Source organism: Streptomyces sp. ISL-94 (genome assembly GCF_018614075.1).
In the GTDB taxonomy this organism is placed as follows: Bacteria; Actinomycetota; Actinomycetes; order Streptomycetales; family Streptomycetaceae; genus Streptomyces.
In genome coordinates, this window is record NZ_JAGGOZ010000028.1 from 1 (window position 1) to 57,671 (window position 57,671).

Here is a 57,671-nt window from a genome sequence, read left to right on the forward strand (position 1 = left end):
GCCCCACCGCCCCACCGCCCCGCCGTGCCGACGGGCTCCGCCATGCCCCGGACCGGCCCACGAACCCAAGGAGTGCCCGCAAGTGCCCTCAGAATCGTCCCCTTTGCCCGGAGCCGTGCTGTTCATGGGCGACCTCGTCGTCCTGGCCCGCCAGGGCCGGCTGATCCAGGAGGCCAGGACCCGTGGCCTGGCGGCCCTCGCGGTGGTCAGCACCGACACCGACCTCGAGCGGCTGGCCGCGGCCCGGGCCGACGCCTCCCACCCGCTGAGCGGCCTGACCGAGGTGGTCCAGGTCGCCGACGCCAGGATCGCCACCGTGATCCCGGCCGTGCAGCCGCTGCTGCGCACGTACGACGTACGGGGCGTGATCTCGGTCGGCGAGGTGTTCGTGGAACCGGTGGGCTTGCTCGCCGACTGCCTCGGCCTGCCCGGCACCGGCTCCGCCGCCGCCGTGATCTGCCGCAACAAACTGCTCCAGCGGACCGCCGTCCCCGGGTTCTCGCCGCGCTGGCAGGTGGTCCCGGTCGCCGAGCGGGCCGGCTTCGCCCTGCCGCAGGAGGAGTTCCCGGCGGTGGTCAAGCCCGCCGGCCGCTTCTACAGCTCCGGCGTGCGCCAGGTATACGACCAGGCCGAACTGACCGAGGCGCTCGGAGTGTTCGGCGACGACGAGATCTCCCTCGTCGAGGCGAGGGTGGTCGGCCGGGAGTTCTCGGTCGAGGCCCTCGTCCAGGGCGGCGAGGTCTTCTGGTCCGGAGTCACCGGCAAGGAGACCAACGAGCACGAGAGCGACTTCTTCACCGAGCTCTCCCACACCAGCCCCGCGCCCCTCGGGCCCGAGGAGGAGGCCGCGCTGATCGCGGCGAACACCGAGGTCCTGCGCCGGGTCGGCGTACGGGACGGCATCACGCACGCCGAGTACCGGCTGACCGCCGACGGGGTCGTGCTGATGGAGGTGGCCGCGCGGCTGCCCGGCGACGCGATCACCTTCCTGTGGGAGCTGGCGACCGGCGAGCCGTTCGAGCCGGTGATGCTCGACCTCGCGCTCGGCGAGCCGGCCTCCTACCCCGCCCCGCGCCGCAGGGCCCGCCAGCACTTCCTCGACCACCCGCACGGCGTCCTGCGGGACATCACCGCGGACGGCGTCGAGGTGTCCTGGCCCAGCCGGGACGACCGCTGGCCCCTGTTGGCCCCGGTCGGGCCCGAGGCCCCCGCGGAGCCGCGCGCCGTCCTGGTCGGCCGGCTCCCCGGCGACCTGCTGGGCAGCCAGCGGGACTCCGGCCACCGGTCGGCTTCCGTGATCGTCGACGCCCCCCTGGACACCGATGCGGACCTGGTGACCAAGCGGGCCGTCGAGCTCGTGACCTTCGACGTGGACCCGGTGTGAACCCGGTTCCGCGGCGAGGGCACAGAACCCACCGAGAGAGGAAGAGACAGAGATGACCACTGCCGTCGAAACGCCCAAGTGCCTGGTGTGCGACACCGAGTTCGAGGTCCAGGAGGACTGGGAGAAGGGCGAGATCGCCGAGTGCGGGGCCTGCGGCCAGGAGCACGAGGTGGTCGAGAAGACCGACGCGACCGTGCGGGTCGAGCTCGCACCTGAGGTCGAAGAGGACTGGGGCGAGTGACCCTCCCCGAATCCGAGGTACTGCTCGGCGTCACCATGCTGCGGCCGGACGAGAAGCTCCTGCTGGAGGCGCTGCGCGCCGAGGGCCTGAGCGTCCGTACGGCCCTGCTGGAGGACGTGGGGCGGGTGGTGGCGGGGCGCACGGCCCCGCCCGCCCTCGCCCTGATCAGGAACCTGTCCCACCGCGAGGCCATCGGCGTGGCCAGGCGCCTGGAGTACGTGGGCGTGGAGACGCTCAACCGGGCCGCGACCATCGAGACGTGCAACGACAAGGGCCTCCAGGCCCTGCTGTTCGCCCAGCACGGTATCCCGCACCCGGTTTCCCGCCACGCGTTCAGCTACGAGCAGGTCCGCGAGGCGGTCTCGGAGCTCGGCTGGCCCGCGGTGATCAAGCCGGTCAGCGGCTCCTGGGGCCGGGGGGTCACCCGGATGACGGACGAGGAGTGCGTGGACGCCTGGGTCGGCGGCCGCGAGTCCGCCGACGCGGCGGGCAAGCTCTTCCCGGTCCTGGTGCAGGCGTACATCGACAAGCCCGGCCACGACCTGCGGGTCGTGGTCGTGGGCCGGACCCCGGTCGTCGCGATCCAGCGGGTCTCCGCGGACTGGCGCACCAACACCCACCTGGGTGCCGAGGTGCTGCGCGTGGAGATCACCGACGAGATCGAGAAGCGCTGCGCGCAGGTCGTGGACGCCCTGGGCGACGGCTTCTACGGGGTCGACCTGGTCGAGGACCGCTCCACCGGCGAGCTGATGGTCCTTGAGGTCAACGCCAATCCGGAGTTCGCCCGTTCCTCGGCGAAGCACGGAGTGAACGTGGCCGGCCTGCTGGCGGCGTACGCGGCGGAGAAGCACGGGCGGATCACCGCCCGGCAGACCGTGTGAAACGGAGGGAAACCTATGGAACTGTTCGACACCGCCACTGTGCTCACCCGGGTCATGACCTCCGGCGTGGTCATGAGCATCGAGAAGAGCGACCGCGAACTGCCCGGCCTGGAGCGGCTCCTGACCAAGCGGAGCGGTTACGCCAAGGCGGTCCTGCTCAACAGCCGCAGCGCCGCGGTGCACGCCGCGCTGGCCGGCCAGGGCATCGGGCACGGCGACCGGATCAGCCGGCCGGGCCTGGGCGAGCGGGACCTCGCGTTCCTCGCCTGGCTGGGCATCACCGTGGAGGGGGACGGCCCGGCCGCCTTCGACCACATCGCGCTCGACGCGGAGAACGCCCACCGGCTGGGCGAGCTCGCCCGTGCCGCGCAGGCCCCCGCGCTCGTCGTGGACCTCACCGGGCTCGGCTTCGGGCCGGCCGCGGCCGTCCTGACCGACGACCCGGCCGTATGGGCCCGGGCCGAGCGGCTGAAGATCTTCGGCGCCTACGACCTGCGGACCATGTGGACGCAGGAGGAGGAGTCCGCCGACCTGGTGCCCGGCGTCCAGTTCAACTACCGGCTGAGCCCGCTGGTGGCGGCCTGCGCCCGGATGGCGCTCAGCCAGGCGGCCCCGCCCCTCACCCCTTCCGGAGCAACGACGTGATCACCGACTTTCCCGCGAAGCCCCTGCCCCTGCCCGATCCGGCCGAAACGGGCGCCGAGCTCGCCGCGTTCGGCGGCGGGGCGATCATCCCGAAGGAACTGCGCCGCACCGTCTTCCCGGTCATCACCAAGGAGGACGTCTTCAACCTGATGCTCGCCCAGCGGGCGAAGCCCGAACGGGTCGTGGCCGACTTCGCCGAGGCCTACCGCTCCTACGTGGGCGCCGGATACGCGCTGCCCACCGCGAGCGGGACCTCCAGCCTGCACCTGGCGCTCGTCGGGGCGGGCGTGCAGCCGGGCGACGAGGTCATCGTGCCCGCCTTCACCTTCATCGCCACCGCGCAGGCCGTGGTCGCGGCCCATGCCGTCCCCGTCTTCGTCGACATCGACCCGAAGACGTACTGCATGGACCCGGCCGCCGCGGCCGCCGCGATCACCGGGCGGACCCGGGCGATCATGCCGGTCCACGTGCACGGCCTGCCGGCCGACGTCCCCGCCCTGCGGGCGCTGGCCGACAGCCACGGCATCGCGCTCGTCGAGGACGCCTCGCACGCCCACTCGGCGAAGATCGGCGACCAGGTCGCCGGCTCCTTCGGCGACGCGGCCGGGCAGAGCCTGATGGCCGACAAGAACTTCCCGCTCGGCGGCGAGGGCGGCATCGCCTTCTTCAAGGACGGCGCCTCGCACCAGCGCGCCGTGGACTACCTGGAGCGGCACGGCATCGACTACGGGATGTCCTGGGTGGCCGCCGCGTTCGGCGCGAGCCAGCTCAAGAGGCTCCCGTACTACGACGAGGTGCGGGCCCGCAACGCCGCGCTGCTCGGCGAGGCCCTGGAGGGGACCGGCCTCTTCCACGCGCCGTACGTACCGCAGGGGCACACCCACGCGTACAACATGTACCGGATCACCCTGACCCCGGACGCCATCGGCCTGGGCGACCTGCCGGTGTACGCGGTCAAGGAGGCGGTGCACGAGCTGCTCGTCGCCGAGGGGGTCCCCGCCCGCGAGTGGCAGAACACCCCGATCCCGTGCCACCTGCCCTTCCGGCACCGTGGCGGCTTCGGCAACGGCTACCCCTTCTCCCTCAACCCGGAGGCGGTGCGCGACCACCGGCCCGAGGACTTCCCGGTCACGCTGGGCATGCTGGACAGCACCCTGGTGCTCTGCCGCGAGCTGCGCGCCCCCGTCGAGTACGAGCGGGCGCTGCGCTACGCCGACGCCTTCACGAAGGTGGCCCGGCGGCCCGACGCGATCCGCAAGCTGGTCACGGACGGCTCGTACCGCCGCCCGTATGAGAAGGCGGCCCGCCTTGGCTGAGCAGAAGATCCGTGTCGCGGTCGCGGGGGCCAGCGGCTACACCGGCGGCGAGGTGATCCGGCTGCTGCTGGACCACCCGCGGGTGGAACTGGCCTTCCTGTCCGCCGAGCGCAGCGCCGGTACGCCGGTCGGCGCCGTCCACCCCTGGCTGCGCAACCACCCGGGGGCGGCGGGGCTCAAGTTCCGCCCGCTGGCGGAGCTCGAGCAGGTGGACGCCGTGGACGTCGCCTTCGGGTGCCTGCCCACCGGCACCCTGCCGGCGCGGATGCCGCTGCTGGCCGAGCGCGCCAAGCGGGTGCTGAACCTGGCCGGGGACTTCCGGCTGAAGGACGCGCAGGAGCTGGCGGAGTACTACCCGAAGACGGCAGCGAACCCGTCGGCCGACGAGTTCGCCTACTACATACCCGAGTTGTCGCCGAGCGTGCCCGAGAGCCGGTTCATCAGCCTCCCCGGCTGCATGGCGGTGGCCACCATCTACGCCCTGTACCCGCTGTTCGCCCACGGGCTGGTGGATCCGGCCGTGGTGGTGGACGCCAAGACCGGCTCGACCGGCGGCGGCCGCGGCGGCAGCGAGCAGCCCGCCGAGCGGTCGGGGAACTTCCGGGTCCACAAGCTGCACGGCCACCGGCACACGCCGGAGATCCGCCAGGCACTGGCCGAGTACGCCGGCGCCGCCCCGGACCTGCGGTTCTCCACCCACAGCCTGGACGTGCCGCGGGGCATCATGGTCACCGCGTACAGCACGCTGCGCGAGGGTGTCGGCTCCCTGGACGTGAAGCGGGCCTTCGCCAAGTCCTATGTGGGCAAGCCCTTCGTACGGGTCCGCCCGGCGCCGAAGGCCCCGCAGGACTTCCCGATGCTCAAGGCCGTGGTCGGCTCGAACGTCGCCGAGGTCGCGATCGCCGTCAAGGGCGACCAGTGCGTGTCGGTGGCCGCGCTCGACAACCTGATCAAGGGCGCGGCCGGGCAGGCGATCCAGGCGATGAACCTGGTCAGCGGCTTCGAGGAGAGCGCGGGCCTGCCGCGGACGGCGGTGTCGCCGTGAAGCCGCTGTACGTGGTCAAGGTCGGCAGCGCCACCCTGGACCGGGGCGCGATCCACGCCGAACTGGCCGGGCTGGTCCGGCGCGGCGCCCGGGTGCTGCTGGTGGCCGGCGGAGCGGTCGGCATCGAGAGGCACTACGGGGCGATCGGCCGCCCGATGCCCGAACTGCGGCTGGCCAACGGCGACTCGGTGCGCTACTGCCCGCCCGAGGAGATGCCGCACCTCGTGGACGCGTACGAGAGGGTCACGCTCCCGGCGGTGGAGGAGGGCCTGCGCGCACTCGGCCTGACGGTCTTCACGGCGGTCGCGGCCCGCGGCGGCCTGGTTACCGGCAAGGCCAACCGGCCGCTCAAGGCGGTCTCCGCGTCGGGCAAGGCCACGGTGGTCCGCGACCACCGGGCCGGGGTCCCCGACGAGGTGGACGCCGTACGGCTGACGGCGCTGCTCGACGCCTACGACGTGGTGTGCCTGTCCCCGCCGGTCCGCGACCGGGACGGCGGCTCCCCGCTGAACGTCGACGCCGATGTCCTGGCGGCGGCGCTCTCCAACGCGCTGGACGCCGACCACCTGCGGCTGGTCACCGGCACGGCCGGCCTCCTCACCGACCCGCAGGTCCCCGGCTCGACCCTGCGCCACGCGCACCGGGGCGAGGCGGGCCCGTACGCGGGCGGCAGGATGCGGCAGAAGGTGCGGGCCGCCGAACTGGCCCTGGACGGCGCCGCGGACGTGGCGATCACCGGACCGCACACCATGGCGGACCCGGACGGCTGGACGCGCTTCTGGCGCACCGAGGCGCCCGCGCGGGACCTGGAACTGCTCGGCCGCGCGGTCGGCGTCCCTTCGGTTTCCGGGGACGAGCACGAGCTCGCCGCATACCTGCGCCAGTGGTGCGGGGACCGCGGCATCGACGCGGAGATCGACGAAGCCGGCAACCTGGTCGCCACCCGCGGGACGGGCGGGCGCCGGCTGCTGCTCCTGGGACACCTGGACACCGTGCCCCACCGGTGGCCCGCCGAGTGGCGGGACGGCGAACTGCACGGCCGCGGCAGCGTGGACGCCAAGGGCAGCCTGGTGAACTTCCTGGAGGTGCTGGCCGCCGCCGAGGTCCCCGCCGACGGACAACTGCGGGTGGTCGGCGCGGTGGAGGAGGAGATCTCCTCCTCCAAGGGCGCCTTCCACGCCCGGGACCACTACCCGGCCGACGCCGTCGTGATCGGCGAGCCCAGCGGCTCCCACAAGCTGACGCTCGGCTACTTCGGGCTCTTCAAGCTGCGGGTGACGGCCTCGGTGAGCAGCGGCCACTCGGCCGGCATGGACGCCGTCTCGGCGCCCGACGCGCTGATCCGCACCCTGGAGGAGATCCGCGGCGCGGTCCTGAAGGAGGCCTCCGACGCCCTCAGCGCGGTCATCGACATCCACTGCGCGGCGGGCCGCGAGACCCAGAGCGCGACCGGCATCCTCAACTTCCGCATCCCGCCCCTGGCCGACCTGGACGCACTGCGCCGGGCCGCGCTCGCACAGGCGGGCCCCGGGGTCGCCATCGAGGTGCTGCGCGCCACCCCCGGCCACGCCGGCGGCCGCACCAGCCCGCTGGTGAAGGTCTTCACCCGCGCCTTCGGGCAGTCGGGCATCCGTCCCACCTACGTCGTGAAGAAGGGCACCTCGGACATGAACACCCTCGCCACCACCTGGCGCAACGTCCCCATGGTGGCCTACGGACCGGGCGACTCCACCCTCGACCACACCGACGTGGAGCGGATCGGCGCCGAGGACCACCGCACCGCCCGCACCGTGCTGGCGGACGCCGTCGCCCGCTGGTTCGCGCTCTCCGAAGGGAGCCGCTCGTGACCGCCCTGCTGGAAACCGCCCCGGACCTCGCCGGACGGGCCGTTGAGGCCCGCAAACTCGTCGTCGACATGGCCGCGAGCCCGCGCGGATGCCACCTCGGCGGCAGCCTGTCGGTGCTCGACATCCTGATCGCCGCGCTGCACCGGGCCTCGCTGGACGACGGCACGGAGGTGGTCCTCAGCAAGGGGCACGCCGCCGCCGGCCTGTACGCGGCCCTGCACGTCAGCGGCATCCTGGCGGAGAACCCGGCGCCCTTCTACGGGCAGCCCGGGCACCCGTACACCGGTCACCCGGGGCCCAAGGTGCCCGGCGTGCGCTTTCCCACCGGGAGCCTCGGCCACGGGGTGCCGTACGCGGCCGGCTGGGCGCTCGCCCGGCGGATCGGCGGGCAGGGCGGCCTGGGCATCGCGATCGCCGGGGACGGCGAGCTCCAGGAGGGCCTGGTCTGGGAGACCTGCCAGGTCGCGGCGGCGCAGCGGCTGGGCAACTTCGTCTTGGTCGTCGACCGCAACGGAGGCCAGAACGACGGCCTGGTGCGGGACATCTCGCCGCTGCCGAACCTCGCCGAGCGGTTCGCCGCCTTCGGCTTCGAGACCGCCGAGGTGGACGGGCACGACCTGACCGCGCTCGGCGAGGTGCTGGGCGGCGACCGCGCGGGGGCCGTCCGGCCGCTGGCCGTCATCGCCGACACCGTCAAGGGCAAGGGCGTACCCCCGGTGGAGGGGAAGGCCGGATCCCATTACGTCACCATCGACGCCGCGCGCGCCGCCAAGTGGAAGCGGATGATCCGATGACCGTTCTGTCCGGGCGCGACGCCTACCGGGACGAGCTGACCCGGCTGGCCGAGACCGACCCCGCGATCGTCTGCCTCGAAGCGGACCTGGGCGGCAAGGGGCATCCGTTCCAGACGGCGCACCCCGACCGGTTCTTCAACATCGGCATCGCCGAGGGCGCCATGGTCGACATGGCGACCGGGCTGGCCGCCGCCGGCTACAAGCCCTTCGTCAGCACCTTCGCCCCCTTCGCCGCACTGCGGGCGGCCGAGAGCCTCAAGCTCACCCTCGGCTACCTCGGCGCGGGCGTGACGGTGGTGGCGCCGTACGCCGGGGTGTCCGGTGCCTGGTTCGGCACCACGCACCACTGCCTGGAGGACCTCGCGGTCCTGCGGAGCATCCCGGGCGTCACGATCGCGGCCCCGTACGGCGAGGCGGAGATGCGTGCGGTCATCCGGACCGCGGTGGAGTCCGGACGTCCGCACTACATCCGCACCGGCCGCAACGCGGGCTACGAGAGCCTGCCCTGGGACGGCGACGCGCTTCCGCTCGTCAACTGGGACCACCCCGGCGAGCCGGGGGAGCCCTGCCTGGTGTCGGTGGGCGAGGAGGGCACCCGGCTCGCGCTGGCGGCCCGCACGGTGCGGCCGCAGACGGCCCACGCGCACCTGGCCCACCTGGACCACGCGCACCTGGCCCCGGCCGCCGCCGAACTGGCGCAGCGGCACACGCACTTCGTGGTCGTGGAGGAGCACCGCGCCGAGGGCGGGGTCGCCGAGGCGCTCGCCCTGCTGCTGCCGCAGTGCCGGGTCACCGGGGTCAACGCGGGCCACGACTGGCCCGTCCAGGGCGGCGACCACCACGAGGTGATGGGCCAGCTCGGCCTGGACCTGCCGGCGGTGCTGTCCGCCCTGAACCTCCCGGCGGCCCTGACCGCCTGAGCCGGTTCCCACGCGGGGCGGCGGGCGGTCCCCGGTACCCGGTCCCCCGGTACCCGGTCCCCCGGTACCCGGTCCCCCGGCGGCCGGTCCCCCGGCGGCCGGTCCCCCGGCGGCCGGTCCCCCGGCGGCCGGACCGGACCGGTCCGGTCCGGCCTGGACCGGCCCGGCTTGGCCCGGCCTGGACCGGCTTGGCCCGGCTTGGCCCGGCCTGGACCGGCCTGGACCGGCCTGGACCGGCCTGGACCGGCCTGGCCTGGACCGGACCGCCCGCGGCTCGGCCGCTGGGGCCCCGCTCACCCCTCCTGGCGCCGGCGGCCCGAAGACGGCCTTGCCGGCCGTCCCCTCCCACCCCCTTCTCCGTCCCTCCATCACCTTCCCTCTGGAGTTCCGACGTGTCCCATCAGTTCGAGATCGACCACCTGGGCCAGACGCCCACCCCGGCCCCCGCGGTCCCCGGGGCCCGCCGCGGCGGCCGCGTCATCCTCCTCGCCGACGCGCCGCCGGAGCACGTGGACCCGACGCAGATGTACATCGGCACCACGCTGGGCGTGGCCACCGGGATCTTCCACCGCACCCTCACCGGCTACATCGAGAGCCACGACGGCGGCCCCCGCAAGCTGGTCGGCGACCTCGCCACCGACACCGGCCGGACCACCGACGGCGGTCTGACCTGGACGTACACCCTGCGCGAGGGGCTCCGCTTCGAGGACGGCACCCCGATCACCTCCCACGACGTGGCGCATGCCGTCGCCCGCTCCTTCTCCTCGAACGGCGTCTACGGACCCCAGTTCATCCAGCAGGCCCTCGACCCCCGGCGGGCGTACAAGGGCCCCTACGAGGACGGCACCCCCGCCCCCGGCGTCACCACCCCGGACGACCGCACCATCGTCTTCTCGCTGCCCGAGCCGCAGCCCGGCTTCCCCTTCCTCGCGACGACGACCACTACCACGCCCGTGCCCGCCGACCGCGACACCCGGGAGGCGTACGAGACCTCCTGGCTGGCCACCGGCCCGTACCGGGTCAAGGAGTTCGTGCCCGGCGACCACTACCTGCTGGAGCGCAACCCGCACTGGGACCCGGCGACCGACCCGATCCGCAGCCAGTACCCCGACGAGATCCTCTGGCAGTTCGGCGTCGCCCGCGACGAGCAGACCGAGCGGCTGCTGGAGCCCACCGGGGACGACGCCCTGTCGGTGGCGACCTTCGACGTCGCCGAGGACCGGGTGGCCCAGGTCGAGTCCGATCCGGCGCTGCTGGCCCGGGTCATCGCCGGCCCGACCGCCTACCTCCAGTACACCTACATCAACACCCGCCGCGTCACCGACCTGAACGTGCGCCGCGCCCTGAACTACGCCTTCGACCGCGCGACGCTGGTGGAGCTGGCGGGGGGCCGGGCGGCCGCGGAGCCCGCCACCACCGTCCTGGCGCCGATGGTCCCCGGCTACCGCCACCACGACGTCTTCCCCTCGGGTCCGCACGGTGACCCGGTCAAGGCCAAGGAGCTGCTCAAGGACACGGAGCTGCGTCCGCTGGTCTTCGCCTACCCGGACACCGCCCCGAACGCCCCCGTCGCCCCGGCGGTCAAGGAGGCCCTGGAGAAGGCCGGCTTCGAGATCGTGCTGCGGCCGGTCGACAAGGGAGCCTTCTACAGCCTGATGGGCAACCCGGACAACGACTGCGACCTGGTCTACGGGGTCTGGGGGCCGGACTTCCCGGACGCCTCCGGAGTCTTCGACGTCCTCTTCCGCGGTGACCGGATCACCGACGGCGGCAACATGAACCTCTCGTACTTCGACGACGCCGAGATCACCCGGGAGATCGCCCGGCTCGGCCAGGAGCCGGACCGCGCGGCCGTCGCCGAGGGGTACGCGGAGCTCGACCGCCGCCTCATGGAGGAGCACGCGCCGGTCATCCCCGTCTACTACAAGCGCCAGTTCACGCTCTTCGGCCCCCGCGTGGGCGGCCTGTTCCTGAGCGCCCAGTACTTCGTACCGAACCTCACCCGCATGCACGTCGTCGACTGACGACCAGCCGCCGCCGCACCGCATCCAGCCGACGACCGAGCAGAAAAGGGAGGTCCGCCATGACGGACCGCATCACGGAGCTGTACAACAAGGAGAGCCTGGCGCAGGGCAGCCCGCTCCCCGCGATCATCGCCGAGGTCGAGCGCGACCCCGCACTCGCCAACTGGACCGGCTCGTACCTGTCGCGGCCGCTGTTCATAGAGAAGGCGCAGATCGAGGCGTTCGCGGACGACGTCCTCGCCCTCTTCGACGTGATCACCTCGCTGCCGCAGCGGCTCTTCGACGGTGACCTGGAGCGCTACTGCGAGGCCCTGGGCATCGACGAGCAGCGCAAGAAGCTGATCATCCGGCTCGGGGGGATCACCCCGCCCCGGTACGGCCGCGCCGACATGTACCACAACGGCACGTCCTTCAAGCTGCTGGAGATCGGGATCGCCAGCGAGGTCGGCGGCGCCGACCGGGCCGGCGAGATCCCCCGGGCGCTGCTGGACTCCGCGCCCTTCGCGGCCTTCGCGCAGGAGCACGGCCTCGGCTACACCCACACCGGCGCCGAGGTGGCCAAGACCCTGGTCGCGGCGGGCGAGGGGATCGCCCTGCCCGGGCGCCGGCCCGTGGTGGCGCTGCTCGAAGGCCCCGGCGGGCTGGCCAACTACGCCAGCCACTGGAACACCTTCCGTGACGTGATGCGCGGCTTCGACGTGGACTTCCACGTCGCGGAGGTCGGCGACGTCGAGGACCGGGACGGCAAGCTGCACCTCGGCGAGCTGCCCGTCGACGTGATCCTGCGCTGCTTCACCGTCGAGGAGATCATCGAGGACGCGCACGGAGCCGACCTGGTCGAGCCGATCTTCAAGGCCCACGAGGCGGGCACGGTCTTCCTCTTCACCCCGATGGAGAGCAACCTCTTCGCCAACAAGGCCTGCCTGGCGCTGCTGTCCGACCCCCGCCACCGGGCCGCCTTCACCGAGGCCGAGCTGGAGCTCATCGACCGGGTGCTGCCGTGGACCCGCTCGCTGAAGGCCGACCCCTCGCCCGAGCACGACGAGCTGCTCGCCTACGCCCGCGCGCACCGCGAGGAGCTGATCCTCAAGCCGAACGCCTTCTACGGAGGGGTCGGTGTCATCGCCGGATGGACCAGCACGGACGAGGAGTGGCAGGCGGCCCTCGAGCGGGGGGTGGCCGAGGGCGCCATCGTGCAGGAGCGCGTCGTGCCGCGCTCTGAGCCGGTGGTCAACCCGGAGACGGGGGAGGAGGAGGCCTGGCAGGCGGCCTGGGGGCTCTTCTACACGCCGGGCGGCTACGCGGGTGCGTACGCGCGGGCGGTGCCGGCCTTCGAGAGCCCGGTCATCGGGGTCACCGCGTACAAGAACACCCGTACCGCGGGCGTGCTGCACTACTGATCCCGGCCGGCCGGCCGGCCGGCCGGCCCGGCCCGGCCGCCCGCTCGTCCGACCCGGCCCGTCCGGCCGGGTCAAGGCCCCTCCCACCGCGTGCCCGCGCCGAGTCCCGGCGGGCACGCGGTGGCCGTTGGGTACCCCGCTGCGGACAAGTCGGATCCGACTTCTCCCCACCGGGCCGTGCCTGGTCCCCGGCCGGGCGGCTGCGGCAGGGTGTGCCAGGAGACCGGGACCGGAAGCTGTCAACCCGCTTGAGATTCCTCGTACGTCGACGAACCCGAGGCCGCCTCGGTCACCCCACCCAAGGATGCGAAATGAGTAGTCCAACACGTCTGCGATCAGCGATGTCAGCCAACTTCGGAGGCCTTCCGCGGCCGTTCTGGATCATCTTCGCCGGAATGATCGCCAACCGGGTCGGCAACATGGTCGTGCCCTTCCTGGTCTTCTACCTGGCCTCGCGCGGCATCACCACGGCGCAGACCGGCGGCATCGTCGTGGCGCTCGGCGTCGGCGGGCTGTTCGGCCCGCTCCTGGGCGGCGCCATCGCCGACCGGATCGGCCGCCGGTTCGCTGTGATCATCGGCCTGGTCGCCACCCCCGCCGGGCTCGGAGCGCTGTTCGCCGCGCCGGGCCCGCTCACCCTGGGCGCGGCGGCGGCCCTGCTCGGGCTCACCACGAGCATCTACCGGCCCGCCGCGTCGGCGCTCGTGGGCGATGTGGTCGGCAACGAACTGCGCGGCAAGGCCTTCAGCCTCCTGCACTGGGGATTCAACATCGGCACGGCGGTGGCCAGCGCCGGGGCGGGCTACCTCGCAGGCCGCGGCTTCTGGCTGCTGTTCGTGCTGAACGGCCTGACCTGCCTGGTCTACGCCGTCATCGTCGTGGTCGGCATCCCCAAGGACCTGCCGAGGCCGGCGCGCTCCACGGCCCGGAGCGGTGTGGGCTACGCGGTGGTCTTCCGCGACCGGCTGATGGTGGGCTACCTGACGGTCAGCGTGCTCGGCACCACCATCTACACGATGACCGAGTTCGCCATCCCGCTCGCCATCCAGACGGACGGCCTCTCGGCGGCGGTGTACGGACTCGTCGGCGTCGCCAACGCGGTCATCGTCATCGCGCTGCAGCCGGTGCTCTACGGGACGGTGGCGAAGATGCCCCGGATCAAGGTGCTCGCCGCGTCCTGGGTGCTGATCGGCGTGGGCGTGGCGTGCACGGGGCTCGCCCAGAAGCCCTGGCACTACGTGGTGACCGTCGTCGTCTGGTCGATCGGCGAGGTCATCAACGGGGTCGTGGCCGGGGCCATCGTCACCGACATCGCCCCGGAGGACGCCCGCGGCCGCTACCAGGGCGCCGTCAGCTGGGCCTGGTCTGCCGCACGGCTCGGCGCCCCCCTCATCGCCGTGGGCCTGTTCACGACCGCCGGACCCGCCGCCCTGTGGTGGGGCTGCGCGGTGGTCGGCCTCCTCACCGCCGGCGTGACGGTCCGCCTCACCGGCGCCGTCGAAGCCCGCGCCGAGGAGAACGCCCGACTGGAAGCGGACAAGGTCGCGCAGCCGGCGCTGTGACCACCCGACCGCCGACCTCCCCCTAAGGACATTCCACATGACTGTCAACGAGACCTATCTGCGCCGCTCCCTCGAAGGCGACCGCGGCCTGCTCGACGCCGTCCGCGACGCCCGGCTGCCGAGCGCCTTCGACAACGCCTTCGGCAAGGTGCTGCTGCCCCGGCCCTTCTTCGTCCCCGAGGCGGAGATCCGCTCCACCGCCGCCGACCTCGCCGCGTTCTTCGAGCTGCTGTTCTCCATGCCCGACCGGCTCTACGGCGGTGACCTGGGGCGCTACTGCGAGGCCCTGGGCATCGACCGGGCCCGCGCGGCCGTCATGAGCCGGCTGGCCGACCGTCCCGCCCTCTACGGGCGGGCCGACCTCAGCCACGACGGCGAGTCCTTCAAGCTCTTCGAGCTGAACGTCGGCAGCAGCCTGGGCGGCACGGACCGCGCGGAACTCGCCCGCACCCTGCTCGAAGTGCCCGCCTTCGCCGCCTTCGCCGAGGAGCACGGCATCGGCTACGTCCACACCGGCGAGCGCCTCGCCGGCACCCTGCGCGAGATCGCGCTGCCGCTCACCGGCGGAGCGGAGCCCGTCGTCGCGTACGTCGAGGCCAACGGCGGCCTGAGCGGCTCCACCCACCTCGCCCGGTCCTTCGCGGAGATGATGAACCGCTGCGGCATCGACCTGGTCATCGGCGAGATCGGGCAGATCGAGGAGACCGGCGGCCGGCTGCGGCTGCACGGCCGGCAGATCGACGTGGTGCTGCGCTACTTCACCCCCAACGAGATCGTCGAGGACCCGGCCGGCCCGCAGGCCCTCGAACCGGTCCTGCGGGCCCACGAGGAGGGCCGCGTCGTCCTGTGGACCACCCCGCAGAGCGCGCTGTTCGGCAACAAGGGGGCCATGGCCCTGATGTCGGACCCCCGCATGCGCGAGGGTCTCTCGGCGGAGGAGTCCCGGCTGATCGACCGGATCCTTCCGTGGACCCGCCTCCTCACCCCCGAGCTGGTCGACCACTGCCGCGCCCACCGCTCGGAGCTGATCCTCAAACCCACCGCCGACTACGGCGGCGCCGGCATCGTCGCCGGCTGGGACAGCACCGAACAGGAGTGGAAGGACGCGCTCGACGCGGCGGCCGACGGGGGCTTCATCGTCCAGCGCCGGGTCGGCTCGCGCCCCGAGCAGGTCGTGGACCCGCAGACCGGCGAGCTCCGCGAGTGGACCCCGACCTGGGGCCTGTTCCTGCTGCCCTCCGGATACGCCGGCTCCTACATCCGGGCCCTGGAGGACTCCGCGGGCGTCGTACGCGCCGGGACCTTCAAGACCACCACCGTCTTCCACACTCCGGATCCGGCGCCGCAGGCCCCGGCCGGCAGCCCTGAGGCCGCGCTCACGAAGGACGTCGCGTGGCAGGGAATCTGACCCAGGCCGAGGCGCGGGAGCGCGCCGCCCTCCTCTCGGTGGAGGACTACCGGGTCCGCATCGACCTCACCGGGGGCCCCGACACCTTCCGCTCCACCACGACCGTGCGGTTCGGCTGCGCGGAGCCGGGCGCGGCCACCTTCATCGAGCTGGCCGACGCCGTCGTCCACGAGGTCCTCCTCAACGGCGCAGCCCTGGACACCGCCGTGCAGGGCGGCCGGATCGCCCTGCCCGGCCTCGCGGCCCGCAACGAGCTGCGGGTGGTGGCCGACTGCCGTTACTCGCGCACCGGCGAGGGACTGCACCGCTTCACCGACCCCGTCGACGACCGGGTGTACGTCTACAGCCAGTTCGCGACCGCCGACGCGCAGCGCGTCTTCGCCTGCTTCGACCAGCCCGACCTCAAAGCCCGCCTCGAACTGACGGTGGACGCCCCCGCCGGCTGGGAGGTCGCCTCCAACACGCCCGGAGCGACAGCCGCCGAGCGGCCCGCCGGTGCGGCGACCTGGCACTTCCCTGCCTCCGAGCCCTTGCCGACCTACGCCATGGCGCTTGTCGCCGGCCCGTACCACCGTGTGCGCGACAGCTACCGCGCCGAGGACGGCCGGACGATCCCGCTGCGCCTGCTCTGCCGGGCCTCGCTCGCCGAACACCTCGACGCCGACGTCCTCTTCGACATCACCAAGCGCGGCTTCGACTTCTTCCACGGGGTCTTCGGGACCCCGTACCCCTTCGGCAAGTACGACCAGGTCTTCGCGCCCGAGTTCAACGTCGGCGCGATGGAGAACGCCGGGTGCGTCACCGTCAGCGAGAAGTACGTCTTCCGCTCCCGGGCCACCGCCGCGCTGCGCGAGCGGCGCGCCGAGACCCTGCTGCACGAGATGGCGCACATGTGGTTCGGCGACCTCGTCACCATGCGCTGGTGGGACGACCTCTGGCTCAACGAGTCCTTCGCCACCTACGCCGGCCTCCTGGCCCAGACCGAGGCCACCGAGTGGACCGGGGCCTGGACCACCTTCGCCAACCTCCGCAAGGCGGAGGCGTACCGCCAGGACCAGCTGCCCTCGACGCACCCCATCGCCGCGGACATCCCCGACATCGCCGCCACCGAGGTCAACTTCGACGGGATCACCTACCTCAAGGGCGCCGCCGTACTGAAGCAGCTGGCCGCCTACGTCGGCCGCGGGAACTTCCTGGCCGCCGTCGCGCACTACGTCCGCCGCCACGCGTGGGGCAACACCACCCTCCCCGACCTGCTGGCCGCCCTGGAGGAGACCTCGGGCCGCGACCTCGCCGCCTGGTCCAAGGAGTGGCTGGAGACCTCGGGCGTCAACACCCTGCGCGCCGACTGGCGGTTCGACGCCTCCGGCCGCGTGGTCTCCTGCGCCCTGGTGCAGGAGGGCACGGGGGAGCGCCCCGTGCTCCGCGCGCACCGGATGGCGATCGGCCTCTACGACCGCGGCCCGGCCGGTGTCGTACGGCGCCGCCGCATCGAGCTCGACGTGACCGGCGAGCGCACCGAGGTCCCCGAACTCGTCGGCGAGGCCCGCCCTGACCTGCTCCTGCTCAACGACGACGACCTGACGTACGCCAAGGTCCGGCTCGACGACCGCTCCCTGCGCACCGTGCTCGGGGCCATCGGCGAGATCCGCGACCCGCTGGCCGCCGCCCAGGCGTGGACGATCGCCTGGGACATGACGCGCGACGCGGAGCTGCCCGCCCGCGCCTACGTCCGGCTCGTCGCCGCCCACCTCGGCTCGGTGACCGACGCGACCCTGGCGCAGACCCTCGTGGACCAGGCCCGCAAGGCCCTCCACGATTTCGCCTCCCCGCAGTGGCGGGCCACCGGCCTGGAGGCGCTGGCGGACGCGGCCCACACGGCGCTGACCGCGGCGGAGCCCGGATCCGACCTCCAACTGGTGCACCTGCAGGCCCTGCTCGGGACGGCCGCCTCCCCTGCCCATCTCACCGCCCTCCGCGAGATCCTCGACGGCGTACGGACCGTCCCCGGCCTGGCCGTCGACGTGGACCTGCGCTGGGCGCTGCTGCGGCGGCTGGTGGTCTGCGGAGCGGCGGGACCGGCCGAGATCGACGCCGAGCGGCGCCGTGACCCCTCGGCCGCGGGCGAACGCAACGCGGTCGCCTGCCTGGCGGCCCTGCCGGAGGCCGATGCCAAGTCCGCCGCCTGGCAGCGGATCGTCTCCGGCGAGCTCCCCAACAGCCTGCTGCGCGCCACCCTGGAGGGCTTCGCCGAGCCGGACCACCGCCGGCTCCTGGAGCCCTTCGCCGCTCCGTACTTCGCCGAGGTCGGACGGATGTGGGCCGAGGCGCCCGGCGGCACGGCCCAGCGCTTCGCCCGCGAGGCCTTCCCCTCCGGGGCGGTCGCGGAGCGGACGGTGGCCGCCGCGGACGCCTTCCTGGCGGCTGCCGACGTCCCCGCGGCCCTGCGCCGGCTGGTCCTGGAGGCGCGCGACGAGGTCGCGCGGGCGATACGGGCCCGGCGGTGCGACGAAGGCGGGGAGGGGTGACGCGGTGTACTTCGCCCCCACTGCCGCCCCCGCAGACGGTGCCGCGCCCGGTCCCCCCTCCGAGTCCTGCCGTGTGACCGCCTGTCCGGCCCCGTCCGCGCTCCCCGAGCGCGGCGGTACCCATGTGTGGTTCGGCGACGACCGCGGGGCCGTCCTGCGCCAGGACATGGAGCTGCTCTCCGAGGAGGAGCGCGGCCGATGTCTGCGCTTCTCGCGGTACGAGGACCGCCGACGCTTCGCTGCCTCCTGGGCGGCGGTGCGGCGCACCCTCGCCGCCTACGCGGACGTGGAGCCCGGGGAGATCCGGTTCGGGCGCACCGGCCCGGCGCACCGGGGGAGGCTGCGCCACCGGCATCTGGTCCTCATCGCGGCCTCCGGACCCCAGGTCTTCCTGAGTGTCGCCCGGTCCGAGGAGTTCTGGCTGCTCGGGGTATCCGTCGACGACCCGGTCGGCGTCGATCTCGAACACGTCCGGGATTTCGACACCGAGGGGCTGATCGACCGCTGCCTGGCCCCCGAGGAGCAGCTCCAGGTGCGGGCCCTGTCCCCGGAAGTCCGCCGCGCCGCCTTCGTCCGGGCCTGGACCCGCAAGGAAGCCGTGATGAAGGCGGCGGGACTGCCGCTGACCACCGCGCCGCACCGGGTGCTGGTGCACCCGGGCCGCTCCGGACCCGTACACGTCGAGCTCGCGGGGGAGCAGGATGGGCGGGAGGGGCCGGACCGGCGGGCCGACGGGGACCGCGTTGCACCGGGCCGCTGGGCGGTGTACGACCTGCCGCAGCACGGACCGGTGCTGGCGGCGTTCGCCAGGCCGCTGACCGGCACGGGTGCCGTGCTGGTCCACGACACCATGACCGAAGAGAGCAGAGTATGACCACGACACATCAGTTCAGCGGCCGCACGTTCCTGTTCCTGCTGGCGAGCAGCCGCCTGGACGGAAACACCGAGACCCTCGCCCGGGAGGCGGCCGCGGCCCTGCCCGACGGCGTGGAGCAGGAGTGGCTCCGCCTGAAGGACCTTCCGGTCCCGGCGTTCGAGGACCGGCGCCACGACGGGCCCGGCATCTACCCCGAGCCCGTCGGCAACTCCCGCGTCCTGCTGGACGCCACGCTGTCCGCCACCGACCTCGTCGTCGCCTCGCCGCTCTACTGGTACAGCCTCTCCGCGAGCGCCCAGCTCTACCTCGACCACTGGTCGGGCTGGATGCGGGTGCCCGGCCTCGACTTCAAGCCGCGGATGGGCGGCAAGACCATGTGGAGCATCACCGCACTGTCCTCCGAGGACCGGTCGATGGCCGACCCGCTGATCGGCACCCTGCGCAACTGCGCCGCCTACATGGGCATGCAGTGGGGCGGCTCGCTGCTCGGCCTCGGAAACGCACCGGGCACGGTCCGCGACGATGCCGAGGCACTGCGCGCTGCCGGCGAATTCTTCGTCACGGACCGTGCCTCGGTGACGGTGTAGTCCCGGTCAGCCGGCCGGTGTTTCACGTGAAACACCGGCCCGCAGGAGGGTCGCGGCCAGGGCGACCGCGGCCGGCAGGAGTGCGGCGCCGATGGCGAAGGCCAGGTGGTAGCCGCTGGTGAGCGCCTCGGCCGGGGTGCTGGCCGCCCGGGTCGAGGACTCCGTACGGGAGGCCGCGAGGGTGGACCCCCTCCGACGGCCCCCGCCCTGCCCGCCGCGCCCGCCCGTGACGGCGGCCTCCCCCGCGGTGGTGTCCCCCGGACGGCCCCGTCACAGGGCCGCCGGGCCCCCGGTGGCCGACAGTGGGAACGGCACAAGCCCAGGGGGAAACACCACGCCGGAGGCGTACAGACATGGGACTCTTCGACTTCCTGAAGTCCGACAAGAAGAAGGCGCACGACGCCGCCGCGAAGGCGAAGGAGCAGATCGAGCAGCAGGCGCCCGCCGCGCGCCCGGCCGACGCCGCCCCGGCCACCCGCGGGGCAGCCGAGCGGATGGCGGCGGCCGCGCCGCCCAAGCCCGCCCACGCCGCCCCCGCGAAGCCGACCCCCGCCTCGGCCGCGCACAAGGCCGTTCCCGCCACGCCCAAGCCCGCCGCGATGCCGAAGCCCGGTGAGCCCGCCTCCGCGGCGCCCGGCGCCGCACACACCCCGACGCCCGCCTCGGCCGCGCACAAGGCCGTCCCCGCCGCCCCCAAGCCGGCGGCCACCGCCAAGAGGCGTACGTACACGGTCAGGCCCGGCGACTCGCTCTCCGCGATCGCCCGCCGCGAGCTCGGCAACGAGGGCCGCTGGCGGGAGCTCTACGCCATCAACCAGGGCGTCATCGGCTCCCACCCCGACCTCATCCGCCCGGGCATGGTCCTCACCCTCCCCTGAGCACCTGTTCCCCCGAGCGCAGGGGGACAGCCGAAGGGCCCGGATCCTTGAGGGATCCGGGCCCTTCGGCTGTTCGGCGACGGGCGCCGCGGTCAGCTCGGCTTGTCCTCCGCAGCCGACCCCGGCCCCGATTCCGACCCCGACTCGCGCTCCTTGGCCGCCAGTTCGTCGTCGAAGCTCGACGGGGCGTCCTGCGACGACAGCTCGGTGGCCGCCGGCGGCTCGACGAGCCAGTCCGGGTTCGACTGCTGGTCCCACCACTTCCACGCCGCGAACGCGCCGCCGGCCAGTACGCCGACCACGGCGAGCCCCTTGAACACCCGGCCCATGCGCGCCCGCCGCTCGTGGCGCCGCACCAGCCGCTCGATCTCCTTCGGCGTGACCTGCCCGCGCAGTGCGGCGAGCGCCGCCGTCGAGCGCGACGCGGCCTCCCCGGCCACCGGCGTGGCAGCCGCGAGCGCACTCTCGATCCGGGGCTGCGTGTAGTCGGCCGCCCGGCGCGCCGCGCGGCGCGACTCCCGCACCGCCTTCGTCGCCGCCCGGTCCACATTCGGCGGCACGTGCGTGCGCGCTGCCCTGAGCCGGGGATGCACATGGCTGTCGTACGTCATTCGGGCCTGTCGGGCGGCCTCGTTGGCCGCGTGCGAGACCTTGGGCGCCAGCAGCACGTTCGCCTCCTGCGCGTAGTGCACGGCCGCGTCCTTGGCGCTTCCTGCGTATGGCGCCACCAAATCCGACGCGTGCTTCACCGTATCCCTGGCGCTCTCGGCGGCCAGGCGCACGCTGTCCTTACGGGTCACGGGATCCTCCTCTTCGGTGGCGGACACAGTTCACCTTTCCACCCTTTGTCGGATCATGCCTGCCATACAGCGGACCGGCATGCGTGACAGGGCATACGGGTGGAGGTTTTCTGTGCCGCGGAGCGCTCCGTGCGACTATCTGGACCGACAGTGATGACTATGGAAGGCAGATCCGTGGCCGAGAAGCTCTACGCCACCCTGAAGACCAACAAAGGCGACATCGAGATCGAGCTGCTGCCCAATTTCGCCCCGAAGACCGTCCGGAACTTCGTGGAGCTCGCCACGGGTGGCCGCGAATGGACCCGTCCCACCGACGGCCAGAAGACCACGGACCCGCTCTACGACGGCACCGTCTTCCACCGTGTCATCAGCGGCTTCATGATCCAGGGCGGCGACCCGCTGGGCAACGGCACCGGCGGCCCCGGCTACCAGTTCGCCGACGAGTTCCACCCCGACCTGGCCTTCACCAAGCCCTACCTGCTCGCCATGGCCAACGCGGGCCCGGGCACCAACGGTTCGCAGTTCTTCATCACCGTCGCGCCGACCGCCTGGCTGACCCGCAAGCACACCATCTTCGGCGAGATCACCGACCCAGCCGGCCAGAAGGTCGTGGACTCCATCGCCGGCCTGGCCACCAACCCGCGCACCGAGCGCCCGCTGGACGACGTGATCATCAAGTCGGTCGTCATCGAGAAGCGCTGAAGCGACCCCGGGCCCCGGGGCGCCTGCGACCGGGTCCCCGGGAACCTTTCGGCCCCGTCCGTCCGTACTGCATGCATACCGGACCGGCGGGGCGTTCCCCTGCCTCGCCGCTGATCGAGGAACCGATGGACACCGACCGTCTGCCGGGCTGCTACCGCCACCCGGACCGTGACACGGGGATCCGCTGCACCCGCTGCGAGCGCCCCATCTGCCCCGAGTGCATGATCAGCGCCTCGGTCGGCTTCCAGTGCCCCGAATGCGTCCGCGAGGGCTCCGGCACCGGACACCGCCCGACCGCGAACGCCCCGCGCACCCTCGCGGGCGGAGTGGTCGCCGCCGACCCCCACCTCGTCACCAAGGTCCTGATCGGCATCAACGCCGCCGTGTTCTTCGCGGGCCTCGCCGCTCCGGCCCTCGTGGTCCAGCTCGAGCTGCTCGGCCGGTACGTGGAATTCTTCGGGGCCCCGGTCGAAGGAGTCTCCGCGGGCCAGTACCACCGCCTGCTGACCTCGGTGTTCCTGCACGTCGAGTGGTGGCACATCATCGGCAACATGATGGCCCTGTGGGTGATCGGCGGCCCGCTGGAAGCCGCACTGGGCCGGTCCCGCTACCTCGCCGTCTACCTGCTCTCGGGGCTGGGCGGCAGCGCCCTCGTCTATCTGCTGACCCCGCCGAACACCCCGACCCTCGGCGCGTCCGGCGCCGTCTTCGGCCTGCTCGGCGCCACCGTCGTCCTGGTGCGCCGGCTGCGCTACCAGATGCGTCCGGTGATCGTCATGCTCGTGTTCATGCTGGTGCTGACCTTCGTGCCGCTCGGCGGCAGCCTCAATGTGTCCTGGCAGGCCCACGTGGGCGGCCTGGTCACCGGGGCCCTGGTGGGCCTTGGCATGCTCAGGCCCACCGCCGGCCGCAACCGGACACTCATCCAATGGGGGACCTGTGTGGCGGTATTCCTGCTGGTGGCAGGCCTGATTCTGCTCCGGACCGGAGAACTCACCTGATCACACCGGCGTCAACTCTCCACAGAGTTATCCACAGATCTTCTGTCTTTTCCTCAGGTGTGGATGACGCTGTGGATAACTCATGGGGAGAGCTTCCGTCAGAAGGCGATCGGTGCTACTTCCACTGCGTGGATACGCCGAATCCGGCCGCGATAAATCCGAAACCGACCACAATGTTCCAATTGCCGAGCGACTCGACCGGCAGCTGGGTCTCGGTCACGTAGAAGACCACGATCCACGCGAGTCCGATCAGGAAGAGGGCCAGCATGACCGGGGCGACCCAGCTGCGGTTCGTCAGCCTGATGCTCTGCGGCTGCCGCGTCGGCGGCGGCGTGTAGTCGTCCTTCTTGCGGATACGTGACTTCGGCACGAGGGGCTCTCCTGTCGATGGGCTGGGGACCTTGCCTGCCCCGGGCGTCCGTTAGCGTAGTGGACCTGTGGCGTTGAAGGAGAAGGGTACGTTGAGCAATTCCGACGACTCCTCCGCGGGTCCCCGTCGCCGGGCCAGACCGGTCCGGTTGCTGACGGCCGCGGTGTTCGCCCTGGCCGGGCTGCTCTTCGTCACCAGTTTCAACACCTCCAAGGGTACGAACATCCGGACCGACGCCTCACTCCTCAAGCTTTCGGACCTCATCGAGGAGCGCAGCCAGAACAACGCGGCGCTGGAGGAGAGCACCGGAGCGGTCCGCCGCCGGGTGGACGCCCTCGCCGAGCGCGACGACGGCAGCACCAAGGCCGAGGACGCCAAGCTGGCCGCCCTGCGCACGGCGTCCGGCACCGAGGAGCTGACCGGCAAGGGCCTGACCGTCACCCTCGACGACGCCCCGCCCAATGCCACTGCCCGCATCCCGAACGTACCCGAGCCCCAGCCCAACGACCTGGTGATCCACCAACAGGACCTCCAGGCCGTCGTCAACGCCCTCTGGCAGGGCGGAGCGCAGGGCATCCAGGTCATGGACCAGCGGCTCATCTCCACCAGCGCGGTGCGCTGCGTGGGCAACACCCTGATCCTCCAGGGCCGGGTCTACTCGCCGCCGTACAAGGTTTCGGCGGTCGGCGACCCGGGCGCGCTGCGCAAGGCCATGGCGGCCTCCCCGGCCCTGCAGAACTACCAGCTGTACGTCAACGCGTACGGGCTCGGCTGGAAAGTGGAGGAGCACAGGGCGCTGACACTTCCGGGCTACTCCGGCACAGTGGACCTCCACTATGCGAAGCCGGTGGCACCCACCCCGTGAAGGGGCTCGTCCTGGCGTCGTACTGCGCCTGGTCGTACGGACGTTCAGCGAGGTGTGCCTGACGGCGGGCACCCTGATCGTGCTCTTCGTCGCGTATGTACTGCTGTGGACCGGGGTCAAGGCCGACCGGGCCATGGACGCCGAAATGACCCGGATGCGCGACACCTGGGCGGCGGCCCCGGTGCCCGCCCCACAGCCCGCCGCCCCCGCCACTCCGGCCGCCCCGAAGGCTCCGGAGGCTCCGGAGGCGCCGCCCCCCTACCCCGCCGGCCAGGCCCTCGCCGAGATGTACATCCCGCGCTTCGGCCCGGACTGGAACAAGCCCGTCCTGGAGGGCACCGGCACCGAGCTGCTGAAGAAGGGGCTGGGCCACTACACGGGCACCGCCCGCCTCGGCGCCACCGGGAACTTCTCGGTCGCGGGCCACCGCCGCACGTACGGCGACCCCTTCAAGGACGTCCCGGAGCTGCGCCCGGGGGACGCCGTGATCCTCAAGGACGCGACCGCCTGGTACACGTACACGGTCCGCGGCGGGCCGCTGCGCACCCTGCCCACCGACGTCCGGGTGGTCGACCCCGTCCCGGCGAGGTCGCCCTTCACGACGCCCGGCCGGTACCTGACGCTGACGACCTGCGACCCCGAGTGGGGCCACAGCCACCGGCTTGTCGTCTGGGCGGAGCTGACCGGGACGCGCGCCGTGGGGCAGGGGAGGCCGGAGGGATTGCCCAGCTGACCCACCCGGCCGGGCCGCTGCCTTTAGTCTGTTCGCGTACCGCCCCCGCGGTGCGTTGAACGAATGAGGACGAAAAGGAAACAGAAGCCATGTACGGCTGGATCTGGCGGCATCTGCCCGGCAATGCGTGGGTGCGCGCGCTGATCTCGCTCGTACTGGTCCTCGCGGTGGTGTTCGTGCTGTTCCAGTACGTCTTCCCGTGGGCCGAGCCGCTCCTCCCGTTCAACGATGTGACAGTGGACGAGGGATCGGGAGCCACTCCGTGAGCGCGCGCATTCTGGTTGTCGACAATTACGACAGCTTTGTCTTCAACCTGGTCCAGTACCTCTACCAGCTCGGCGCCGAATGCGAGGTGCTGCGCAACGACGAGGTCGAGCTCTCGCACGCGCAGGACGGCTTCGACGGCGTGCTCCTCTCCCCGGGCCCGGGCACGCCGGAGGAGGCGGGCATCTGCGTCGACATGGTCCGCCACTGCGCGGACACCGGCGTTCCGGTCTTCGGCGTTTGCCTCGGCATGCAGTCGATGGCGGTCGCGTACGGAGGGGTCGTGGACCGGGCTCCGGAGCTGCTGCACGGCAAGACCTCGCCGGTGGTGCACGAGGGCCTCGGCGTCTTCGCCGGCCTGCCGTCGCCGTTCACCGCGACCCGCTACCACTCGCTGGCCGCCGAGCCCCTGACCCTGCCCGACGCGCTGGAGGTCACGGCGCGCACCGAGGACGGGATCATCATGGGCCTGCGCCACCGGGAGCACGACGTCGAGGGCGTGCAGTTCCACCCCGAGTCGGTGCTGACCGAGTGGGGCCACCGGATGCTCGCCAACTGGCTGGTGCGCTGCGGTGACGCGGGTGCCGTGGAGCGCTCGGTGGGGCTGGCCCCGGTGGTGGGCAAGGCCGTCGCGTGACGGCGGTCGCGCCGTCCGCGCCCACGGAGGGCCGGGCCGCGCGACGCAGGGCAGCGCAGGAGGCCGCGAAGCGGGCCGCCCGGCACAGCCGCAGGCGGGGCGGGCGGCGGCGCAGGCGGCCGGCGTCGGGCGGCCCGGTGGTCATCGCGAGCCGGCTGGGCGGGGAGCTGTTCATCACACTGGGCCTGGTGATGCTGCTGTTCGTCGCCTACCAGCTCTGGTACACGAACCTGCTGGCCGAGCGGACGGCGAACGGGGCCGCGGGCTCGCTCCAGCAGACGTGGCGGCAGGACCCGGGCCCGGGCTCCGGGGCCGGCGCCCCGCCCGTGTCGGCCTTCGAGCCCGGGCAGGGGTTCGCGATCCTGTACATCCCGAAGCTGGACGTGAAGGTCCCGGTGGCGGAGGGCATCAGCAAGCCGAAGGTCCTCGACAAGGGGATGGTCGGGCACTACGGCGAGGGCGCGCTGAAGACGGCCATGCCGGCGGACCCGCAGGGGAACTTCGCGCTGGCGGGCCACCGCAACACCCACGGAGAGCCGTTCCGCTACATCAACCGGCTCGTGCCGGGGGACCCCGTCGTCGTCGAGACGCGGGACGCGTACTACACGTACGAGATGACCTCGGCGCTGGCGCAGACGCCGCCGACGAACGTCTCGGTGATCAAGCCGGTGCCGGAGGGGTCGGGGTTCACCGCCCCCGGCCGGTACATCACGCTGACGACCTGCACCCCGGAGTTCACCAGCACCTACCGGATGATCGTATGGGGCAGGATGATCGACGAACGCCCCCGCAGCCAGGGCCCTCCGCCCGCGCTGGCCAGCCCGTAGCCGCCCTGAGGACGAATCAGCAGTGTCCCGCCACCGCAGCCACCGCAGCCACCGCGACCGCCCTGCCGCCGCCGCACCGCCCCCGAACCGCAGCGTGCTCGCCGGGTTCCTGAGCCTGCTGGGCGAGCTCCTGATCACCGCCGGCCTGGTGCTGGCCCTGTTCGTGGCCTACTCGCTGTGGTGGACGAACGTGCTCGCGGACCGGCAGGCGTCGGCGCGCGGCGACGAGATCCGCCGGCAGTGGCACGCGCAGGCCCCGGCCCAGCCGGTTGCCCCGGGCGCGCTGGACACCCAGGACGGCATCGGGTTCCTGCACGTGCCGGCGATGAAGAACGGCGAGGTGCTGGTCAAGCCGGGCACGGACCCGGACGTCCTCGACGACGGCGTCGCGGGCTACTACACGCAGCCGGTGAAGTCGGCTCTGCCGTGGGACGGGAAGGGGAACTTCTCGCTGGCCGCGCACCGGGACGGCCACGGGGCGAAGTTCCACAACATCGACAAGGTGGAGAACGGCGACGCGATCGTCTTCGAGACCAAGGACACCTGGTACGTCTACAAGGTCTTCGCGGAGCTGCGCCAGACGTCGAAGTACAACGTGGACGTGATCAACCCGGTCCCGAAGGAGTCGGGCAAGACCGGCCCGGGCCGCTACATCACGCTGACGACCTGCACGCCGGTGTACACGTCGAAGTACCGGTACATCGTGTGGGGCGAGCTGGTCCGGACGGAGAAGGTGGACGCGGAGCGGACCCTTCCGGCGGAGCTCCGCCACTAGCGTCCCTCAGGGCCCCTGTGGAGGCCGTGAGGCTCCCGGGCGCCCGGTGGGGGCCAGGGAGGCGCGGGGGCGGCGCAGGCGGCCGCGGAACGGAAAGGTCCGGCCCCCGAGGAGGGGGCCGGACCTTTCTCCGTGTGCGGGCGCGGCGCCGGCTAGTGCTGTGGCCGGNNNNTCCGGTCACAGCACTAGCGGCGGGCGCCGCCCGTCAGGCCGCCGAAGAAGCCGCCGCCGTTGTTTCCGCCGTCCTGCTGGCCGCCCGCCATCGTGTACACGTTGACGGCCTGGCCCGGGGTGGCCGGGCTGCCGGCGATCGGGTCGGAGTACATCACGATCGCGTTGTCGTCCGTCGGGCCGTTGATGACCCGTCCGAAGGTCAGGCCCTTGGAGGCCAGTTCCAGCTTCGCCTGGGCCACCGTCTTCTGGGCCAGGTTCGGGACCTGCGTCTGCTGCGCGGCCTTGGCGACGGTGATGCTGACGGTCTTGCCGACCTCGAGCTGCTCACCCGGCTGGTATTGCTGGGCGATCACCGTCTTCGGCGCGACTCCCGGGGCGTCGACCTCCGTCTGGCTGCCCAGCTTCAGCTTGGCGTCCTGGAGGGCCTTGGCGGCCTCCTCCTTCGTCTTGCCCTTGAGGTCCGGGACGACCGCCTTGGACTGCTCCTTGGCGACGGTCAGCGTGACCACCGAGTTCTTCTGCGCCTCGGTGCCGGGCTTCGGGTTCTGGTCGAGGACGACCCCGGGGGTCCGCTCCGACTCCTGGGGCTTGCGCTGGACCTGGAAGCCCTTGTCCTTGAGGGCCTTCTCCGCCACGTCGTACTGGCTGTTGAGCACGTCGGGGACGGACACCGGGGCAGAGCCCGAGGAAACGGTCACCTTGACGGGGGAGCCCTTGTCGACCTTGGTGTCGGCCACCGGGTCCTGCTTGCAGATCTTGCCCTTGGGCTGCTCCTCGCAGGCGGCGTCGGCTTCCTTCACCACCTTGAGACCCACGTTGTCGGCGCTCTTCTGCGCCTCCTCCAGGGTCGCGCCGATGAACTTCGGCACGGTGGGCCGGTTGTCGGCGCTCCCGCTGAAGAGGGAGCGGCCGATGAGGATCGCGCCGACCAGGACGAGGATGCCCGCCGCCACGAGCAGGATCGTGGACACCTTGCTCTTCTTCTGGCGGCGGTGCGGACCCTGGTCGTAGCCGCCGTGGCCCTGGTCGCCGTACCCGTATCCGCCGTCGCCCGGGGGCATGGGCGGCATCATCGAGGTCTGGCCGCCCGGGTCGGTGGTGCGCAGGGCGGTGGTGGGCTGGTCGTAGCCCTGGTGCCCGTAGCCGTGGCCCTGGTCGGGGTAGCCGTAGCCGGCCGCGCCCATGGCGGCGGTGGCGGCGACGGGCTGGCCGTCGAGGCAGGCCTCGATGTCCGCGCGCATCTCGTCGGCGGACTGGTAGCGGTAGTCGGGGTCCTTGACCAGCGCCTTCAGGACGATCGCGTCCATCTCGGGCGTGATCTCGGAGTCGAAGTTCGACGGCGGCTGGGGTTCTTCCCGTACGTGCTGGTAGGCGACGGCCACGGGGGAGTCGCCGACGAACGGGGGCCGCACGCTGAGCAGCTCGTACAGCAGGCAGCCGGCGGAGTAGAGGTCGGAGCGCGCGTCGACCTGCTCGCCCTTGGCCTGCTCCGGGGAGAGGTACTGGGCGGTGCCGATGACGGCGGCCGTCTGCGTCATGGTCATGCCGGAGTCGCCCATGGCGCGGGCGATGCCGAAGTCCATGACCTTGACCTGGCCGGTGCGGGTCAGCATCACGTTGGCGGGCTTGATGTCACGGTGCACGATGCCGGCGCGGTGCGAGTACTCGAGGGCCTGGAGGATGCCGATGCACATCTCCAGCGTGCGCTCGGGCAGCAGCTTGCGGCCGGAGTGCAGCAGCTCGCGCAGGGTGGACCCGTCGACGTACTCCATCACGATGTACGGGATGGAGATGTTGTCGACGTAGTCCTCGCCGGTGTCGTAGACGGCGACGATCGCCGGATGGTTCAGCGACGCGGCCGACTGGGCCTCGCGCCGGAACCGGGCCTGGAAGGACGGGTCGCGGGCGAGATCGGCGCGCAGGGTCTTGACGGCGACGGTACGGCCGAGCCGGGTGTCCTGGCCGAGGTAGACCTCGGCCATGCCACCACGGCCGAGCACGTGGCTCAGCTCGTACCGGCCGCCGAGGCGACGCGGCTCTTCCATAACGTTGCAGCCCTCTCCGTCAGTCCCGACCGCACCTGTGTGTGGTCCGGCGGTGTGCTGTTCGCGCAAAGGCTACCGGCCGATCGTCCGTGATCGGTTCGTGGCCACAGGCTGATACTGGACCGGTACCGTACGCTCGGATCCGGCCGGGTTCAGTGACGTGGATCACTCCACTGCGGTCCGTCATCCGCGACTCACCCTCGGCTCACTTGCCGCTCTTCAGCACGGCTTCCATGACGGCCTTGGCGACGGGTGCGGCCAGGCCGCCGCCGCTGATGTCCTCGCGGTCCGCGTCGCTGTCCTCGATGACGACGGCGACGGCGACCGGCGAGGTGCCGTCCGGGTTCTCGGCGTAGGAGATGAACCAGGCGTACGGGCGCTTCTTGTTGCCCTCGCCGTGCTGGGCGGTGCCGGTCTTGCCGCCGACCTTCACGTCCTTGATCTTGGCCTTCTCGCCGGTGCCCTTCTCGACGACGTTGACCATCATCTCCTGGACCTTCTGCGCGTTGGCGGCGGACAGCGGCCGGCTCATCTCCTCCGGGGAGTGCTTCTCGATGACGTCGAGGTTGGGCGCGGTGAGCTGGTCGACCATGTACGGCTTCATCAGCTTGCCGTCGTTGGCGATCGCGGCGGTGACCATCGCCATCTGGAGCGGGGTGGCGGCGGTGTTGAACTGCCCGATGGCGCTCTGGGCGTTGCCGTCCTTGCCCATCTTCTTGTCGTAGACGCTGGCGAAGGCGCGGACCGGAATGTCGATCTTGTCGTTGTTGAAGCCGAACTTCTCGGCGGTCTTCACCATGTTGTCGCGCCCCACCTGGTTGCCCAGGTTGGCGAAGACGGAGTTGCAGGAGACGCGCAGGGCCTCGTTGAGGCTGGCCTTCTCGCACCCCGAGGCGTGGTTGACCATCGGGGTCTTGGTGCCCGGCAGGAAGTACGGCTCCGGGGTGTCCGTCGGGTCGTTGATCTCCTTGACGACGCCGTTCTCCAGGGCGGCGGCCGCGGTGACCACCTTGAAGGTGGAGCCCGGCGGATACGTCTCGCGCAGGGCGCGGTTGACGAGGTTCTTGTCCTCGCTGTCCTTGAGCTCGACCCAGGCCTTCTCGTCCGCCTTGGAGTTGCCGGCGAAGCGCGAGGGGTCGTACGAGGGGGTGGAGACCAGCGCGAGGATGGCGCCGGTGCGCGGGTCGATGGCGGCGACCGCACCCTTCTTCGTGCTGAGCTTGTCGAACGCGGCCTTCTGGGCGGCCGGGTTGAGCGTGGTGACGACGTTGCCGCCCTGCTTCTTCTCCCCGGTGAACATGCCGATGGTGCGGTCGAAGAAGAGCCGGTCGTCGTTGCCGGTGAGGATGCCGTCTTCGAGGGACTCCAGCTGCGTGGAGCCGAAGGCCTGCGAGGCGTACCCGGTGACGGGAGCCCACAGCTCGCCCGCCGTGTAGGTCCGCTTGTACTTGTAGTCGCTGCCGTCGGTGACCGCGGAGCCGGTGATCGGCTCGCCCCCGACGATGATGTTGCCGCGCTCGGTGGCGTACTGGGCGATCTGGACCCGGCGGTTCTCCTTGCGCGTGCTGAGTTCCTCGGCCTGGACGTACTGCAGCCAGTTGGTCCGGATCAGCAGGGCGAGGACGAGCAGCCCGCAGAACAGCGAGATGCGGCGCAGGGGCTTGTTCATGACGGTCGGACCACCTGGGTCATCTCGGAGTCGGGGGACGGGGCGGGGGCCGGGGCAGGTCGGCGTGCGGTGTCGCTGATCCGGATGAGGATGGCGATGAGGATCCAGTTCGCGAGGACGGAGGAGCCGCCGGACGCGAGGAAGGGCATCGTCATGCCGGTGAGGGGGATGAGGCCCATGACTCCGCCGGCGACGACGAAGATCTGGAGCGCGAACGCGCCGGAGAGGCCGATGGCGAAGAGCTTGCCGAAGGGATCGCGGGCGGCGAGGGCGGTGCGGACGCCCCGCTCGATGATGAGGCCGTAGAGCAGGAGGAAGGCCATCACGCCCGAGAGGCCGAGCTCTTCGCCGACGGTGGAGAAGATGAAGTCGGAGTTGGCGGCGAAGCCGATGAGGTCGGAGTTGCCCTGGCCCCATCCGGTGCCGAGGACCCCGCCGGAGCCGAAGCTCATGATCGACTGGCCGACCTGCTCGCAGGCGCCCGAGGTGGCGTAGCAGGCGAAGGGGTCGAGCCAGGCGGTGACGCGGGCCTTCACGTGGCTGGCGAAGGAGGCCACGACGACGGCGCCGCCGACGCTCATGAGCAGGCCGATCACGATCCAGCTGGTGCGCTCGGTGGCGACGTACAGCATGATCACGAACATGCCGAAGAAGAGGAGCGAGGTGCCGAGGTCGTTCTCGAAGACGAGGACGAGCAGGCTCATCGCCCAGATCATCAGGATCGGGCCGAGGTCGCGGCCGCGCGGCAGGTAGAGCCCCATGAAGCGGCGGCTGGCCAGGGCCAGGGCGTCGCGCTTCACCATCAGGTAGCCGGCGAAGAAGATGGCGATGACGATCTTCGCGAACTCACCGGGCTGGATGGAGAAGCCGCCGACGCTGATCCAGATCTTGGCGCCGAAGACGTCCGCGCCCAGGCCCGGGATCACCGGCAGGATCAGCAGGACCAGGGCGCCGGCCATCGAGATGTACGTGAAGCGCTGGAGCACGCGGTGGTCCTTGAGGACCAGCAGGACGACGGCGAACAGGGCGATGGCGAGCGCCGTGTACATCATCTGGCGCGGTGCCGACTCGGAGAAGGCGCCGTAGCTGTTCTTGGCGAGGTTCTGCAGGCGCTCGGACTGGTCGAGCCGCCAGATCAGGACGACGCCGAGGCCGTTGAGCAGGGTGGCGATCGGCAGCAGCAGCGGGTCGGCGTACTTGGCGTAGCGGCGTACGACGAGGTGGGCGATGCCGGCGAGCACGGCGAAGCCGAGTCCGTAGGTGAACATGCCCGGGGGCATCTTCCCGTGGATCGACAGGCCTACGTTGGCGTAGGCGAAGATCGGGATGACCACGGCGAAGCCGAGCAGCAGGAGCTCGGTGTTCCGCCGGCTCGGCAGCTCGATGGCGCCGATGGTGGTCGTGTTGGTGACAACGCTCATGGTGTGGCAGGCCCCCTGCGCCCGCGTGTGTCTACTGCTTGACGCAATGGCCGACCACTTGCTGCTCCGCGGCAGTCAGAGTGGTGGCGGGTGTCTGGTTCTGCGCCTCGGCGTTGCGGCGCTCTTCGTCCTTCTTGCAGGCGGAGGCCTGGACCCCGAGCTCGTCGATCTTCTGGCGCGCTCCGTCGAGGCTGCTTTCGCTGATGGTGGCCTCGACCAGCTTGCGCTTGAAGGGCGGCAGGTACTTCAGTTCGATGTCGGGGCGGTCGGTCTCCACCTTGGAGAGCTCCAGCGGGCCGAGCTTCTGGCTGATGCCGCGGAAGAGCGCGACGTGCTCGCCCTGCTTGCCGACGTAGTACTGGGTCTGGGTCCAGCGCCAGCCGGCGTAGAGGCCGCCGCCGATGAGCCCGACGACGAGGAGCAGCGTCAGCGTACGGGTGGTCCACTTGCGCCCTTTGCTCCGGCGCCTGCGGGGGTGGTCGTACGTGTCCTCGTAGCCGGAGTCGCTGTCGTAGCCGTCGGCCTCGCCGAAGCTGCCGTAGCCGCCGGCGGCGCCGCCCTGGCCCGGGTCGGAGTAGCCGTAGCCGCCCTGCTCGCCGCTGCCGGGGGGGCCGAAGGCGCCGGCGGGCGGGGGGGCCTGGCGGCCGAGGCCCGAGGCGCGGCCGGCCGGGGTCTGCATGGCGTTGCCGCCGTCGAAGAGCTGGTGCTGGTTCTCGGCGACCGCACCGACGACGACCGGGGTGTCGCTGACCTGGGCGGCGAGGGTGTCCCCGCTGTCCGTGTCGAGGACGTCGGCGACGATGCAGGTGATGTTGTCGGGTCCGCCGCCGCGCAGGGCGAGCTGAATGAGCGACTGCACGGTCTCGCGGGGGCCGTGGTAGTCGGCGAGGGTCTCCTCCAGGGTCTGGTGGGAGACCACGCCGGACAGCCCGTCGGAGCAGATGAGGTAGCGGTCGCCGGCGCGGACCTCGCGGATGGAGAGGTCGGGCTCGACGATGTCGCCGCTGCCCAGCGCTCTCATCAGCAGCGAGCGCTGCGGGTGGGTGGTGGCTTCCTCTTCGGTGATGCGGCCCTCGTCGACGAGGCGCTGCACCCAGGTGTGGTCCTGGGTGATCTGCGTCAGGACGCCGTCGCGCAGCAGGTAGGCGCGCGAGTCGCCGACGTGCACGAGACCGAGGCGCTGACCGGTCCACAGCAGCGCGGTCAGGGTGGTGCCCATGCCCTCGAGCTGGGGGTCCTCCTCGACCATGACGCGCAGCTGGTCGTTGGCCCGCTGCACGGCCGTGGCGAGGGACGTGAGGATGTCGGAGCCCGGGACGTCGTCGTCGAGCTGCACCAGGGTGGAGATCACCTCGGAGCTCGCGACCTCGCCGGCGGCCTGGCCTCCCATGCCGTCGGCGATCGCGAGGAGGCGCGGGCCGGCGTAGCCGGAATCCTCGTTCCCCTCGCGGATCATGCCCTTGTGCGATCCGGCGGCGAACCGCAGGGACAGACTCATGCGCACCTGCCCAGTCGACGCTTCCTCCGGGTACAACCGGTCTCGAGCCACACTGCCCACCCTCCGGTCGGGAGCGCGCTCGGGTCCGTGCCCTCGGTGGGACGGATCGCCGCCGCGCGCTCGCTCCGCTCGCTCATTCTCGTACTACTTCCGCAGCTCGATGACGGTCTTGCCGATGCGGATCGGGGCGCCCGGCGGAATGGGCGTCGGGGTGGTCAGCCGGGTCCGGTCGAGATACGTGCCGTTGGTGGACCCGAGATCCTCGACGATCCACTGGCCGTCCCGGTCGGGATAGATCCTGGCATGGCGGCTGGACGCGTAGTCGTCGTCCAGCACGATCGTGGAGTCGTGGGCGCGGCCGAGCGTGATCGTCTGGCCGGCGAGGGCCACCGTGGTTCCCGTGAGGGTGCCCTCGGAGACGACGAGCTTGGTGGGCGCACCGCGGCGCTGGCGCTGCTGTGGCGGCGCGGCTTGGCGGCCGGCCTGCTGCGGGGCGCTCGTGGCGCCGCCGCGGCGGGAGCCGCGCTGGGTCACTCTCGTTCCGAAGAGGTCGCTGCGGATGACCTGGACGGCCACGATGACGAACAGCCACAGAACGGCTAGGAAACCCAACCGCATGACCGTCAGGGTCAGCTCTGACATTGCCCCCGCTTCACCCTTCGGCTTGCCGGTAAATGATGGTGGTATTGCCCACGACGATCCGCGAGCCGTCGCGGAGCGTAGCGCGGGTGGTGTGCTGCCCGTCCACCACGATGCCGTTGGTGGACCCGAGATCCTGGATCGTCGAGGGCGTTCCGGTCCGGATCTCACAGTGCCGGCGCGAGACGCCGGGGTCGTCGATCCGCACGTCGGCTTCCGTGCTTCGGCCGAGTACGAGCGTGGGGCGCGAGATCTGGTGGCGGGTGCCGTTGATCTCGATCCAGTGGCGCCGCGGGGCGCCCGAGGCCGGTCCGGGTGCGACCGGGCCGGGCTCGCCCTCGACCGGCCTGCGCGCCCCGGGTCCGCCCGGGGGCGGGCCGGGCGGCATGGGCGGGACGGCGACCGGGGGGTACCCGTAGCCGCCCTGCTGCTGGTTCGGGGGTGCCTGACCCGGTCCCGCCTGCGGCTGGGAGGTGCTGGAGGCGAGGGTGCGGCTGCGGACCCGGTAGAGCCCGGTGTCGAGCTCGTCGGCCTTCTCCAGTTGGACCTTGACGGGGCCCATGAAGCTGTAGCGCTGCTGCTGGGCGTAGTCGCGGACGAGGCCCGCGAGCTCGTCGCCCAGCTGCCCGGAGTAGGGGCTCAGGCGGTCGTAGTCGCCGGCGCTGAGCTCGACGATGAAGTCGTTGGGGACGACGGTCCGCTCGCGGTTCCAGATGGTGGCGTTGTTGTCGCACTCCCGCTGGAGGGCGCCGGCGATCTCCACCGGCTGGACCTCGGACTTGAACACCTTGGCGAAGGTGCCGTTCACCAGACCTTCGAGTCGCTGCTCGAACCGCTTCAGAACTCCCATGGGGCACCTCCTCCGTCGTTGTCGCCCTGTACTGCTTACTGATCGTATCCACGCGTGGCGGATTCGGGTGGTTCCCCATCGGTCCTGCGTGGACGAGTGTTGGTCCTCACAAGCGATCGTAGGGGCGCTCCAGGGACAGTGTCCCGCACCGGGCGGGGAGTACGGGAGTGGCCGGTGCTCGCAGGGGTGCCGGGGTGCGGGGAAAGGGATGTGAATCGACCCCGTCCGACGTGCTAATCTTTCGACGTCGCCAGGGGAACGGCCCGAAAGGGAAGACCACTGGGACGCTGCTCGGGCGAGTGGCGGAACGGCAGACGCGCTGGCTTCAGGTGCCAGTGTCCTTCGGGACGTGGGGGTTCAAATCCCCCCTCGCCCACATCGGGACACCGACGAAACGGTGTTCTTTGCAACGACGAAACGGTCGTCATCGTGATCACGATGACGACCGTTTTGCTTTGCCTGGGCTGACGGGTGCCGGCCTTGGAGTGGTGGATGCCGACTGGGCATGGCAATGGGACCGCCGGCGTTGTGGTGCCGCCAACGATCCAGATCTTGGTCTGTCTGTGACTGTTCCCCTATGTCTGCAGGGCCGGGCCGGTCAGGCTGTGGCGATGTAGCCGGTGGGGGTCCAGGTCCCGAGTGCTTTGGTCTGTCGGCGCCTGGTGGGGCGTCGGCGTGGGCGGTCGCCGTTGAGGGCGACGGCGTCGGCCCAGCTCTGGAGCTTGCGTTTGTTGGCGTGGGCGAGCTGGAAGGCCAGCAGGATCGTCTGGGCGGCGATGCCGCGGATGCGACGCGTGCCGCCGGGCTCGATGCGTTCGCGGAGCGGGTCCTTGGCGAATCCGTTCATGCCCTCGGTGGAGTTGCGGAGGCGGAAGTAGACGCGTTGCCACTCGGCGGTGCCGTATTGGAGGGGTTGCCAGAGCTTGGCGCCGGCCTCGGGTGGGACGGTCAGGCTGTGTTTCTCACACACCTTGGGAGGGCCTTCGGGGCGGGGGACGGGGTCCACGAGGGGGAGGTGGATACCGCGGCCGAGAGTGTGGGGTTTGAGGGGGCACTGGGTGCGTTTGGCTTCGGCCGGGCACATCATGCGGCGGTGGCCCTCGGCGTCGGTGGCCTGCTTGGGCATGAGCAGGTAGGCGGTGCGTGCGCGGATGCGGTTGATCCAGGTCTGCTGGTCGATCGTCTCGGTGACGACGAGGTCGTGGGTGGCGGTGATCAGCTCGGCGGGCATGGAAGGGCAGTACCAGTTGCCTTCGACGAGCTGTGCGCCGCCGATGTCGCCATGGGCGCCGAGCTGGTCCTTGCTGTAGTCGTAGACGGGCTGGTACCCCATGGCCCGGATGGGGAGCTGGAAGATGTCTTCGCTCTGGCTGTTGAAGAGACGGTCTCCGGCGAGGAAGTTGCGGGCGTATCGGGGGTCGACGTGGCGGAGTGCTTCGACGGCGGCCTCGCCTGGACGGCAGCTGGGCTTTTCGACGGACATCGCCAGGATGAGCGCGGGGACGACATCGGGGTCGGCGGAGCCATCGGGCAGGGGTGCGCCGTGATGGTCAGGATTACGGAAGACGATGAGGGTGGCGTCGTAGCCGTAGAGCTTCTTCTTGACCCGGTCCTTCTCCTTCGGCTGCTTCGCACCCTTCTTCTGCTGCCTGGAAGGGGTGGGGGCGAGGCCGTCGAGGGCGAGTGGGTCCTTGTGCTTGGTCGTGCGCACGTACCAGCCGGCTTCGGGGTCGGTGGCGGTGACCGTGCTCTCCCGCCCCAGACCCTTGGAGTAGGTGCCGAAGACGGTGGCGTCGACCACGGCCGAGCCGTTCGGTGTCTCCTCGAGGAGAGGCTGGGCATCGAGCAGGGACGTGCCCAGGATCTTGTTGGCGATGGTCAGCATGAGTTCGCGGCGGTCGGCGAGTTCGGAGTGGTCCGCGGAGGCCAGGAGCTCGGCTACGACGTCGAGGTCGAGGCGTCGGCCCTTGGGCAGTGGGGAGGGGTCGACCTCTTTGACGATGGCTTTGAAGAGGCGACGGACGACGGCGTAGATGGCTTCGAAGCCGCGGTCGTTGTCCGGGTAGCGGTGGACCTCGAGCTCTTCGCGCATGGTGTCACTCAGCGAGAAAGCCAGCAGGTCGGCGACATGGGTCAGGATGACGCTGCCGCGGTTGCGGTTGGAGGCCAGGAACATGCCGACCAGCAGGCCGCGTACGCTGATGTTCCGCTTGCGCCCGGTCCACTTCATGACCAGGGCCTCTACGTCCTCGATGAGGTCGCAGTCGTCCAGGTGGGCGAGGACCGTCTGTACCTCCTCGTCCCCCACGCTTTGGCGGCGTGAGCGGAGATTGGCGATCCGGGCGTGGCGTTGGAGACGGCTGGTCATCACAGCTCCCGCAGGGCAGTGGCCGCTTCGTCAGCGCTGAGATTGCGGACGTAGGGCATGATCCGGTCGATGGAGCGCAGGGTGGTCAGACCGGCGGCGGCCATCAAGGTCGGCAGGTGCATCCGGGCCTCGATGGCGTCGACGAGCCAGGTGGCGCGGGCCCGGCCCATCACCAGCGGTGGGGTGCCAGGGCTGAACTTCGCGCGGGCCAGGAAATGGGTGACCGTGTTGGCACCCCGCGTGTAGCTGTTCGGGCGGAAGAGGTAGCGGGCCGCGCCCGGTGCGGACGACCAGGCGGCGACCTCGATCAGGACGGTCGCCCAGGACTGGCGGCACAACATGAGCCGGGCACGTCGGCCCCGTACGGCGATGGCCACCGCCCCGTTGGATACCTCGCGTACGTCGTGGGTTCGCGCGGGGATGATCTCTGGCGAATCCAGGGCGCAGCCGAGGCCGAGGGCGAGCAGGGTGAGGAAGCCGTAGCGGAGCTCCGCTGTGGGCTGCGCGCGGGCGCAGGCGTAGAGCTGGGCCTGTTCAGCTCGAGTGTAGGGGCGGGAAGCGTCAGAGCCGGCGTAGGCGGCAGGTACGCCGGTGATCAGGTCGGGGCCGAGAAGGGCGTGGCGCAGGGCGCTCAGGCGACACCGGCGGTTGCCGCGGGATGCCTCGCCCACGTGCAGGCATCCAGTGGCCAGGTACCACTCGACGGCTTCACGGGTGACCAGGAACTCGGCCTTGGTGGGGCGCCCGCAGCCGTCCGCGTGCGCGGCGGCATGTGCAAGCGCACCGAGCCAGTCGCGGGCCTCCTTCGGCGAGGAAGGTTTCGCCCGGGCCACCGCACGACGGCAGTCCGGCCCTACCCGCTCCCATACCGGAGCGGGTAGTTGGGGTCGGTACCGCTCGATCGCATCCATCGTGACTCTCCACCAGGAAAGGACCCCGGCAGGGGTGCCATTCCAATAACATTCAGGGGAGATTGCGGCCGCTGTCATGTCAGGAGGTCCGGATGGGCGACACTCTTCGCTGTGTCACAAGGAGACAAGCGAAGCCGCAGCCCCGCCGAGTACCGGCTCAAGGGAACCTGGCCGCACGCCGTGCTCGATGACCACCACGGGGCGCTGGTCGCCCAGGAAGTGGCCTCGCGGCTGCGCAGGGCGATCGACGCGCGGGGGTGGTCGATCGCGGAGGTCTCCCGGCGCAGCGACGTCGCCCGGCTGACCATCATGAAGGTGCTCGGCGGTGAGGTGTGGTGCGACCTGCTGACGATCGCGAACCTGGAAAAAGCCCTCGACGTGGACCTGTGGCCAGGACGCGCGCCGGGAAATCCGCCGAAGTGAATTCGTGTGGACATTCGACTCCTCGTGAAAAGAAGGCACGAAGGAATGGCCGAATGCCGAACGCGCCCGGATGAACCCGGGTACTGTCGGAGACGGCCTAACGGGCTAGACCGTCGCCGCTGATCCGGGGGGCAACCTGGATCGTTCTATGCGGCGGCGGTCATTAGGTGTGACCGGTGCTGAGGGCCTCGATGGTGAGACGCGGATCCGCTAGACGAACCTCCAGTTCATCCGGGGCCGGTAGTAGGTGTGGAAGTCACCCTCGACGGCAACGCGTTCCAGCGCACCGCGCATGGCGAGATTGCGCAGATTCTCACGCAGCGCCCGGCGGCCGGCCGCGTTTTCCTCGGTGACACCGAGCACGGCAGCGACATCGGCGGTGCCCCAGCTGAGGTCGGGGCGCGCTCCGATCGCAGTCAGGATCTCCTTCATCCGGGCACCACGTACCAGTACCTCGACGGGAGGTTCCTCTGCTGCTGGGGCGGATGAGTCCGCACCGTGCTCGGGCGTCGAGGGTTCGTCCGCTTCGCCCGCAGAGGGGGGCGTGCCAGAGGAGGGTTCGTCGGGGACGACCCGCAGACGGGCTGAAGCCGCATCGAAGCCGGGCTCCGTCTTGAACAAGGCGCTTGCGCGGTGGAGTACGGACCGTGCATTCACCGCAACGGTTTGGGCCTCATCCCTGGCCTCGACGAGCCGGGCGTACCGGTCGCGTGCCGCGTTGAGCGATTCCTCGAGAGAGGCGATGACTTCCGTGTACTTCCGAATTGCTGCGTCGCACTGAACGACGAGCAACTCCATCTCATCTGCGGCTTCGGAAGGCTGACTCTGCTCGGTCGCATAGTGGGCCATGGGGCAACGGTAGAGGGCCCCTGGCATATATGTCTCTGAGTTGATGTGGCAATCTTCGGGCGGTCAATGGATTGAATTATTCGCCCGATATGTACCTATTTATTCGTTCGAGCAGTGAATGCGTGACCGAATACTCCTGACGCGGTCACTCGCGGGTGCTGGCTGCCCCGCCGGGGCAACTGGCCAGCGACTGCGCAAGTGCGGTGAATGTCCCGCTGTATCTGGTCTGGAGTCCACCACGCCAGGGTCACTGGGTGGTCGCCCGCCATGGCGAAGCGAGGTCGTCGAGCAGGGGGCGGTTGAGTTCCTCCACTCCCTCTCGGATGGCCCGGATCGATCCGCTGCGCAAGAGATAGGCCAAGTGCTGGGCGCTCCCACCGGTGAGCTCGTGGAGATGACCGGCAAGCTCAGGCAGCGTCCCCGGGACATGTGCCCGCAGCCGGAGTGCCGCCTCGGCTCGCGCGATCATGTCTAGCCAGGCCTCACCCAGCGTCATCGGACCGAGTGAGACGGACAGCAGCCGGCGATGGGCGCCCCACTCCCCGGTCCGAGGTGGAAATCCGGCGAAGACGAAGGTGGCCTGGACGCTGTCGCACAGATAGGCCACCACTTCGGTGACGGGGGAGGGCTGTTCGGCCCTGGTATGGAACTGATGGAACTCGTCGACGAGGACCAGGCGCGTGTGCTTGGCGGCCAGACTGTCGCGGACGTGGCGGATGAGGTCGGTGATGGTGCCGCGGGCGGGAGCAGGCGAACCGGCCGCGCGTGCCAGCTCGCGGAGCAGAACCCGGGCGGTGGTAGCAGGTGGCAGTCGCACTTGAACCACGGGCATGGCCCCGTCATCCGACACCGTGGGGAACCATTCGGTGCAGCGGCGAGCGAGTTCTTGGAGCACGGTGGTCTTCCCCGTGCCGGCCGCACCGTTCAACAGAATGCTGCGTCGTGCCCCTCCCCCATGTTCGTTGAGCACGATCAAGTCCTCGGCCCGCGCCACAGCCGCCAGTACATCGGGTGTGTACAGGGGGAGTTGGGCGTGGTACGCCACCCGGATCTGTGCCGGTGCGGTCACAGGCGGAGGGGGATGCAGAGGCTTTCGTCCCGTGTCGTCGAAGGTGCGCGGCGTCAGGGCCGTACCCGGGGTGATTCCTTGGGTGACGCGGGTGTGCACAAGGCTCGGGCGCTCGTGGTGGCTCGGTTCGGCTGGTGTCTCGTGCCGTAGGGAAGAGGTGGACGCGGACGGGACGGTCACCCATTCGGCCTGCGGGGTGCAGATCCAGATCTGACGTGTGTCGTAGGGATCCCAGCGCACACTCCAGGACGCACTGCGCCCGGAAGGTGGTACGCGTCGGAGGAACCTGTCCAGGACCCGACCGTCGTAGCGGCGGCCGCGGAGGTGAACCCCTGACGGGCTGACCACCCGGCGCGCGCTCGGCAGTAGATCGAGGAACTTCACCGGCTCCAGGGGCGGGGTGATCCATCCGCTCCGTGCCACGAGCATCGCGTAACGTGACGCTGGGCTTCCGGAAGTGTCGGGTGTTGTAAGCGCGCCGTCATATGTGGGGAGCTCGCGCCGGGACCAGTCCACCTGGACCCAGTCGTCCAGGAGCCCTTGCACCTGCTCCACCGGCCACCCCGCAGCACGGGCTGAAGTTCCGGCCGGCGAGTGCAGATAGTCCGAGAACCGTGCCGCAACATGAGCAGCCAACGTCTCGACGGACACCTTTCCTGTCGGGATGGTGCCTGTCCCGTACTGCACCCGGATCCCGAGGCGGCGACATGCTTCTGTCAGGCGGCGCGCGCGTAGAACGGGCGACCGGTCGACCACCAGGACCTCCGGACGGATCACAGGAGCTGCTGGTCTCTCCCCGGCCGCGGCCTCCAGCACCACCGGTGGCCATACGCCCCAGGAAGCCCTCTGGTCCGCGGGGACACACATTCGAGCCAACAGGGCAGCCGGGTCGAGGGGGTGCAGCCCCTCGTGGACCACGGCGGTCAGCAACACCGAGGTGTCCACATCGATCGCGAGAACCAGCCGCAGCCCGCCGCGTACCGCGTACACCTCCGCAAATGAGGGCAGCCACACAGTGTCCAGCACCACAAGGCGCCCCGGCCACCGCTGTGGGCCACGCAGGCTGTCGGTTGCCACCATCTCGGCATACAGTCTGTGGAAGGCCGATCTGGACGGAAGCGTCAACTCGCCTGCCTCCACGGCGCTCTGGAGCCGCTGCGCCACGAGGCGACGCACCGTCTCCACGTTCCGCTCTCCATGCGCGGAGTCGAAGCCCGCTTCCCTCATGGCATCCATGACCCGCGGATCCCATCGCGCCCTCGCGTCTTCACGTCGCACGGCTCGTCCGTCTGCGAGTCCGGCGAGCCCCTCTACGGCATAACGCTGCCGCTTGCGGCGCACGGTCCGCACCGAAGCACCGTGCACTCCGGCCCACGCGAGTTCCTCGGCCTTGGCCGCCTCCCGTTCGCCCAGCGTGTGTCGGGCCGGATCGTAGGCATCACGCGGCTGCGAACCCGGAGGCGCGTCCCACGGCAGCCCCGTCATCACCTCGACGACGTGGGACCGCCACCAGCGAGCCCGCTGGGCAGCATCTTCGCCGAGCAGCTGTGCCCGGTCTTGTGTGGGCCTGGGCTCGTGGTCGAGCACCTCGAATCCATCGCTCTGGAGGAGTGCCACCACATCCACCTGCTGCACCCCGCCGAAGGCATCCGCCAGCGTGAGCCGGCGACCGTAGAGTTCCGTGACGGTGCAGGCGCGTCCGCCGAATCGGACCCGGTCCCCCACTCCCAGCCGGTCGGGCCACAGCATGTCCATAGATCCCTCGATGACTGCAACAGGGGTGGACTGAGCGGGCACCGGACCGCCGTATGCGTTCACACCGCGTACGACACACCGACGCCGCTCACTCCTACCGGGCTCCGGCGCCCAGCCAACCAGATACGGGGGCATCCAGTCCGCTGGATGAACGGACAGGAGCATCCTGCCCCCGAGCTACTCGTATGGAACACTCGGCATGCAATTCCAATTGCGTGCGTGCAGGGTAAAGGTGTGACGTCTGAAACCACGGCCCCGACCATTTGTGCCCGCTCTGTCGTCATCGACCCGAGGGCCCACCGTTTCCTCCTGCTTCCCGAACTACGCGGGGGAACGATCGGCTGGTCAGTCCCTACGGTCCCCCTGCCGCCTCACAAGCCAGCCCGCCGGGCAACCATCCACTACCTGCGACGAGAGGTCGGGTTGCCCTGTCTGCGGATCACACCCGTTGTCGGACGTCTCCCGGCCGGCGGAGGTCGCCTGTGGACCGAGTACGTATTCCTCGTGGCACCCGCCAACGGGATCTGGCCACGGGACCCTGCTCCCCGGCTCGGGACTGCGGCGCAGTGGTGGACGACAGCCCAAGTGCGTGCAGAGCGGATCCTTGTCGAACCGGTGGCTCTGCCCGACCTCATTGACGGCTATTGGGAGGGATGGCTCCCGGACGGCGAGATCACGTTGGAGTGAGGTCGGGAATCGGTGTCCTGGTGTTCAGTGTCGGTTGGTGGCGGCGAGGACGCTGACGATGCGGCGCAGGCTGGTGCTCGAGACGTGTGCGGCGTACGGGAGGCAGACGACCTCCACGCCGATAGCGGCGAAGTCGCGTTCCCACTGCTTGCCGCGAGCGGTGCCCCTCCAGTCGTCCCCTCTGAAGAGGCGGTGGAAGCCGACCTGGCGCCCGGCCTCGATCTTCTCCAGGGTGGTGTCGACGACGGCCTCGTCGACGTGCTTGACGGCGCGGACCAACTCGATTCGCTCATGGAGCGGGACGACGGCCGTGTGGCCCTTGTGGCCAGCGGCCTCGTCGGTGGTGGGTCTTGGCCTGCTCGTTGATGTAGCAGAACTGTCCGTCCCGGTCGGGGGGTTGCTTGCTTTCGATGACCTTGCCGTTGCCGTGGAGACTGAAGCCTTCCTCGCGCAGCACGTCAGCGACGGTGTCGGCGGATATCCGGTGGCCTTGGCGGGAGAGCTCGGCGGCCAGGTGACGGGTGGACTTCGTCGTCCACCGCAAAGGCGACATCGGGTCACCCCGCACATCTGGTTCCACCAGGGCAAGCAGTGCCGGGCGCAGTCCCAGATCCAGGTCGACCACCCGTTTGCAGCCACCGCCGACACGCCGCACCCGCCCCAACGGCGCCTCGCCGGAATCCAGGTCGGTGGCGCCCAGCGAAACGGTTGCCTCGCGCACGCCAGCGGCCCGGGCAACGAGTCTGATCCCGCCACGCCCCAGTGCCCGGGCCTCGGCCGCCAGCAGCAGACGGCGCTGACGTTCATCCAGATGCGGGAACAGCACCGTGAACCTTGCCGCCATCGCCGCCGTCATGCCTTCGATCGCTTCTATAGCGCACCAACGAACCACTGACTGGGAAGCTACGGGTAAATCATCTGCAAGTCCTTTAGCCCTCCGGCCTTGGGTCAACCCCAGCTCTGGGCGACCCCATTCAGAACGCCATCAACACCAGGGTGCTCCTCGCGAGTCTGCTGCACCCGCGTGAAGGGCGCAGGAGTGGTGCGGCCCGTTGCCGGATCATGGGGGAGGCGTCAGAGCGTCACTTCTTGACGTAAAGCTCCTGGACAGGTGTGAAGGGCAGTTTCTGGTAGCAGATGTACGCGCTCCATCGGTTCTCCGTGATGCCTGCCTTGCCTGCGGCCTGGCAAGCGGCGGCTCCGAAAATTGAGCCCTCGTGGGTGTAGCCGGCGGGAGGGGTCCAGGCGTTCGTCGTAGACGAGGCGGGCTGCTGCGCCGGAGCAGCGGCGAAGACCGGTGAGGCCCCCAGAACGAGAGCGGCCGTGGCGGCCAGGACAGCAACGGAAACTGCTTTACGCATGTCGAACTCCTTTTTTGCGGTCGCGCCGGGAAACGACCATGGGGTGGGCTGGAGGCGGTTGCGAGGAGTGCTACTTCTTGACGTAGAGGTAGTGGCGATCACGTAGATGTCGGTCAGCTTGCGGGTTTCTTGTTTGCAGGCGTACGCGCTCCAGTTGCCGTCCGCGATGCCCTCGCTGCCCAGCACCTCGCAGGCACCGGACGAACCGACGAAGGACCTTCCATGACGTGGCCGGTGGGAGAGGTCCAGTCGCTCGTCGTGGATGCGGCGGGCTGCTGCGCCGGAGCGGCGGCGAAGACCGGTGAGGCCCCCAGAACGAGAGCGGCCGTGGCGGCCAGGAGAGCAACGGACCGCTTTACGTCTGTCGGTCGGAACAGTCGAAGCGTGCCCCCGGCGCCGTCAGAACTGCCAGCAGCATCACCGAGCCCGTGGCCAATGATCGCTGGCTCTGGAGGCGATTCGTTTCGTCATTTCACTCCCTCGTTTCTTATGCTTGTCAATGGCCTTGAAGTTCTCCCTGCTGGTGTCACATGCCGTCAGCTTTCGCCCGGCTCAGCCGCGCTGGCTCATCACTGGCACAGGTCACAACCCGCCCCTGCTCGCTAGCAACGGAAGTGGCTGTTCAGACGATCACTATGTCTCGGTCCGTACTCCGCAGGTCACACTTCTGCGCACGCACCTCCGTGCTTGATCACCGTCTCGAACGGGGCGTTGTGCGGTGGAGGTTAAGATCTAAACAACCGCGTTAACCGGCTGCCGACCACGATGTGATCAATTGATCCTCGCGAATAAGTGATCTGTGGAGCACCGATCTAGCAGAAGGGAGAACTAGGTTCTCGGCAGCTGCAGCCCCGTTTGTTGTGCGGCGAATGACAGCTGATCGACTGACAGCTCGACAATGCGGCTCACAGCTCGCGCACCGTGACCGACGCCAGCTTCACGACGGAGCAGTGTCAGCCCTCGCCCAACCGGTTGAGCCTTTCCACCGGCGGCGTGCTGGAGCGCCGCGCACATCTTCCGTGCGTGCAGGGGATCGACCAGAGTGTCTCCGTCGGAGACGGTGAACAGCACTGCTGGGTAGTCGGCTTCCGCCGTAACGCGGTGGTACGGCGAGTAGCCGAGCAGCCAGCCGAGCTCCTCGGGAACCGAGGCGGAACCGTATTCGGCGGTCCAGGAAGGTCCCAGGCCAGAGTGCTCGTAGCGGACCATGTCCAGGAGGGGAGCCGTGCAGAGTGCCGCCCGGTAAGTGTGCGGTTGCTGGGTGAGAGCGGCGCCGACCAGCATCCCGCCGTTCGACTCGCCACTGATCACCAGTTGTGAGTGGGCGGTCCAACGGCCGCTGACAAGGGCCCTAGCCGCGGCGTGGAAATCGTCGATGGACCGCTGCTTGTTCGCTCTCGTTCCCGCGACATGCCACTGCGTGCCCTCTTCGAGGCCGCCGCGCACGTGGGCTATGGCGTAGACCCCGCCGGCCTGGACCCAGGCGAGAGCCTCCGGGTTGTACACGGGCGCCGGTGACAGCCCGAATCCGCCGTATCCGTAAAGGATGGTGGGGAGGGGGCCGGTGCGGCCCTGTGGAGCCAGGACCGTGACTCGCACTTCTGTGCCGTCGGGAGAGACACAGGTGATCTGCTGCATGGTTCCGACGGGGTGCTGCGCATGAGGGTGAGCGCCGTCGTCGGTGTCCTGGCTCGGGGGCACGGCCCACACGCTGGTGGTGCGGGTGAGGGCGTCCCAACGGTAGACGGTGATGGGGGTGAACGGGTCGGTGTACGTGAACCATGCTTCGTGCCCCCTACCCCGGATCTCCCCGACCGCCCCCAGTCCGGGCAGGGGGATGGCTCCGAGCCTGTCCCCGGTCTCCAGGTCGTGCACCGTGATCTCGCTGATGGAGTGGCGGCTCCAGCCGGCGAGCAGGACGCCGCGTTCCAGCCCGGCTCCGTCGAGCACGGCGAAGTGTTCCAGCCGAGCTTGGTGGTCCTGGGGGAGGAGTTCGGTCCACTCACCGCTCTGCAGGTCTTCGATGCCGACGACGGCGAGCCGGCCCCTGGGCGCATCGAGGTCGGTGTGCATGTACACCCGGCCGTCTTTTCCGACGACGGCGTTGGTGTGGGCTTCCTGGCCCTGATATAGGGGCACGAAGGCGGGCCGTGCCAGGTTGTCTTCCGTGAGTTCGGCGATCCAGATCTCGTTGCGCCGGACCGCGCCTGTGGTGCGGGTTACGGTCAGCCACCGGCCGCCTGGACCTACCGCGATGTGGTAGGCAGCGGTCATCGGGCCGTCCTCGCCGAAGACGACCTGGTCGCAGGTGTCCGGGTCCGTTCCGATCGTGTGCAGGTAGACGCGCCGGTGGTAACGGTTCTCGCGGGAGGGGGATCCCGCGAGAGAGCTGCGTACGTAGTAAAATTTCTCGCCTTCGGGCAGCCAGGCGACCGGGGACTGCCTGCACCCCGTGATCGGCCCGTCCAGCAATGTTCCAGTGTCGATGTCCAGAACGTACAGACGGCTGTCCCGGTCTCCACCGACCGATATCTGGTATGCGAGCCGCCGTCCTTCGGCATCGGCTTGCCAGCTGTCCAGCGTGGTGCGTCCAGTGGGGTCGAGAGTCATCGGGTCGAGCAGCACCTGTTCGGTGCCGTCCGGATCGGCGATGTGGAGGACCGCGTGCTCCTGGCCAGCCCGCCGCTTCATGAAGAACTTCCGGGCGCCGCGCCATACCGGCGGGCCGGTCACGCCGACGGAGACCAACCCGCTGAGCTGGGTGCGCAGCCACTCACGGCCCGGCAGATCGTCGAGCACGGTGTGGCTCAGTTCGTCCTGTGCCCTCATCCACTGTCGTGTCTCGTCGTCGTCCGGCTGTTCCAGCCACCGATACGGATCGGAGACGGTTCGTCCGTGGATCACCTCGACGAGTTGCCGGCGCCGAGCGGCGGGGTAGATGAGACGGTTCTTCGACTGTGTTCCCGCGGGCAACGGTACTCCTCGTTCCTGTCTCGTGGGGCGGGCGGGGCCGGGCGCTTCATGTCAGGTCGTCGATAAGGCCCTTGAGTAGGGCCGTGTACCGCTGGACCTGGGCTTGGTCCCACGTGACGAAGACGCAGAAGTCGTGCAGGTGCAGCAGCACGCGCAGGACGGCAGCGCGATGGGTGAGCAGATCGGGCTGCTGTCCGTAACCGTGGTTGAAGGCGGCTTCGGCCCTGTCCCACAAGGAGGAGTCCGCCGATGGCCGATGAAGGGTCGACCACGTGCGCAGTTCACTCAGTTCGCCCAGTACCCAACCGACGTCACCCTGCCGCGGGCCGAGCCCCGCGTCCTCCCCGGTGAGCAGTGCAGCCGCGTCCGCTCCAGCTGCCGCGACCAGGAGGCCGAGGCCGGGTCCACCGTGAACCAGTACACGGTTCTCGGCATCGAGCAGTTCGCCGAGCCACTGCCGGACCCTGTTCCAACGGGTCGGACCGAGAGAGGTACGCAGGGCGCCGTGGAGCCGCGTCGCGCGGTCGCCCTGCGGCGTGTCGGTCCAGGAAGACAAACGCCGGTAGGTGAGCGGCGTGTACGCCTCGGAACCGGCAGGCAGGGTCGTCTCGTGTAGGACACGCAAGAGGACACCAAGGCCGTGGAGCAGGCCTTCTGCTGTCGTGTGAGCCGCAGGCTCACCGGACAGCAGAAGTTCGGCGGCTGATCGGTGGCCGGGCAGTGTGTAGCGCAGCTCCGGCCCATGCGGCTGTGGAAGAACGCACCGGGCTCCCGGGTAATGGCCCGTGGTCCATGCCGCCAGGGCGCTGCGGATCGGATCGGGGGGACCGCCGAACGGCTGACTGCGAGCAGCACCCGGAGTTCGGATCCAGGTGAAGTCCCCGTCGGAGCGGGAAATGATTTTGGTCTGGACGTGGCCGGTTCCGTACTGGTCGACGACACGCTCTCCGATACCCACTGATGGCGGCTTCATCGTGTGCTTCCCCCGCCGCCCTCTGACCAGCGCTTCTGGATCAGCTGCAGCAGAGTGGGCAAGGGGGCGGCTGTGGATGCATCGAGGCGCCCGGTGGTGGTGCTGAGCCCTGCCTCGGGTTCGGCGACCACCACGTTGGATCGTTCATGTAGTGCGGCCAGGTGGGACTGGAAGGCGTGACTGTGCAGTCCGCCGGGCGGGAGCGCGGGAGCGAGCCCGATCGGAGCGCTTGTGCATTGGAGAGCGAGCATCACAGGTGTATCTGCCAGCCCGAGGGCGAGACGGCTGGTGAAGTGGAAGGTGGCCGGGTAGACGGCGACGGCCTCCGCCCACTGGCCCAGTTCGACATGCGGAGCGGCCACTTGAGGTTCGGTGGGCCACGCGTCGAGAAGGACGGCCCTGCCACCGATCGCGGTGAGCGCCGCGGGCGTGACGAACGAGGTGGCCTGCCTGGTGAGTACGACCCAGGTCTCGACGTCCGGATAGCCTTCACGCAGCCAGCCGAGCCATCCGGGCAGAGACGAGACGCCGAGGGCACCTGTACCTACCAGGAGCAGACGCTTGGGCGAGAACTCCGGAAGCGTCATGGGGCTTTGGTTCATCGGTGGCTCCCATGGCCGGCCGTCGCCGGACGGGCCGAGGCGGCTTCTGTGATCGCGGCGAGAGCAGCGAGCGAGGTGGATGTTCCGCCCGTGGCCTGGAGTCCTACAGTGCTGATCACCACCTCGTCCACGCCGGCCTTCCGGTAGGCGGCGACGGTCCGCAGGATGTCGTCGACGCTGCCAACGGCGGCTGTCCGGCTGTCGATGAGCCGGGCGGCGGTTCCGGCAAGGTCGTCGAGGTTCACCTCGACACCGGCGCGGTGCAGCATGTCCTGGTAGTGAGGGGCCCGTAGGTGGGCGTGAGAGGCGGCCTGGATGACACGCACGTGATCGCGGTCGACGTCGTCCACCGAGACGTGGACCACCGCCGCCACACGCGGGCGCGGTCGCCCAGCGCGTTCCGCGCCCCTGCCGAGAGCGGGAACGATGACTTCGGCAAGGTAGTTCGGAGGGGTCAGCCAGGTGATGGCCACGTCGGCCAGCTCACCGGCGAGCTCGGCCATCCGAGGCCTAAGTACGCCGAGGCCGAGTTCGACCGGCGGGGTGTTCATGGGAGGAAGCGCTCCGCCCATTGAGTAGTACTCCCCGGGGAGCTCGACCACGGTACCGGCGAGAAGGTTCCGGACGATGGTGGCGTATTCACGCACAGCCCCGAGTGGGCTGGCGTATCCGCTTCCGCGGAGGGATTGCACAAAGGGGGCGGGGCCGGTTCCTAGGCCAGCCACCACCGGGTGACCGGACAAGGCGGCCAGTGACCGTGCCTGGAGGGCGGCTTGGAAGGGGTGGCGCAACGGCATCAGAGCCACGCTGGTACCGATCGGGATTCGTACGCCGGCTCCTGCCGCATACGCCAGAGCGGCATGCGGTTCGATCAGCAGGGACTGGCCGGTCCATAGACGGTCGGCAGATCCGGCTTGGACGATTTCCGCGAAGGGTAGGAGTTGCCTGCCACCCGTCGGCATGAAAGGAAGAAGAACAGATACGCCCATACGTGCCCCCTTCAAGTGGCTTGTCGCTGGAACGGTTGAACGGCATGTATTCCTCGAGGACGACCTGTACGGCCGGCGGACGAACCGCCGGCCGTACAGGACACGTTGCGCGCTGGTTCAGCAGCCCCACTTGAAGCTGGCGACGATGCTCAGCGAGATGATGGTCTGCGGCGAGGGAGCCTCGTCCGGGGTGACCTCAGCGGCCATCTCGTTCACATCGGCGTAAGCGTCGAAACCGGTGGCCAGCTCTACGTCGTTCATGACTTCTCCTCTATTGTTCAAGATGCAGATAGTTTCCGCATGCAGACAATTTAGTGTTCCGGAAAGCTTGTTGGAATCTCTTTCCGGCGACGAGTAGAAACGTAGGGGGTCAGTCGTGGAGCGGGCAAGATCGTTTTGATGATCGGTTAAGTGGTCCCGTCAGTTTTCAATGAGGGAGATAAACGGTGGAGAGGACAGGTTGCGCGATGGGTCCGACGGGTCAATACCTGCTTCCAGCAAGGCGTCCCGTACAAAAGTGGCCTTGAGTCGGCCGTCAGGTTGAGTCGCCTCCTTGACCAGGCCGGCGGCAATCGCCCGGGACCGGTGCTCCCCGAGACTCGTGTTGCGCATACCCGGCCTGGTGTCGTCGGGCTCCCAGGCGAGAGCGACCCCCGGGGCCAGGGCCCGCGTGAACGGTGAGCAATCGCTGCCGAGGTCGCTGGTCCCCGTCACCGCCTGCGCCAGCCCGGGGAGAGCGGCTTGATGGCGGCTTCCCACATAGACCACCACGCCATCCCTCCGTGGGAGGAGTCCACGGGATGAAGATGCCTTGGCCCGGTAGGGGACGGAGTGTGCCTCCAGATACTCCAGGGCCTTCGACCATGATTCGACTGCGGCTTCCGGTGTCCTCACATGCACGTAGACCCTCAGTACCGGGTCATCCCCGGCCAAGGGCATCGACCCGTCGGCCAGAAAGAAGCCGGGGGACAGCGAGGGCCGCGCGGCTGCGACGAGGATGGTGGCCTCACGTTGCGATTCGGCGACTCCTTCGGCGAGGCGGCCCGGTCCGAGGCGGACTCGTACCCCCGTCAGCCCGACGATCAGGCCGGACTGGTCTTCGGTGAGGACCGGGACACGGTGCCGGGTGTATCGGTGAGGCACCGCACCGGCCAGCTCGGCTTCCAGGTCGCGCTCCAGTGAGTCTGGCCCACGGCCCTCTTCCACCGCCGGCCTGCCGACGTGAATCACTTGATAGAGAGCGGTGGCAAGCTGCCCGGAGAGAGTGAGGGGGGACGTGCCCGTGACGGCTCTCCCGCTCACCGATGCGGTCAGCCCGTCCCTGTTTACGTGCACGCTGTCCAGTACGTCTTCGAGTTTCTCGGACAGCAGGGGCGCCGATTCGAGAGCCGGGCCGAAACCGGCAACACGGTGTGAGGGCATGCCGTTCATCGTGTGGCCTCCGTTAGTCCGAGGGTTGAAATGAATGCCTCAGGCGTGAGCAGTGCCTTTCTGCCTATGCCGGCCACCGCGCGAGGGATGGCTGCCAGACGCGGTGCGTTCCTGGCACCCGCCAGCAGGCGATCGAGCAGATGCCAGCCGGCGAACGCCACCACTCGGCCTGCGACGTCGCCCGCACCGGGCCGCTCGCTGAGGTATCCCTGCCAGAAGATCTCGATCCGGGGGCGGACCGTTCGGATGCCATCCGTCAGCCGCGCCACCATCTGGGCATGGGACACCGGCTCGTCCGCATACGGATCCTCTTGGGCCACCGCAGCCAGCAGGGCGCGGTGCAGCAGGTCTCCGATGACGCCTCCGATGTCACGGGCGGGGTCACCAGCCTGGAACTCTTCGAGGTCGGTCAGGTGGACCCGGCCGTCGGCGACGAGGAATTGATCGAGCCGCAAGTCGCAGTGGGCGGCCACCAGGCCGGCTCGCTGTTCCTCTTCGAGGAGCCGGCGTAGGGCACCTGCGAGGGGGAGGTCGTTCTGCATGACGCTCCACACCTGCAGCTCAGCGGCCGAAGAGGCCTCGAACAGGGAGATCGGTATGCCGTCGAGGAGTTCTGCGGAGGGTAGGAGAGGTGTGGTCTCGGCGCCTTGTGGAAGCTCTCCGGACGGCAGGTTGTGGAGCAGTCCCACCGTTCTTCCCACGGAGTACATCAGGTCGTCGCCGAGCTCGTCCTCGCGCACCAACTCGGCAGCTGTCTTCGCCCCTGGTACGGCCTCGTACACGAGGAGGTGGGCTTCCGCGTCGGCTCCCAGACAGTGAGGGGAAAGGAGCCCTGACGGCCCGCCGTTCCGGAGCATCCGGTCAAAGGCGAGGCACTGCCGGATCCGTGCCGCGGTCATCTCGGACGGACCGGCGAGTCGCTTGACGAAGACTCCTCGGCCCATGTCCGTGGTACCGATCCAGTTCGTGTTCCGGCCGGGCAGCTTCCGCACATCCGGCTGACTGGAGAGGGAGCCGAGTCCCAGTCTCGCCAGCAGGGATTCCACTTCCGGAGATCCGTCGAGATCCCCGGCCGACATCGGTTCAATGGATGTGGTCATGTTCAGGAACCCGTCATCCTTTCGCCGCTGCGAACAGCCGCACGGTTGATCAGTTGTGCGGCCTTCGAAGGCTCATCGGCCGAAAAGTAGATCCGGCTAGCCATCACGGTGCCCCCCTTCCGGAACTTCACCGGAATGGCGTGCGTCAAGTCGAGGATGAGGGTGGTGGCGCTACTGACAGAGCAGGCCACCGCGTCGCTTTCGTCCAGCACGCGGCGCAGCCCGTGGCTCGTGACGGCGCCGTGCGCATGACGCACAGTGCTCACCTTGGCGAGCGGGATGGTCAGCTCCCGCAGGGGCCCGGTGCGCACGCGGAGAGTTGATTCGTTGATCAGGTGGGGGGTGCGAGCGGTCATCGCACAGAAGCCGAGCGACAGCACCAGAACACCCACGACCCAGAGGAGGTGAAGCGGTCGGAACGCCGGCGGGACCATCCCGTCGACCACCACGCCGGTGATGAGATCAACCACAGTGATGGCCCAGACCATCATGCGGACGTCTGAAGAGTGGGGAATCGACTGGTGCCCTGCGGGTTCGGTCAGTGGCCTGCGGGCGGACCAGTCGATCAGGGCGCGGATCATGTCCTTGAACCATCCCCATACCGTTCTCCGCATCACCACCTCGGCTTGAGGTGGCGTACGGCCGTTTTCATCAGTCATTGAGAGTCCTCCCGAGTAAGAAACCTGAGGCGAGACAACTGCTGGCCACGACGGTCATCACCGCTTCCGGCTTCCGTCGAATGAGCCCGGTCACTCCCGCCACTCCGGCCAGCGCGGCGAGTGTGGGCAAGGCCACCGCAAAGTGGCCCCCAAGGCGCCAACCCGCCCGCTGGGGCATGGGTGTATGGCCGGTTCCCGCCTCTGCAGAACAGCCAGGTTCCTGGGGTGACTGACGTTCGATGCCAGATGTGCTGGTCTTGGACAACGACGCCTCGGTCTCTTGCCAGTACTGAGACCAGAAGGCGGTGTCACCATTGCACGCGTTCACATAGGCCAAAGTCACCTCCAAGCTTGGAAGGTTGACCCCGCGAGCCGCTTCCGAAAGTGACGTTCCCGAGTAGTTGGCCAGGCTGGATAGTGCTCTGTAGGACGGACTTCCCGCGTGCTTCCTCAAGGTTCGCAAGTCATAAGCGAAGCGCTGCAGCGGGCCCTCCGCTGGATCTATGTGAGACTCCGGTCTTCCCATGGTCTTTCAACCCCCGTTGGAATTTTAGATCCGCACGTCAACGCCGGGATGCGGCGTAAGAGGGCGTGCGGATGTCGAATCTTCCAACAGTGATCATCTGTTTGTCTGCGGGGTCTGGCAACCCGTTAAATCCAGCCACGGTCTTGCGCTGATCTCGCTGCAGAATGTCGGTTCTCCGCCCCGAGTTTGTTGACAGCCGAGGAGATGTAGTTTCGAACAGTTCCCGCTGAGAGGCCGGCGCGTTCGGCGATCTCTGCGATCGACGAACCATCGGCTGCGAAGCTGAGTACGTCCGCTTCGCGAGGGGTCAGCGGACTGTTCCCTGCGCTGATCGCGTCAGCCGCAATCTCCGACGCGATGTAGCGCCTGCCAGCGTGAACCGTGCGGATGATGTCAGCCAGATCGGATGCGGAAACGGTTTTGGGTAGGAACCCGCGGACGCCTGCCTCCAGTGCACGCTTGAGGTGGCCGGGTCGGCCGAAACTGGTCACGATCATTGTGCGGCAAGTCGGCACATCAATGCGGAGCGACTGTGCGACGGCGAGACCGTCGAGACCCGGCATCTGCATATCGAGGACGGCGACATCGGGCCGATGCTGCTGGCCCATGGCCACTGCTTCTGGCCCCGTCGATGCCTCGGCCACCACGATGAGATCGTCATCGAGTCCCAACAATGTGGCCAAGGCGCCGCGAATGAGGTGCTCGTCATCAGCGAGCAGAACCCGAATCTGATTCTTCATGATGATCCCACCCTGAGCCGGTTCGGAACCTAGACGTTCTTCTTACGTGAGGTCTTCGGGAGATGAACGGAAAGAGTGAATCGGCCATTGGCCGTCTCTGCCGTTTGCAGACTGCCACCGAGGGTGTCCAGCCGTTCGCGCAGGCCGACAAGACCGGCCCTGCTGAAGTCGGGCATCGCAGTCTTGTCCACGCCGTCATTCTCAACCATGAGCGTGACCGTTTCGCCCGATGAGGAAAATCGTATGCTGCAGACCTTCGCGTCACTGTGCCGAAGTGCATTTGTGGTTCCTTCGCGAACCACCCAAGCAAGTGCCATCTGAGTTTCCTGATCGAGGTCGCCTTGAGATTCGATCTCGACTTCGATAAGGCAATCTATGCCCGCAGCTCGCAGGACTGCGCGCGCGCCCTCCAGTTCGGTATTAAGGTTCATGTTCCGATATCCCCGGATCACGGCCCGCATCTCGTCCTGGGAGTCTCGGGCAATGAGTTGGATTTCCGCCATTTGTGCAGCCGCCGATGGCTTGCCCATTTTGGTCAGAGCCGCGGCCAGTTCGCTCTTCAGGGCGATCACTGTAAGGTTGCGACCCAATACATCGTGCAGATCCCGGGCGAATCTGAGCCGTTCCTCGGCAACCGCCAGCTGAGCCTGAATTTCCCGGGTGCGTCGGAGCTCACGTACGACACCCAGAGCCCATGCCGAAAATCGGTAGGTAACGCCGAATGCCAAGACACCCAAAAGAGTGTCCAGGGCAGCGTTCGCCACGAACCCGCGAGGAACGTTCATCCCATTGGCAACTATCACAAGGCAAACCGACAACGCCAGAAGCAGGGCCAGCGATTCCTTGACAGGCCACGCAATCATGAGTGGGCCGGCAAAGAAGACGATCGCGCCGGCCACCAGCAGTTCAGCAGTGCCCGAACCGACATACGAGTGCAGTGTCAGCATGCCGACAGCCGCCGCCAGGCTCGTAGCCACGGCGGATCCCACCCAGGGCCAATCCCACGCGCGGTGCGACGCGCCGTCTCTGAGTCCCACGCGAAGCAGACCCAGGCATAGGGCTGTGTGCAGGACTCCGCCGGTCACAACCGGCCAGATCACCTTCGCTCCCGGCGACAAGGGAGCGGTTGTGAGCCAAATTGTGACGAGCACCGGCTCAAGGAGTGACAGAAGATAGAGCGACAGGCGCGTATAGAGCTCGAACCGCTCTGGGCCACTGTGGTGATATCGACTCCTTAGCTCCCGGCCCGTATGGTCCCTTCCTAGTGACCGCAAGGGCCTTGACCACCTCGTGTCAAGCCTCCGGCTTGAGGCGTCCAAGGTCATTTGCGTGATTCCCAGCGAAACCAGCGTCGGGCAGCCCACACCGCTGCGGCCGTCCACAGCACGGCGCCGCCGATCTGGGGAAGCGCCATGCTCCACACACCGGTCCCCGTTTGACTGCTGGTACCGGCGCCCACAACACCGAGCCATCCGATGCGTACCATCTCCATGGACGGTGTCAGCGGCAGCAGGCGGCACACATCTGCCAGCCACGCGGGCATGGCGGCGAGGGGGAATACCAGCCCGGAGCCGGCCATGGATGCCAGGAGGACCGGCATCGTGGTCAATTGGGCCATCTCCACCGTCCGGGTCAGGACCGAGGAGCAGGCTGCGAGCGCTGCCGCCAGCACTGTCCCCGAAAGCACGCCGATCAGCAGTACGACGGCGTTCGCCGGGACCGGTAGGTCCAGGACGGTGATCCCGATGCCGATTACCACCGCACATTGTCCCAATGCCAGTCCTGCGGCGGGTAAAGCCGTTCCCGCCAAGATCTCGCCATCGGTGAGCTCACCGGTTTGCAGGCGCTTGAGCACCATCCCCTCGCGGCGGGCAACGTACGCGTTGACCAAGGTGGAGTAGACGACGAAGAGGAACACCATGCCGATCGTGCCCGTTGCGAGCACTCCTCCGGCTTGAACGGTCTCGTGTTGGCCCACGTTGAACGACGACGGGGTGGCGGAATGTAAGAGCCACAACGACCCGAGCGGCAGTACTAGTGCGGCAACAAGCGCACTCCTGTTCCGCGCCAACATGATCATTTCCGCTTGGACCAGGGCCGTCATGCGGGCACCCCTGCCAACGAATGCAGCATGCATGGGGTTGGTCATGAGTGACTCTCCGCAAGATCGGTCCTCGATGCAGAGGTCAAGGTCAGGAATGCCTGCTCCAGTGACGCGGACCTTGCGTCCAACCGCGCCAGGGTGATTTGGCCGTCATCAGCCCAGGAGAGGAGCCGATTCAAGGCGGCCTGAAGGCTCGTCGTGTGGACAGTGATTATCGGCCCGGTCGTCTCACGGTGGGTCGTACCAGGAAGCGGCGGCAGACTCTCGGAGTCCCAGCCGTGCGGAAGCTCGAAGCGGATGCGAGAAGGATGGGCGGCAATCACCTCCGCCGGCGTTCCTCCGGCGACAACCCGACCGTGTTGCATGATCGCCAGACGGTCGGCGAGTTCCTCAGCTTCTTCCAGGTAGTGCGTGGTCAGCAGCACGGTTGTATGTTCCTCCCGCAGCTGCCTCACAACTCGCCATGTGTCCCGACGCCCCTCAGGATCCATCCCGGTCGTGGGCTCGTCGAGGAACAGCACCTCCGGCCGTCCAATCACCGCCA

51 protein-coding genes, 1 tRNA gene and 2 pseudogenes (1 of these 54 running past the window's edge) are annotated in these 57,671 nt (G+C 69.6%); 27 read left to right on the forward strand and 27 right to left on the reverse strand.

Going from position 1 to position 57,671, the window contains the following annotated elements:
- The first annotated feature begins 82 nt into the window (after positions 1 to 82).
- From J7E94_RS10775 to J7E94_RS10855, 17 genes are all read left to right on the forward strand, one after another.
- A complete protein-coding gene (locus J7E94_RS10775) occupies positions 83 to 1,384 on the forward strand; it encodes an ATP-grasp domain-containing protein (RefSeq protein WP_215014420.1) in 1,302 nt (433 codons plus the stop codon).
- Between the two features lie 52 nt (positions 1,385 to 1,436).
- Positions 1,437 to 1,625, forward strand: a complete 189-nt coding sequence (locus tag J7E94_RS10780) for a lysine biosynthesis protein LysW (protein ID WP_215014422.1) — start codon at positions 1,437 to 1,439, stop codon at positions 1,623 to 1,625.
- Complete coding sequence (locus J7E94_RS10785; protein WP_308344858.1) at positions 1,622 to 2,506, forward strand: RimK family alpha-L-glutamate ligase; 885 nt, start codon at positions 1,622 to 1,624, stop codon at positions 2,504 to 2,506. The genes J7E94_RS10780 and J7E94_RS10785 overlap by 4 nt, the downstream gene beginning before the upstream one ends.
- Positions 2,507 to 2,521: 15 nt before the next feature.
- Positions 2,522 to 3,151: a degT/DnrJ/EryC1/StrS aminotransferase gene (locus tag J7E94_RS10790; protein ID WP_215014424.1), complete on the forward strand. Its 630-nt coding sequence runs from the start codon at positions 2,522 to 2,524 to the stop codon at positions 3,149 to 3,151.
- Positions 3,148 to 4,467, forward strand: a complete 1,320-nt coding sequence (locus J7E94_RS10795; protein ID WP_215014426.1) for a DegT/DnrJ/EryC1/StrS family aminotransferase — start codon at positions 3,148 to 3,150, stop codon at positions 4,465 to 4,467. Before J7E94_RS10790 ends, J7E94_RS10795 begins: the two co-directional genes overlap by 4 nt.
- The gene (argC, locus tag J7E94_RS10800; protein ID WP_251056472.1) at positions 4,460 to 5,512 is read left to right on the forward strand and encodes an N-acetyl-gamma-glutamyl-phosphate reductase; all 1,053 of its coding nucleotides are present in this window, start codon (positions 4,460 to 4,462) and stop codon (positions 5,510 to 5,512) included. The genes J7E94_RS10795 and argC overlap by 8 nt, the downstream gene beginning before the upstream one ends.
- Positions 5,509 to 7,359, forward strand: a complete 1,851-nt coding sequence (locus tag J7E94_RS10805) for a M20/M25/M40 family metallo-hydrolase (protein ID WP_215014430.1) — start codon at positions 5,509 to 5,511, stop codon at positions 7,357 to 7,359. The genes argC and J7E94_RS10805 overlap by 4 nt, the downstream gene beginning before the upstream one ends.
- Positions 7,356 to 8,153 (forward strand): thiamine pyrophosphate-dependent enzyme, encoded by a 798-nt coding sequence (locus J7E94_RS10810; protein ID WP_308344860.1) that lies wholly within the window; start codon positions 7,356 to 7,358, stop codon positions 8,151 to 8,153. The genes J7E94_RS10805 and J7E94_RS10810 overlap by 4 nt, the downstream gene beginning before the upstream one ends.
- Complete coding sequence (locus tag J7E94_RS10815; protein ID WP_215014432.1) at positions 8,150 to 9,073, forward strand: transketolase family protein; 924 nt, start codon at positions 8,150 to 8,152, stop codon at positions 9,071 to 9,073. The genes J7E94_RS10810 and J7E94_RS10815 overlap by 4 nt, the downstream gene beginning before the upstream one ends.
- Before the next feature lie 392 nt (positions 9,074 to 9,465).
- Positions 9,466 to 11,097, forward strand: a complete 1,632-nt coding sequence (locus J7E94_RS10820; protein WP_215014434.1) for an ABC transporter substrate-binding protein — start codon at positions 9,466 to 9,468, stop codon at positions 11,095 to 11,097.
- A 59-nt stretch (positions 11,098 to 11,156) separates the two neighbouring features.
- Entirely contained in the window at positions 11,157 to 12,497 is a 1,341-nt protein-coding gene (locus J7E94_RS10825; RefSeq protein ID WP_215014437.1) for a hypothetical protein, read from the forward strand.
- A gap of 395 nt (positions 12,498 to 12,892) precedes the next feature.
- Entirely contained in the window at positions 12,893 to 14,059 is a 1,167-nt protein-coding gene (locus J7E94_RS10830; RefSeq protein WP_215014439.1) for an MFS transporter, read from the forward strand.
- A 37-nt stretch (positions 14,060 to 14,096) separates the two neighbouring features.
- On the forward strand, positions 14,097 to 15,467 hold the full coding sequence (locus J7E94_RS10835) for a hypothetical protein (RefSeq protein WP_215014441.1): 1,371 nt from the start codon (positions 14,097 to 14,099) through the stop codon (positions 15,465 to 15,467).
- Positions 15,452 to 17,995, forward strand: a complete 2,544-nt coding sequence (pepN, locus tag J7E94_RS10840) for an aminopeptidase N (RefSeq protein WP_215014443.1) — start codon at positions 15,452 to 15,454, stop codon at positions 17,993 to 17,995. Before J7E94_RS10835 ends, pepN begins: the two co-directional genes overlap by 16 nt.
- A gap of 73 nt (positions 17,996 to 18,068) precedes the next feature.
- Positions 18,069 to 18,869 carry a 4'-phosphopantetheinyl transferase superfamily protein gene (locus J7E94_RS10845; protein ID WP_215014445.1) on the forward strand — a complete coding sequence of 267 codons (801 nt, stop codon included), beginning with the start codon at positions 18,069 to 18,071 and terminating at the stop codon, positions 18,867 to 18,869.
- Positions 18,866 to 19,459 (forward strand): flavodoxin family protein, encoded by a 594-nt coding sequence (locus J7E94_RS10850; RefSeq protein ID WP_215014447.1) that lies wholly within the window; start codon positions 18,866 to 18,868, stop codon positions 19,457 to 19,459. Before J7E94_RS10845 ends, J7E94_RS10850 begins: the two co-directional genes overlap by 4 nt.
- A gap of 353 nt (positions 19,460 to 19,812) precedes the next feature.
- Complete coding sequence (locus J7E94_RS10855; protein WP_215014449.1) at positions 19,813 to 20,337, forward strand: LysM peptidoglycan-binding domain-containing protein; 525 nt, start codon at positions 19,813 to 19,815, stop codon at positions 20,335 to 20,337.
- Between the two features lie 92 nt (positions 20,338 to 20,429).
- Here the strand turns inward: J7E94_RS10855 and J7E94_RS10860 are convergent, their stop codons facing one another.
- Positions 20,430 to 21,137, reverse strand: a complete 708-nt coding sequence (locus J7E94_RS10860; RefSeq protein ID WP_215014452.1) for a DUF5324 family protein — start codon at positions 21,135 to 21,137, stop codon at positions 20,430 to 20,432.
- A gap of 174 nt (positions 21,138 to 21,311) precedes the next feature.
- On the opposite strand from J7E94_RS10860, the gene J7E94_RS10865 reads away from it, so the two are divergent.
- Complete coding sequence (locus tag J7E94_RS10865) at positions 21,312 to 21,839, forward strand: peptidylprolyl isomerase (protein WP_215014573.1); 528 nt, start codon at positions 21,312 to 21,314, stop codon at positions 21,837 to 21,839.
- A 125-nt stretch (positions 21,840 to 21,964) separates the two neighbouring features.
- Positions 21,965 to 22,840, forward strand: coding sequence for a rhomboid family intramembrane serine protease (locus J7E94_RS10870; protein ID WP_215014454.1), 876 nt, complete (start codon positions 21,965 to 21,967; stop codon positions 22,838 to 22,840).
- Positions 22,841 to 22,955: 115 nt separating this feature from the next.
- Here the strand turns inward: J7E94_RS10870 and crgA are convergent, their stop codons facing one another.
- Positions 22,956 to 23,210, reverse strand: coding sequence for a cell division protein CrgA (gene crgA / locus J7E94_RS10875; protein WP_215014456.1), 255 nt, complete (start codon positions 23,208 to 23,210; stop codon positions 22,956 to 22,958).
- 91 nt (positions 23,211 to 23,301) lie between these two features.
- On the opposite strand from crgA, the gene J7E94_RS10880 reads away from it, so the two are divergent.
- The 6 genes and pseudogenes from J7E94_RS10880 (at position 23,302) to J7E94_RS10905 (ending at position 27,311) form a co-directional block, all read left to right on the forward strand.
- Positions 23,302 to 24,075 carry a DUF881 domain-containing protein gene (locus J7E94_RS10880; RefSeq protein ID WP_215014458.1) on the forward strand — a complete coding sequence of 258 codons (774 nt, stop codon included), beginning with the start codon at positions 23,302 to 23,304 and terminating at the stop codon, positions 24,073 to 24,075.
- Positions 24,047 to 24,808, forward strand: coding sequence for a class E sortase (locus J7E94_RS10885; RefSeq protein WP_215014460.1), 762 nt, complete (start codon positions 24,047 to 24,049; stop codon positions 24,806 to 24,808). The genes J7E94_RS10880 and J7E94_RS10885 overlap by 29 nt, the downstream gene beginning before the upstream one ends.
- Positions 24,809 to 24,897: 89 nt before the next feature.
- Positions 24,898 to 25,074: a hypothetical protein gene (locus tag J7E94_RS10890; protein WP_030011120.1), complete on the forward strand. Its 177-nt coding sequence runs from the start codon at positions 24,898 to 24,900 to the stop codon at positions 25,072 to 25,074.
- Positions 25,071 to 25,709: an aminodeoxychorismate/anthranilate synthase component II gene (locus J7E94_RS10895; protein WP_215014462.1), complete on the forward strand. Its 639-nt coding sequence runs from the start codon at positions 25,071 to 25,073 to the stop codon at positions 25,707 to 25,709. The genes J7E94_RS10890 and J7E94_RS10895 overlap by 4 nt, the downstream gene beginning before the upstream one ends.
- A gap of 149 nt (positions 25,710 to 25,858) precedes the next feature.
- Positions 25,859 to 26,536, forward strand: a pseudogene (locus J7E94_RS10900) (class E sortase); the annotation flags it as partial.
- Between the two features lie 22 nt (positions 26,537 to 26,558).
- Positions 26,559 to 27,311, forward strand: coding sequence for a class E sortase (locus tag J7E94_RS10905; protein ID WP_215014467.1), 753 nt, complete (start codon positions 26,559 to 26,561; stop codon positions 27,309 to 27,311).
- A gap of 185 nt (positions 27,312 to 27,496) precedes the next feature.
- Here J7E94_RS10905 and pknB read toward each other — a convergent pair whose 3' ends face one another.
- From pknB to J7E94_RS10935, 6 genes are all read right to left on the reverse strand, one after another.
- A complete protein-coding gene (gene pknB / locus J7E94_RS10910) occupies positions 27,497 to 29,530 on the reverse strand; it encodes a Stk1 family PASTA domain-containing Ser/Thr kinase (RefSeq protein ID WP_215014469.1) in 2,034 nt (677 codons plus the stop codon).
- A gap of 205 nt (positions 29,531 to 29,735) precedes the next feature.
- Positions 29,736 to 31,199, reverse strand: a complete 1,464-nt coding sequence (locus J7E94_RS10915; protein ID WP_215014471.1) for a penicillin-binding protein 2 — start codon at positions 31,197 to 31,199, stop codon at positions 29,736 to 29,738.
- Complete coding sequence (locus J7E94_RS10920; protein ID WP_215014473.1) at positions 31,196 to 32,620, reverse strand: FtsW/RodA/SpoVE family cell cycle protein; 1,425 nt, start codon at positions 32,618 to 32,620, stop codon at positions 31,196 to 31,198. The genes J7E94_RS10915 and J7E94_RS10920 overlap by 4 nt, the downstream gene beginning before the upstream one ends.
- Positions 32,621 to 32,651: 31 nt before the next feature.
- Positions 32,652 to 34,118 carry a PP2C family serine/threonine-protein phosphatase gene (locus J7E94_RS10925; protein ID WP_215014475.1) on the reverse strand — a complete coding sequence of 489 codons (1,467 nt, stop codon included), beginning with the start codon at positions 34,116 to 34,118 and terminating at the stop codon, positions 32,652 to 32,654.
- A 144-nt stretch (positions 34,119 to 34,262) separates the two neighbouring features.
- On the reverse strand, positions 34,263 to 34,760 hold the full coding sequence (locus J7E94_RS10930; protein WP_215014477.1) for an FHA domain-containing protein: 498 nt from the start codon (positions 34,758 to 34,760) through the stop codon (positions 34,263 to 34,265).
- Between the two features lie 10 nt (positions 34,761 to 34,770).
- Positions 34,771 to 35,607, reverse strand: a complete 837-nt coding sequence (locus J7E94_RS10935) for a DUF3662 and FHA domain-containing protein (protein WP_215014479.1) — start codon at positions 35,605 to 35,607, stop codon at positions 34,771 to 34,773.
- Positions 35,608 to 35,900: 293 nt separating this feature from the next.
- Here J7E94_RS10935 and J7E94_RS10940 point away from each other — a divergent pair.
- A tRNA-Leu gene (locus J7E94_RS10940) sits at positions 35,901 to 35,983 on the forward strand.
- 222 nt (positions 35,984 to 36,205) lie between these two features.
- On the opposite strand, the gene J7E94_RS10945 is transcribed toward J7E94_RS10940, so the two are convergent.
- Complete coding sequence (locus J7E94_RS10945) at positions 36,206 to 37,975, reverse strand: hypothetical protein (protein WP_215014481.1); 1,770 nt, start codon at positions 37,973 to 37,975, stop codon at positions 36,206 to 36,208.
- A complete protein-coding gene (locus tag J7E94_RS10950; protein WP_215014483.1) occupies positions 37,975 to 38,808 on the reverse strand; it encodes a hypothetical protein in 834 nt (277 codons plus the stop codon). Before J7E94_RS10950 ends, J7E94_RS10945 begins: the two co-directional genes overlap by 1 nt.
- Positions 38,809 to 38,997: 189 nt before the next feature.
- On the opposite strand from J7E94_RS10950, the gene J7E94_RS10955 reads away from it, so the two are divergent.
- Complete coding sequence (locus tag J7E94_RS10955; protein ID WP_214947315.1) at positions 38,998 to 39,309, forward strand: helix-turn-helix transcriptional regulator; 312 nt, start codon at positions 38,998 to 39,000, stop codon at positions 39,307 to 39,309.
- Between the two features lie 210 nt (positions 39,310 to 39,519).
- Here the strand turns inward: J7E94_RS10955 and J7E94_RS10960 are convergent, their stop codons facing one another.
- The 17 genes and pseudogenes from J7E94_RS10960 to J7E94_RS11040 form a co-directional block, all read right to left on the reverse strand.
- Positions 39,520 to 40,158: a hypothetical protein gene (locus tag J7E94_RS10960; protein ID WP_214947314.1), complete on the reverse strand. Its 639-nt coding sequence runs from the start codon at positions 40,156 to 40,158 to the stop codon at positions 39,520 to 39,522.
- A 247-nt stretch (positions 40,159 to 40,405) separates the two neighbouring features.
- A complete protein-coding gene (locus J7E94_RS35635; protein ID WP_215014485.1) occupies positions 40,406 to 43,045 on the reverse strand; it encodes an AAA family ATPase in 2,640 nt (879 codons plus the stop codon).
- 648 nt (positions 43,046 to 43,693) lie between these two features.
- A complete protein-coding gene (locus tag J7E94_RS10970) occupies positions 43,694 to 43,948 on the reverse strand; it encodes a hypothetical protein (RefSeq protein WP_215014487.1) in 255 nt (84 codons plus the stop codon).
- A gap of 52 nt (positions 43,949 to 44,000) precedes the next feature.
- A pseudogene (locus J7E94_RS10975) lies at positions 44,001 to 44,513 on the reverse strand (ISAzo13 family transposase); the annotation flags it as partial.
- A gap of 238 nt (positions 44,514 to 44,751) precedes the next feature.
- Positions 44,752 to 45,030 carry a hypothetical protein gene (locus tag J7E94_RS10980; RefSeq protein WP_215014489.1) on the reverse strand — a complete coding sequence of 93 codons (279 nt, stop codon included), beginning with the start codon at positions 45,028 to 45,030 and terminating at the stop codon, positions 44,752 to 44,754.
- 828 nt (positions 45,031 to 45,858) lie between these two features.
- On the reverse strand, positions 45,859 to 48,003 hold the full coding sequence (locus tag J7E94_RS10985; RefSeq protein WP_215014491.1) for a prolyl oligopeptidase family protein: 2,145 nt from the start codon (positions 48,001 to 48,003) through the stop codon (positions 45,859 to 45,861).
- Positions 48,004 to 48,049: 46 nt separating this feature from the next.
- Positions 48,050 to 48,961, reverse strand: a complete 912-nt coding sequence (locus tag J7E94_RS10990) for a hypothetical protein (RefSeq protein WP_215014492.1) — start codon at positions 48,959 to 48,961, stop codon at positions 48,050 to 48,052.
- Positions 48,962 to 48,972: 11 nt separating this feature from the next.
- Positions 48,973 to 49,578, reverse strand: a complete 606-nt coding sequence (locus J7E94_RS10995) for a flavoprotein (RefSeq protein WP_215014493.1) — start codon at positions 49,576 to 49,578, stop codon at positions 48,973 to 48,975.
- Positions 49,575 to 50,567: an LLM class flavin-dependent oxidoreductase gene (locus tag J7E94_RS11000; protein WP_214947307.1), complete on the reverse strand. Its 993-nt coding sequence runs from the start codon at positions 50,565 to 50,567 to the stop codon at positions 49,575 to 49,577. The genes J7E94_RS10995 and J7E94_RS11000 overlap by 4 nt, the downstream gene beginning before the upstream one ends.
- A 117-nt stretch (positions 50,568 to 50,684) precedes the next feature.
- Positions 50,685 to 50,828 (reverse strand): hypothetical protein, encoded by a 144-nt coding sequence (locus J7E94_RS11005; RefSeq protein WP_214947306.1) that lies wholly within the window; start codon positions 50,826 to 50,828, stop codon positions 50,685 to 50,687.
- 159 nt (positions 50,829 to 50,987) lie between these two features.
- Positions 50,988 to 51,998 (reverse strand): T3SS effector HopA1 family protein, encoded by a 1,011-nt coding sequence (locus tag J7E94_RS11010; RefSeq protein ID WP_214947305.1) that lies wholly within the window; start codon positions 51,996 to 51,998, stop codon positions 50,988 to 50,990.
- Positions 51,995 to 53,044, reverse strand: coding sequence for a class V lanthionine synthetase subunit LxmK (gene lxmK, locus J7E94_RS11015; RefSeq protein ID WP_215014494.1), 1,050 nt, complete (start codon positions 53,042 to 53,044; stop codon positions 51,995 to 51,997). Before lxmK ends, J7E94_RS11010 begins: the two co-directional genes overlap by 4 nt.
- A gap of 56 nt (positions 53,045 to 53,100) precedes the next feature.
- Positions 53,101 to 53,757, reverse strand: coding sequence for a hypothetical protein (locus tag J7E94_RS11020; protein WP_214947303.1), 657 nt, complete (start codon positions 53,755 to 53,757; stop codon positions 53,101 to 53,103).
- A 651-nt stretch (positions 53,758 to 54,408) separates the two neighbouring features.
- Complete coding sequence (locus J7E94_RS11025) at positions 54,409 to 55,023, reverse strand: response regulator transcription factor (protein ID WP_215014495.1); 615 nt, start codon at positions 55,021 to 55,023, stop codon at positions 54,409 to 54,411.
- A 29-nt stretch (positions 55,024 to 55,052) separates the two neighbouring features.
- The gene (locus J7E94_RS11030; protein ID WP_215014496.1) at positions 55,053 to 56,000 is read right to left on the reverse strand and encodes a histidine kinase; all 948 of its coding nucleotides are present in this window, start codon (positions 55,998 to 56,000) and stop codon (positions 55,053 to 55,055) included.
- Between the two features lie 344 nt (positions 56,001 to 56,344).
- A complete protein-coding gene (locus J7E94_RS11035) occupies positions 56,345 to 57,172 on the reverse strand; it encodes an ABC transporter permease (protein ID WP_215014497.1) in 828 nt (275 codons plus the stop codon).
- Positions 57,169 to 57,671, reverse strand: the 3' portion of a protein-coding gene (locus J7E94_RS11040) for an ABC transporter ATP-binding protein (RefSeq protein ID WP_215014499.1). 472 nt of this gene lie beyond the right edge of the window; 503 of the gene's 975 nt are visible here — the last part of the coding sequence; its start codon lies beyond the right edge, outside the window; its stop codon occupies positions 57,169 to 57,171. Before J7E94_RS11040 ends, J7E94_RS11035 begins: the two co-directional genes overlap by 4 nt.

Excerpts from the sequence above, each read along its gene's own strand:
- J7E94_RS10780 (WP_215014422.1), top strand. The coding sequence starts at position 1,437 with ATGACCACTGCCGTCGAAACGCCCAAGTGCCTGGTGTGCGACACCGAG.
- J7E94_RS10790 (WP_215014424.1), top strand. The coding sequence starts at position 2,522 with ATGGAACTGTTCGACACCGCCACTGTGCTCACCCGGGTCATGACCTCC.
- J7E94_RS10815 (WP_215014432.1), top strand. The coding sequence starts at position 8,150 with ATGACCGTTCTGTCCGGGCGCGACGCCTACCGGGACGAGCTGACCCGG.
- J7E94_RS10825 (WP_215014437.1), top strand. The coding sequence starts at position 11,157 with ATGACGGACCGCATCACGGAGCTGTACAACAAGGAGAGCCTGGCGCAG.
- J7E94_RS10830 (WP_215014439.1), top strand. The coding sequence starts at position 12,893 with ATGATCGCCAACCGGGTCGGCAACATGGTCGTGCCCTTCCTGGTCTTC.
- J7E94_RS10835 (WP_215014441.1), top strand. The coding sequence starts at position 14,097 with ATGACTGTCAACGAGACCTATCTGCGCCGCTCCCTCGAAGGCGACCGC.
- J7E94_RS10850 (WP_215014447.1), top strand. The coding sequence starts at position 18,866 with ATGACCACGACACATCAGTTCAGCGGCCGCACGTTCCTGTTCCTGCTG.
- J7E94_RS10855 (WP_215014449.1), top strand. The coding sequence starts at position 19,813 with ATGGGACTCTTCGACTTCCTGAAGTCCGACAAGAAGAAGGCGCACGAC.
- J7E94_RS10870 (WP_215014454.1), top strand. The coding sequence starts at position 21,965 with ATGGACACCGACCGTCTGCCGGGCTGCTACCGCCACCCGGACCGTGAC.
- J7E94_RS10885 (WP_215014460.1), top strand. The coding sequence starts at position 24,047 with ATGCGAAGCCGGTGGCACCCACCCCGTGAAGGGGCTCGTCCTGGCGTC.
- J7E94_RS10890 (WP_030011120.1), top strand. The coding sequence starts at position 24,898 with ATGTACGGCTGGATCTGGCGGCATCTGCCCGGCAATGCGTGGGTGCGC.
- pknB (WP_215014469.1), bottom strand. The coding sequence starts at position 29,530 with ATGGAAGAGCCGCGTCGCCTCGGCGGCCGGTACGAGCTGAGCCACGTG.
- J7E94_RS10915 (WP_215014471.1), bottom strand. The coding sequence starts at position 31,199 with ATGAACAAGCCCCTGCGCCGCATCTCGCTGTTCTGCGGGCTGCTCGTC.
- J7E94_RS10920 (WP_215014473.1), bottom strand. The coding sequence starts at position 32,620 with ATGAGCGTTGTCACCAACACGACCACCATCGGCGCCATCGAGCTGCCG.
- J7E94_RS10925 (WP_215014475.1), bottom strand. The coding sequence starts at position 34,118 with ATGAGTCTGTCCCTGCGGTTCGCCGCCGGATCGCACAAGGGCATGATC.
- J7E94_RS10930 (WP_215014477.1), bottom strand. The coding sequence starts at position 34,760 with ATGTCAGAGCTGACCCTGACGGTCATGCGGTTGGGTTTCCTAGCCGTT.
- J7E94_RS10935 (WP_215014479.1), bottom strand. The coding sequence starts at position 35,607 with ATGGGAGTTCTGAAGCGGTTCGAGCAGCGACTCGAAGGTCTGGTGAAC.
- J7E94_RS10945 (WP_215014481.1), bottom strand. The coding sequence starts at position 37,975 with ATGACCAGCCGTCTCCAACGCCACGCCCGGATCGCCAATCTCCGCTCA.
- J7E94_RS10960 (WP_214947314.1), bottom strand. The coding sequence starts at position 40,158 with ATGGCCCACTATGCGACCGAGCAGAGTCAGCCTTCCGAAGCCGCAGAT.
- J7E94_RS10980 (WP_215014489.1), bottom strand. The coding sequence starts at position 45,030 with ATGCGTAAAGCAGTTTCCGTTGCTGTCCTGGCCGCCACGGCCGCTCTC.
- J7E94_RS10995 (WP_215014493.1), bottom strand. The coding sequence starts at position 49,578 with ATGAACCAAAGCCCCATGACGCTTCCGGAGTTCTCGCCCAAGCGTCTG.
- J7E94_RS11000 (WP_214947307.1), bottom strand. The coding sequence starts at position 50,567 with ATGGGCGTATCTGTTCTTCTTCCTTTCATGCCGACGGGTGGCAGGCAA.
- J7E94_RS11005 (WP_214947306.1), bottom strand. The coding sequence starts at position 50,828 with ATGAACGACGTAGAGCTGGCCACCGGTTTCGACGCTTACGCCGATGTG.
- J7E94_RS11010 (WP_214947305.1), bottom strand. The coding sequence starts at position 51,998 with ATGAACGGCATGCCCTCACACCGTGTTGCCGGTTTCGGCCCGGCTCTC.
- J7E94_RS11020 (WP_214947303.1), bottom strand. The coding sequence starts at position 53,757 with ATGACTGATGAAAACGGCCGTACGCCACCTCAAGCCGAGGTGGTGATG.
- J7E94_RS11025 (WP_215014495.1), bottom strand. The coding sequence starts at position 55,023 with ATGAAGAATCAGATTCGGGTTCTGCTCGCTGATGACGAGCACCTCATT.
- J7E94_RS11035 (WP_215014497.1), bottom strand. The coding sequence starts at position 57,172 with ATGACCAACCCCATGCATGCTGCATTCGTTGGCAGGGGTGCCCGCATG.